Origin of the sequence: Mesorhizobium norvegicum, assembly GCF_004919685.1 — a bacterium.
Classification (GTDB): domain Bacteria; phylum Pseudomonadota; class Alphaproteobacteria; order Rhizobiales; family Rhizobiaceae; genus Mesorhizobium; species Mesorhizobium norvegicum.
On the sequence record NZ_SMYZ01000063.1, the window covers coordinates 1 to 55,916 of the forward strand.

51 protein-coding genes and 2 tRNA genes (1 of these 53 running past the window's edge) are annotated in these 55,916 nt (G+C 63.6%); 31 read left to right on the forward strand and 22 right to left on the reverse strand.

The features are described from left to right. Nucleotides 1-31: 31 nt before the first annotated feature. On the reverse strand, nucleotides 32-532 hold the full coding sequence (locus FCU66_RS25230) for a (2Fe-2S)-binding protein (protein ID WP_136620472.1): 501 nt from the start codon (nucleotides 530-532) through the stop codon (nucleotides 32-34). 246 nt (nucleotides 533-778) lie between these two features. Here FCU66_RS25230 and FCU66_RS25235 point away from each other — a divergent pair, with 246 nt between their 5' ends. The 3 genes from FCU66_RS25235 to FCU66_RS25245 all read left to right on the forward strand — a co-directional run bounded on the left by FCU66_RS25235 (nucleotide 779) and on the right by FCU66_RS25245 (nucleotide 3,902). Continuing rightward, the gene (locus FCU66_RS25235; protein WP_136620473.1) at nucleotides 779-1,963 is read left to right on the forward strand and encodes an FIST signal transduction protein; all 1,185 of its coding nucleotides are present in this window, start codon (nucleotides 779-781) and stop codon (nucleotides 1,961-1,963) included. A 14-nt stretch (nucleotides 1,964-1,977) separates the two neighbouring features. Further along, on the forward strand, nucleotides 1,978-3,318 hold the full coding sequence (locus FCU66_RS25240; protein WP_136620474.1) for a hybrid sensor histidine kinase/response regulator: 1,341 nt from the start codon (nucleotides 1,978-1,980) through the stop codon (nucleotides 3,316-3,318). Nucleotides 3,319-3,458: 140 nt separating this feature from the next. Further along, entirely contained in the window at nucleotides 3,459-3,902 is a 444-nt protein-coding gene (locus FCU66_RS25245; protein WP_136620475.1) for a hypothetical protein, read from the forward strand. Nucleotides 3,903-4,097: 195 nt separating this feature from the next. Here the strand turns inward: FCU66_RS25245 and FCU66_RS25250 are convergent, their stop codons facing one another. Beyond that, nucleotides 4,098-4,781, reverse strand: coding sequence for a response regulator (locus FCU66_RS25250; RefSeq protein WP_164548677.1), 684 nt, complete (start codon nucleotides 4,779-4,781; stop codon nucleotides 4,098-4,100). A gap of 173 nt (nucleotides 4,782-4,954) precedes the next feature. Between FCU66_RS25250 and FCU66_RS25255 the strand changes: the two genes are divergently transcribed. Together FCU66_RS25255 and maiA are read left to right on the forward strand one after the other, a co-directional pair. Beyond that, the gene (locus tag FCU66_RS25255) at nucleotides 4,955-5,650 is read left to right on the forward strand and encodes a fumarylacetoacetate hydrolase family protein (RefSeq protein WP_136620476.1); all 696 of its coding nucleotides are present in this window, start codon (nucleotides 4,955-4,957) and stop codon (nucleotides 5,648-5,650) included. 4 nt (nucleotides 5,651-5,654) lie between these two features. Continuing rightward, nucleotides 5,655-6,305: a maleylacetoacetate isomerase gene (maiA, locus tag FCU66_RS25260; protein WP_136620477.1), complete on the forward strand. Its 651-nt coding sequence runs from the start codon at nucleotides 5,655-5,657 to the stop codon at nucleotides 6,303-6,305. A gap of 3 nt (nucleotides 6,306-6,308) precedes the next feature. Here maiA and FCU66_RS25265 read toward each other — a convergent pair whose 3' ends face one another. After that, on the reverse strand, nucleotides 6,309-7,553 hold the full coding sequence (locus tag FCU66_RS25265) for an MFS transporter (protein WP_136620478.1): 1,245 nt from the start codon (nucleotides 7,551-7,553) through the stop codon (nucleotides 6,309-6,311). Between the two features lie 98 nt (nucleotides 7,554-7,651). On the opposite strand from FCU66_RS25265, the gene FCU66_RS25270 reads away from it, so the two are divergent. Both FCU66_RS25270 and FCU66_RS25275 read left to right on the forward strand, forming a co-directional pair. Further along, nucleotides 7,652-8,113 carry a winged helix-turn-helix transcriptional regulator gene (locus tag FCU66_RS25270; protein WP_136620479.1) on the forward strand — a complete coding sequence of 154 codons (462 nt, stop codon included), beginning with the start codon at nucleotides 7,652-7,654 and terminating at the stop codon, nucleotides 8,111-8,113. A gap of 96 nt (nucleotides 8,114-8,209) precedes the next feature. Then, complete coding sequence (locus FCU66_RS25275; RefSeq protein ID WP_136620480.1) at nucleotides 8,210-9,250, forward strand: zinc-dependent alcohol dehydrogenase family protein; 1,041 nt, start codon at nucleotides 8,210-8,212, stop codon at nucleotides 9,248-9,250. Between the two features lie 19 nt (nucleotides 9,251-9,269). Here FCU66_RS25275 and FCU66_RS25280 read toward each other — a convergent pair whose 3' ends face one another. Further along, a complete protein-coding gene (locus FCU66_RS25280; protein WP_136620481.1) occupies nucleotides 9,270-10,163 on the reverse strand; it encodes a DMT family transporter in 894 nt (297 codons plus the stop codon). Nucleotides 10,164-10,267: 104 nt separating this feature from the next. Here FCU66_RS25280 and FCU66_RS25285 point away from each other — a divergent pair, with 104 nt between their 5' ends. Next, nucleotides 10,268-11,671, forward strand: coding sequence for an aminotransferase-like domain-containing protein (locus FCU66_RS25285; RefSeq protein WP_136620482.1), 1,404 nt, complete (start codon nucleotides 10,268-10,270; stop codon nucleotides 11,669-11,671). A gap of 8 nt (nucleotides 11,672-11,679) precedes the next feature. Here FCU66_RS25285 and FCU66_RS25290 read toward each other — a convergent pair whose 3' ends face one another. Further along, nucleotides 11,680-12,570 (reverse strand): LysR family transcriptional regulator, encoded by an 891-nt coding sequence (locus tag FCU66_RS25290; RefSeq protein ID WP_136620483.1) that lies wholly within the window; start codon nucleotides 12,568-12,570, stop codon nucleotides 11,680-11,682. A 133-nt stretch (nucleotides 12,571-12,703) separates the two neighbouring features. Between FCU66_RS25290 and FCU66_RS25295 the strand changes: the two genes are divergently transcribed. Next, complete coding sequence (locus FCU66_RS25295; RefSeq protein ID WP_136620484.1) at nucleotides 12,704-14,161, forward strand: MFS transporter; 1,458 nt, start codon at nucleotides 12,704-12,706, stop codon at nucleotides 14,159-14,161. Between the two features lie 185 nt (nucleotides 14,162-14,346). Here FCU66_RS25295 and FCU66_RS25300 read toward each other — a convergent pair whose 3' ends face one another. From FCU66_RS25300 to FCU66_RS25310, 3 genes are all read right to left on the reverse strand, one after another. Next, nucleotides 14,347-14,844 carry a MaoC family dehydratase gene (locus FCU66_RS25300; protein WP_109668731.1) on the reverse strand — a complete coding sequence of 166 codons (498 nt, stop codon included), beginning with the start codon at nucleotides 14,842-14,844 and terminating at the stop codon, nucleotides 14,347-14,349. A gap of 192 nt (nucleotides 14,845-15,036) precedes the next feature. After that, nucleotides 15,037-15,465 (reverse strand): phasin family protein, encoded by a 429-nt coding sequence (locus tag FCU66_RS25305; RefSeq protein ID WP_136620485.1) that lies wholly within the window; start codon nucleotides 15,463-15,465, stop codon nucleotides 15,037-15,039. A gap of 111 nt (nucleotides 15,466-15,576) precedes the next feature. Next, on the reverse strand, nucleotides 15,577-16,872 hold the full coding sequence (locus FCU66_RS25310; protein ID WP_136620486.1) for a DUF445 domain-containing protein: 1,296 nt from the start codon (nucleotides 16,870-16,872) through the stop codon (nucleotides 15,577-15,579). A 276-nt stretch (nucleotides 16,873-17,148) separates the two neighbouring features. Between FCU66_RS25310 and rirA the strand changes: the two genes are divergently transcribed. After that, a complete protein-coding gene (gene rirA, locus FCU66_RS25315) occupies nucleotides 17,149-17,613 on the forward strand; it encodes an iron-responsive transcriptional regulator RirA (protein WP_136620487.1) in 465 nt (154 codons plus the stop codon). Nucleotides 17,614-17,654: 41 nt separating this feature from the next. Here the strand turns inward: rirA and FCU66_RS25320 are convergent, their stop codons facing one another. The 5 genes from FCU66_RS25320 to hemP form a co-directional block, all read right to left on the reverse strand. Next, nucleotides 17,655-18,443 (reverse strand): heme ABC transporter ATP-binding protein, encoded by a 789-nt coding sequence (locus FCU66_RS25320; RefSeq protein WP_136620488.1) that lies wholly within the window; start codon nucleotides 18,441-18,443, stop codon nucleotides 17,655-17,657. 7 nt (nucleotides 18,444-18,450) lie between these two features. Next, on the reverse strand, nucleotides 18,451-19,548 hold the full coding sequence (locus tag FCU66_RS25325; protein ID WP_136620489.1) for a FecCD family ABC transporter permease: 1,098 nt from the start codon (nucleotides 19,546-19,548) through the stop codon (nucleotides 18,451-18,453). Nucleotides 19,549-19,559: 11 nt separating this feature from the next. Then, nucleotides 19,560-20,426, reverse strand: coding sequence for a heme/hemin ABC transporter substrate-binding protein (locus FCU66_RS25330; RefSeq protein ID WP_136620538.1), 867 nt, complete (start codon nucleotides 20,424-20,426; stop codon nucleotides 19,560-19,562). A 71-nt stretch (nucleotides 20,427-20,497) separates the two neighbouring features. Next, nucleotides 20,498-21,559 (reverse strand): hemin-degrading factor, encoded by a 1,062-nt coding sequence (locus tag FCU66_RS25335; RefSeq protein ID WP_136620490.1) that lies wholly within the window; start codon nucleotides 21,557-21,559, stop codon nucleotides 20,498-20,500. A gap of 21 nt (nucleotides 21,560-21,580) precedes the next feature. Further along, complete coding sequence (gene hemP / locus FCU66_RS25340; protein WP_136620491.1) at nucleotides 21,581-21,787, reverse strand: hemin uptake protein HemP; 207 nt, start codon at nucleotides 21,785-21,787, stop codon at nucleotides 21,581-21,583. A gap of 198 nt (nucleotides 21,788-21,985) precedes the next feature. Here hemP and FCU66_RS25345 point away from each other — a divergent pair, with 198 nt between their 5' ends. The 4 genes from FCU66_RS25345 (at nucleotide 21,986) to hmuQ (ending at nucleotide 26,123) form a co-directional block, all read left to right on the forward strand. After that, nucleotides 21,986-24,181, forward strand: a complete 2,196-nt coding sequence (locus FCU66_RS25345) for a TonB-dependent hemoglobin/transferrin/lactoferrin family receptor (RefSeq protein WP_136620492.1) — start codon at nucleotides 21,986-21,988, stop codon at nucleotides 24,179-24,181. 5 nt (nucleotides 24,182-24,186) lie between these two features. Next, complete coding sequence (locus tag FCU66_RS25350; RefSeq protein WP_136620493.1) at nucleotides 24,187-24,630, forward strand: hypothetical protein; 444 nt, start codon at nucleotides 24,187-24,189, stop codon at nucleotides 24,628-24,630. Between the two features lie 106 nt (nucleotides 24,631-24,736). Continuing rightward, nucleotides 24,737-25,744 (forward strand): energy transducer TonB family protein, encoded by a 1,008-nt coding sequence (locus FCU66_RS25355; RefSeq protein ID WP_342778200.1) that lies wholly within the window; start codon nucleotides 24,737-24,739, stop codon nucleotides 25,742-25,744. A gap of 64 nt (nucleotides 25,745-25,808) precedes the next feature. Beyond that, nucleotides 25,809-26,123, forward strand: coding sequence for a heme-degrading protein HmuQ (gene hmuQ, locus FCU66_RS25360; RefSeq protein ID WP_027039045.1), 315 nt, complete (start codon nucleotides 25,809-25,811; stop codon nucleotides 26,121-26,123). 13 nt (nucleotides 26,124-26,136) lie between these two features. Here hmuQ and putA read toward each other — a convergent pair whose 3' ends face one another. Further along, entirely contained in the window at nucleotides 26,137-29,745 is a 3,609-nt protein-coding gene (gene putA, locus FCU66_RS25365; protein ID WP_136620494.1) for a bifunctional proline dehydrogenase/L-glutamate gamma-semialdehyde dehydrogenase PutA, read from the reverse strand. A 163-nt stretch (nucleotides 29,746-29,908) separates the two neighbouring features. Between putA and FCU66_RS25370 the strand changes: the two genes are divergently transcribed. After that, nucleotides 29,909-30,361, forward strand: a complete 453-nt coding sequence (locus FCU66_RS25370; RefSeq protein WP_056596145.1) for an Lrp/AsnC family transcriptional regulator — start codon at nucleotides 29,909-29,911, stop codon at nucleotides 30,359-30,361. A gap of 237 nt (nucleotides 30,362-30,598) precedes the next feature. On the opposite strand, the gene FCU66_RS25380 is transcribed toward FCU66_RS25370, so the two are convergent. Together FCU66_RS25380 and FCU66_RS25385 are read right to left on the reverse strand one after the other, a co-directional pair. Beyond that, entirely contained in the window at nucleotides 30,599-31,798 is a 1,200-nt protein-coding gene (locus tag FCU66_RS25380) for a cytochrome-c peroxidase (protein WP_136620495.1), read from the reverse strand. Nucleotides 31,799-31,805: 7 nt separating this feature from the next. After that, complete coding sequence (locus FCU66_RS25385; RefSeq protein ID WP_136620540.1) at nucleotides 31,806-32,255, reverse strand: FixH family protein; 450 nt, start codon at nucleotides 32,253-32,255, stop codon at nucleotides 31,806-31,808. 151 nt (nucleotides 32,256-32,406) lie between these two features. Between FCU66_RS25385 and FCU66_RS25390 the strand changes: the two genes are divergently transcribed. Next, on the forward strand, nucleotides 32,407-33,327 hold the full coding sequence (locus FCU66_RS25390) for a sugar kinase (protein WP_136620496.1): 921 nt from the start codon (nucleotides 32,407-32,409) through the stop codon (nucleotides 33,325-33,327). Between the two features lie 10 nt (nucleotides 33,328-33,337). Here the strand turns inward: FCU66_RS25390 and FCU66_RS25395 are convergent, their stop codons facing one another. From FCU66_RS25395 to FCU66_RS25405, 3 genes are all read right to left on the reverse strand, one after another. Further along, a complete protein-coding gene (locus FCU66_RS25395; RefSeq protein ID WP_136620497.1) occupies nucleotides 33,338-34,360 on the reverse strand; it encodes an aldose epimerase family protein in 1,023 nt (340 codons plus the stop codon). A gap of 92 nt (nucleotides 34,361-34,452) precedes the next feature. Next, nucleotides 34,453-35,910, reverse strand: a complete 1,458-nt coding sequence (locus FCU66_RS25400) for an NAD-dependent succinate-semialdehyde dehydrogenase (protein WP_136620498.1) — start codon at nucleotides 35,908-35,910, stop codon at nucleotides 34,453-34,455. Nucleotides 35,911-36,104: 194 nt separating this feature from the next. Then, on the reverse strand, nucleotides 36,105-37,055 hold the full coding sequence (locus FCU66_RS25405; protein ID WP_136620499.1) for an AEC family transporter: 951 nt from the start codon (nucleotides 37,053-37,055) through the stop codon (nucleotides 36,105-36,107). Nucleotides 37,056-37,201: 146 nt separating this feature from the next. Between FCU66_RS25405 and FCU66_RS25410 the strand changes: the two genes are divergently transcribed. Both FCU66_RS25410 and FCU66_RS25415 read left to right on the forward strand, forming a co-directional pair. Continuing rightward, on the forward strand, nucleotides 37,202-40,222 hold the full coding sequence (locus FCU66_RS25410; RefSeq protein ID WP_136620500.1) for a caspase family protein: 3,021 nt from the start codon (nucleotides 37,202-37,204) through the stop codon (nucleotides 40,220-40,222). A gap of 97 nt (nucleotides 40,223-40,319) precedes the next feature. Next, on the forward strand, nucleotides 40,320-40,868 hold the full coding sequence (locus FCU66_RS25415) for a histidine phosphatase family protein (RefSeq protein ID WP_136620501.1): 549 nt from the start codon (nucleotides 40,320-40,322) through the stop codon (nucleotides 40,866-40,868). On the opposite strand, the gene FCU66_RS25420 is transcribed toward FCU66_RS25415, so the two are convergent. Next, nucleotides 40,865-41,335, reverse strand: coding sequence for an SRPBCC family protein (locus FCU66_RS25420; RefSeq protein ID WP_136620502.1), 471 nt, complete (start codon nucleotides 41,333-41,335; stop codon nucleotides 40,865-40,867). The two genes, FCU66_RS25415 and FCU66_RS25420, sit on opposite strands and share 4 nt — an antisense overlap. Then, entirely contained in the window at nucleotides 41,332-41,580 is a 249-nt protein-coding gene (locus FCU66_RS25425) for a hypothetical protein (protein WP_136620503.1), read from the reverse strand. The genes FCU66_RS25420 and FCU66_RS25425 overlap by 4 nt, the downstream gene beginning before the upstream one ends. A gap of 256 nt (nucleotides 41,581-41,836) precedes the next feature. On the opposite strand from FCU66_RS25425, the gene FCU66_RS25430 reads away from it, so the two are divergent. From FCU66_RS25430 to FCU66_RS25465, 8 genes are all read left to right on the forward strand, one after another. Continuing rightward, a tRNA-Lys gene (locus tag FCU66_RS25430) sits at nucleotides 41,837-41,910 on the forward strand. A 2-nt stretch (nucleotides 41,911-41,912) separates the two neighbouring features. Next, nucleotides 41,913-41,988: transfer RNA gene (locus FCU66_RS25435), tRNA-Asn, on the forward strand. A gap of 346 nt (nucleotides 41,989-42,334) precedes the next feature. After that, nucleotides 42,335-43,477 carry a slipin family protein gene (locus FCU66_RS25440; RefSeq protein ID WP_168992046.1) on the forward strand — a complete coding sequence of 381 codons (1,143 nt, stop codon included), beginning with the start codon at nucleotides 42,335-42,337 and terminating at the stop codon, nucleotides 43,475-43,477. Between the two features lie 233 nt (nucleotides 43,478-43,710). Further along, nucleotides 43,711-43,992, forward strand: coding sequence for an acyl carrier protein (locus FCU66_RS25445; RefSeq protein WP_010909964.1), 282 nt, complete (start codon nucleotides 43,711-43,713; stop codon nucleotides 43,990-43,992). 56 nt (nucleotides 43,993-44,048) lie between these two features. Continuing rightward, nucleotides 44,049-45,239, forward strand: a complete 1,191-nt coding sequence (locus FCU66_RS25450; protein WP_136620504.1) for a beta-ketoacyl-ACP synthase — start codon at nucleotides 44,049-44,051, stop codon at nucleotides 45,237-45,239. 51 nt (nucleotides 45,240-45,290) lie between these two features. Next, entirely contained in the window at nucleotides 45,291-46,568 is a 1,278-nt protein-coding gene (locus FCU66_RS25455; protein ID WP_136620505.1) for a beta-ketoacyl-ACP synthase, read from the forward strand. Nucleotides 46,569-46,604: 36 nt separating this feature from the next. Continuing rightward, entirely contained in the window at nucleotides 46,605-47,633 is a 1,029-nt protein-coding gene (locus FCU66_RS25460) for a zinc-binding dehydrogenase (RefSeq protein ID WP_136620506.1), read from the forward strand. A 13-nt stretch (nucleotides 47,634-47,646) separates the two neighbouring features. Beyond that, entirely contained in the window at nucleotides 47,647-48,636 is a 990-nt protein-coding gene (locus FCU66_RS25465) for a lipid A biosynthesis lauroyl acyltransferase (RefSeq protein WP_168992051.1), read from the forward strand. Nucleotides 48,637-48,700: 64 nt separating this feature from the next. On the opposite strand, the gene FCU66_RS25470 is transcribed toward FCU66_RS25465, so the two are convergent. Further along, entirely contained in the window at nucleotides 48,701-49,129 is a 429-nt protein-coding gene (locus tag FCU66_RS25470; protein WP_136620508.1) for a L,D-transpeptidase, read from the reverse strand. 222 nt (nucleotides 49,130-49,351) lie between these two features. Between FCU66_RS25470 and FCU66_RS25475 the strand changes: the two genes are divergently transcribed. From FCU66_RS25475 to FCU66_RS25500, 5 genes are all read left to right on the forward strand, one after another. Next, nucleotides 49,352-50,632, forward strand: a complete 1,281-nt coding sequence (locus FCU66_RS25475; protein ID WP_136620509.1) for an acetylornithine deacetylase/succinyl-diaminopimelate desuccinylase family protein — start codon at nucleotides 49,352-49,354, stop codon at nucleotides 50,630-50,632. 163 nt (nucleotides 50,633-50,795) lie between these two features. Then, nucleotides 50,796-52,274: an ABC transporter substrate-binding protein gene (locus tag FCU66_RS25480; RefSeq protein ID WP_136620510.1), complete on the forward strand. Its 1,479-nt coding sequence runs from the start codon at nucleotides 50,796-50,798 to the stop codon at nucleotides 52,272-52,274. Between the two features lie 256 nt (nucleotides 52,275-52,530). Next, nucleotides 52,531-53,478 (forward strand): ABC transporter permease, encoded by a 948-nt coding sequence (locus FCU66_RS25490; RefSeq protein ID WP_136620511.1) that lies wholly within the window; start codon nucleotides 52,531-52,533, stop codon nucleotides 53,476-53,478. Continuing rightward, nucleotides 53,475-54,344, forward strand: a complete 870-nt coding sequence (locus FCU66_RS25495; RefSeq protein ID WP_136620512.1) for an ABC transporter permease — start codon at nucleotides 53,475-53,477, stop codon at nucleotides 54,342-54,344. Before FCU66_RS25490 ends, FCU66_RS25495 begins: the two co-directional genes overlap by 4 nt. Next, on the forward strand, nucleotides 54,341-55,916 hold the 5' portion of the coding sequence (locus tag FCU66_RS25500; RefSeq protein WP_136620513.1) for an ABC transporter ATP-binding protein. It continues 47 nt past the right edge of the window; 1,576 of the gene's 1,623 nt are visible here — the first part of the coding sequence; its start codon is at nucleotides 54,341-54,343; its stop codon lies beyond the right edge, outside the window. Before FCU66_RS25495 ends, FCU66_RS25500 begins: the two co-directional genes overlap by 4 nt.

A 55,916-nucleotide genomic window follows, 5' to 3' on the forward strand; every position in this document is an offset into this window, starting at 1 on the left:
TCGCTACTCACTATTCGCTACTCACTTCATATCACGCAGCTTGTTTCGCCTTGCCCTTCGCCACCTTCGACATCGTCTTCGATGCGGCGAGGATCGCCTTGACGATGTTGTGGTAGCCAGTGCAGCGGCAGATGTTGCCTTCGAGCTCAGCGCGCACCGTCGCCTCGTCGAGGCCTTCGGGGTGGCGGCTGATCATGTCGGTCGCCGTCATGATCATGCCCGGCGTGCAGAAGCCGCATTGCAGCCCGTGATGTTCCTTGAAGGCGGCCTGCACCGGATGCAGGTCGGCGCCGTCGGCCAGGCCCTCGATCGTCACCACGGTCGAGCCGGAGGCCTGTACCGCCAGCATCGAGCAGGATTTGACCGCCTTGCCGTCGACATGGACGACGCAGGCGCCGCATTGCGAGGTGTCGCAACCGACATGCGTTCCGGTAAGGCCGAGATTTTCCCGCAGGAAGTGAACCAGAAGCGTTCGGTCCTCGGCAGCACCGCTGACCCGTTTTCCGTTCACCATCAACGAAACGTCCGACATGGTCCCTCCCTGGGTATCAACCTTGGTCATCACGCTGCCGACGCGGTGTTGGCGCATCGGTCATGCGTTATTCGTACACCGCACAACGCACAAAAAACAGCACGTCGCAAACGCGGCACATTGTACTTTCGGTCATGGCCGGGCCCAAACGTGCAATCCCGGTCGCCCCATTGCCAAACTACCGATTGAGGGCAACAATGTTGGTCGACGCTCGCGCGCCCGACGCGCACAAAATGCGTTGGAGGAATGCGGAGAACATCGCTGGCCAGTTCACGGACGCGCTATGCATGCGGCCTGTCGGCGCTCACCACGGATGAGCCCGACATGGAGGCGTTCGCCAGGGCGATCGCGCAGGAGGCAGCCGCCATCGACGCCGGCTTTGCGCTGCTGTTCTTTTCCCAGAGCCTGGTCGAGGCCAGCACCCTTTCCGAGGCGCTCATGACCCATGCGCCAGGGCTCCACCACGCCGGCTGCTCGACCGCCGGCGAGATCACGCCGCAAGGCCTAGAGGATGGCCACGTGCTCGCAATGCTGCTTCCGTCCGCCGCGTTCACCGCCGTCAGCGTCATGGTCGACAATCTGTCGTCGTCGGGCATGGACAGGATCACCAGCGAGGTCGAGGCCTTGCGGCGGTCGCTGCGCGCGCGGCTGGGTTGCGATCGCACCCAAGGCACGTTCGCGCTCTGCTTCATCGACGGGCTTTCCTATGCCGAGGAAGCGGTGAGTTCGGCCATCCATTGGGGCCTCGACGACATACCGCTGCTTGGCGGCTCGGCCGGCGACGACCTGAAATTCGAGACGACGCGCCTGATCTCGAACGGCCGGGTCACCTCCGACAGCGCCATCATCGTGCTGATATCAACCGAAATTCCCTTCCATGTCTTCAAGACCGACAATTTCGTTCCCACCGACGAAAAACTGGTGGTGACGGCGTCCGATCCCGATCACCGCATCGTGCGCGAGTTCAACGCCACCAATGCGGCGGAGGAATATGCCGCCTCGGTCGGCATCGTCCCGCAGACGCTGACGCCGCTAAGCTTTGCCTCGCATCCGGTGGTGGTGAAGGTGGGCGGCGAATATTATTGCCGCTCGATCCAGAAGATGCACCCCGATGGCTCGCTGTCGTTCTTCTGCGCCATAGACGATGGCGTCGTGCTGTCGATCGCCCAACCCAAGGACATGGTCGAATCGACGCGCGCGGCACTGCGCGATGTCGAGGAGAGGCTTGGTAGCATCGACATGATCCTCGGCTTCGACTGCGTGCTGCGCCGGCTGGATGCGCGCAACCGGCAAGTGTTTCGTGATATCTCGGAGCTCTACCGCGTCAACAATGTCATCGGCTTCGGCACCTATGGCGAACAATACCGGTCGATGCATCTGAACCAGACTTTTACCGGCATCGCCTTTGGCGAGCGCCAGGCGGCGGAATAGGACGGCGCAACAAGATGCCGCTGAGAGACATAAACGATCTTGAAAAGCTGAAGAAGATCAATGCGGCGCTGGTCAGCCGCGTCGAGCGCTCGATGGACCAGCAAGGCAACGCTTTCTCGCTGTTCCAAACCGCGATTTCGCTGGAAAACCGGGTGCGCACGCGCACCGAGGAACTGCATTCGACCTTGCGCCGGCTGGAGCAATCCAACATCGACCTCAGCGCCGCCAAGGAAAACGCCGAACTGGCGAACCTGTCGAAGACCCGCTTCCTCGCCGCCGCCAGCCATGACGTGCTGCAGCCGCTGAACGCCGCCCACCTTTCGGTTTCGGCGCTCGCCGAAGTGCAGACCAGCGACGAGGGCAAGAAGCTGGTGCGGCAGGTCGAGCGCTCGCTGGAGACGATGGAGGACCTGCTGCGCACGCTGCTCGACATCTCCAAGCTCGATGCCGGCGTTGTGCAGCCCGACATAGGCGACGTCAGCCTGGAGGCGCTGTTTTCGTCGCTGCGCTCGGATTTCCTGCCGGTGGCGGAACTGAAGGGGCTGTCGCTGAAATTCCGGCCGGTCAATGCCGTGGTCCGCTCCGACCGGACGCTGCTGCGCCGCATCCTGCAGAACATCCTCTCCAACGCGCTCGGCTATACACGCTCGGGCGGCGTGCTGGTCGGAACCAGGCATCGTGGCGACACCATCCGCATCGACGTCGCCGACACCGGCTGCGGCATTCCCGACGACCAGCGCGAGGCGGTGTTCGAGGAATTCCACCGCGGCACCTCGCCGGCCAATGCCGAACTGGACGGCGGCGGTCTCGGGCTGGGGCTGGCCATCGTGCGCCGCATGGCCAGCGCGCTCGGCCATCCCGTGACATTTTCATCGAAGGTCGGGCGCGGCACGATCTTCCACATCGATGTTCCCGTCGGCATCGGCGCCCCGGCCGACGCCATCGCCAGCCTTGCCGACATGGAACGGCCGCGCGGCTATGGCCTGTTCGGCACCAAGGTGCTGCTGGTCGAGAACGATGTCGAAGTGCTGCAGGCCATGACCTTCCTGCTCGAACGCTGGCAATGCCTGGTGCGGGCCGCGACCTCGACCGACGATGCGCTCGACATGCTGGGCGACACCGACTGGGTGCCCGACATCGTCATTGCCGACCAGCATCTCGACGGCGGCGATCTCGGCACCGCCACCATCGCCGAAGTCCGCGACTATCTCGGCCGCGCCGTGCCGGCGCTGATCGTCACCGCCGACAGCTCCGAAGCCGTCGCCAAGGCGGCACGCGCCGGCGGCATCGAACTGATGCGCAAGCCGCTGAAGCCGGCGCAGCTGAGGGCGCTGCTGGCGCATCTGCTGGCTTAGGGGCCTACCTTACCCTTAATTGTGCACTGTCACCGTAATTCCTGGATTGCCGAATAAAGCTCAGCAATCTGCTATAGATGCTGTCAAGGCCGAAGGAAAAACATCTGGCGTTGACGTGAAAACAACTGTGGTCCCATAAGATGAAAAAATGTTTCTTGTTTATTATAGAAGAAAAAATTTTTGGCGTTCCTATGGTTGCCACCAGGGCCGGGTGGGAAATGTTTGTCGGACCAGCGACCCTCGTCGGAGAATTGTCGTCGACTAAAGACACGGAGATTGGTGTCTCCACACGCGAGACGGTAGAGGCGCACGCGAAGGATTTTCCTGATGAAGCTGTCAATCCAGATTTACTTATCAAATCTGTTTCTCCGTACGGAATAAAAACATATAAAGCTCTTTTCAAGGAATGCTTGCAGATGTCTGTGGAGAGGGAGATGGCAGATAAGTATAAGCTAACTCCTTATGCAAGACTTAACAAAAAAGGGGAGGTTGGGGCTGAGCCTTTGGATATGGCGCTATTTTCTAGCGGTGATTTAGGTGATTTGGGACGAGCTGTTCGAGAATGCATATCCTACTGTCGCTGATGGCGAGAAATTTATAGTGCCTCGTCAATTGCTTATATTTTCCATTTTCACGTGACACGAAAAGAAAATTTGACAATGTCACCGTAGTTAAGGGAATTACGGTGACAGTGAACTTTTTCTCTAAGTCGCCCGACTACCGTTGTGGGAGCGCCCCCGCTCCGCAGGACGACCCTCGCCATGCAAAGAAGGCAAAACTCAAAACCCAGCCTGATCCCGAAACAGCTCCGCATTGTCCAGCTTCGACACCTCGATCACCGCTTGCGTGCGGCTATAGACATTGAGCTTGCGCAGGATCTCCGACACATGCGCCTTGACCGTGGTCTCTCCCACCTGCAGCTCGTAGGCGATCTGCTTGTTGAGCAGGCCTTGGCGCAGCATCTGCAGCACGCGCAGTTGCTGCGGCGTCAACGTCGACAGGCGCTGCACCATGTCGGCGCGGTCGACGCTTTCGGCGTCCGGCGTGCGGCCTTCATAGGTTTCCGGCACATAGATCGCGCCTTCCATCACCGAGCGGATGGCGGCGGCGAGGTCGCTCTTGCGCGCCGATTTCGGAATGAAACCGGCAGCACCATAGGACAGCGCCTCGGAAATGATCTTCGGCTCCTCATAGCCCGAGACGATGACCACCGGCAGGCGCGGATAGCGGGTTCTCAGCTGCAGCAGGCCTTCGAAGCCGTGCACGTCGGGCATGCTGAGGTCGAGCAGCGCGAGGTCGAACGGCTTGGCGCCGGCCAGAAGGTCGAGCGCCTCGGTGATCGAGCGCGCCTCCACCGTGTCGACTTCCGGATAGGCCATCTGCACCGCGCTGTGCAGCGCCTCGCGAAACAGCGGGTGGTCGTCGATGATCAGGAACCGGGCGCGATCGTGGATTGCGGTCATGGGGTTCATTTCAGTTCGTGGGCGATGAGAATAACCTCGCCACCATGGCCAGATTATTGCCAAATAGTATATCGCCATCTCCGGCGGAAAGTGCCGCCGGCACTTTCTCGACCAATCGCCTTGCCGGAACGCCCAAATCGGTCGAATGTTCCGGCAACCAAACAGAGACCTCCATGACAGACTTCGTCCTCCCCTCGCCCGCGATCGCATCGGTGGCCGTTGCGGGCTCGCTCGAGCGTTTTGCGGTGCGCCGCATCTTCTGCGTCGGCCGCAACTACGCCGCGCATGCCCGCGAGCTCGGCAATGACGAGCGCGATCCGCCCTTCTTCTTCACCAAGCCGGCCGACGCGGTGGTCGATTCCGGCACGACGATTCCCTACCCGCCGCTGACGGCCAATCTGCACCACGAGATCGAACTGGTCGCCGCGATCGGCAAGCCCGGTTTTCGCATTCCCCGCGAACAGGCGCTGGACCACGTCTGGGGCTACGGCGTCGGCATCGACCTCACCCGCCGCGATCTGCAGGACGAGGCCAAGAAGGCCGCCCGTCCGTGGGACTGGTCGAAGGCGTTCGACCGCTCCGCGCCTTGCGGCCCGCTGACGTCAGCACAACAATCCGACCACCCGCAAAAGGGCCGCATCTGGCTCGCCGTCAACGGCCAGGTCAGGCAGGATGCCGACCTCGCCGAATTGATCTGGCCGATATCAGATATCGTGTCGATCTGCAGCGAGGCGATGGAGTTGGAGCCCGGCGACCTGATCTTCACCGGCACGCCGGCCGGCGTCGGTGCGGTCAGCCCTGGCGACACGATGACGGGCGGCGTCGACGGCATCGGCACCATCGAAATAACCATCGGCCAACCGAAGTGAGCGCATGAGCGAACTCGTCCTGCACAACTACTATCGCTCCTCCACCTCCTATCGGGTGCGGATCGCGCTGGAGATGAAGGGGCTGAGCTACGACTACGTCCCGCATCATTTGCGCCATGGCGAGCATCTGGAACCCGCCTATCTCGCGGTCAATCCGCAAGGTCTGGTGCCGGCGCTGGTGCTCGGCGACGGCACGCTGCTGACCCAATCACTGGCGATCATCGAATTCCTCGACGAGACCCGACCCGAACCACCGCTGTTGCCGAGGGATGCGGCCGGTCGGGCACGGGTCAGAATGCTGGCGCAGATGATCGCCTGCGACATCCACCCGGTGAACAATCTGCGCGTGCTGACCTCGCTGCGCACTCTGTTCGGCGCCGGCGACGAGGACATCGCCAACTGGTTCCGCCACTGGGTGAACGAAGGCTTTCAGCCGCTTGAAAAGATCCTGGCTTCCTCGCCCGAGACCGGAACATTCTGCCATGGCGACGCGCCGGGCCTGGCCGACATCTGCCTGGCCGCGCAGATTGCCAGCAACGCCCGCTTCGGTGTCGATCTGACGCCCTACCCGACGATCGCGCGCATCAACACCGCCTGCATGGCCCTGCCGGCCTTCCAGAAAGCCGCGCCCCAGAACCAGATCGATGCGGAATAGGCTTCATCTGCCCACACGCAGCGTCAGCGCCCAGAACAGCAGCGCCAACAGGCCGATGCCCATCCCAAGCGCACAGACGCCATTCCAGCCCATTGCGCCATAGGCCATGGTCGAGGCGATCGAGCCCAGGGCGCTGCCGGCCGAATAGAAGATCATGTAGCCGCCGACCAGACGGCTGCGCGCATCAGGGCGGCGCGCGAAGATCAGGCTCTGGTTGGTGACGTGGACGGCCTGGATCGCCAGATCCAGCATGACGATGCCGGCGACGAGCAGCCACAGCGACAGGCCCATGAAGGCGATCGGCAGCCAGGCCGCCATCATCAGCAGCAGGCTGAGGCCGGTCACCAACTGGCCGCGGCCGCGATCGACGAGGCCACCGGTCCAGCGCGCACCCAGTGCACCGGCCACGCCGGCAAGGCCGAAAAGCCCGATCTCGGTATGCGAGAGTGAAAAGGGTGGTGCGCTCAGCGGCAGCACCAGCGGCGCCCACAGCACGTTGAAGCTGGCGAAGATCAGCATGGCCAGCACCGCGCGCACGCGCAGCAGCGGCTCCTGCACGAACAGCAGCAGCACCGAACCGAGCAGGCGTGGATAGGATGTGCGTGGCCGCTCCGGCTCGTGGCGCGGCAGCATCAGGTAGAGAACCAATGCCATGACGAGCGTCAACGCGGCCGAGACAAGATAAACCCAGCGCCAGCCGGCGAAATCGGCGACGACGCCCGAAGCGAAGCGGGCGAGCAGGATGCCCAGGATCACGCCGCTGGTGACGGTGCCGACCGCCCGCCCCCGCTCCGATGCTACGGCGAGGTCTGCGGCGTAAGCCACCAGCACCTGCACCACCACCGCCAGCAGCCCGACGACCGCGAGGCTCGCCAGCAGCATCGCCGCGTTGGGCGCGACCCCGACCGCTACCAGCGCCACGGCGGACAGGATCGCCTGCCCGGCGATCAGCTTGCGGCGGTCGAACAGGTCGCCAAGCGGCACGATGAAGAACAGGCCGAGCGCATAGCCGATCTGCGTGACCGTTACCACGATGCCGACCGAGGCCGGCGCGATGGCAAAATCATGCGCCATGGCATCGAGCAGCGGATGGGCGAAATAGACATTGGCGACGCTCAGGCCGCAGGCGATGGCGAAAACCAGCGCGGTCAATCGTGACAGTCCCGCAGGCGGCGACGGCGCCACCCGAGGCGGGCCATCGGATTGCTTGAGGCTTGTTGTACCGCCATTCACCACCTGCACATCCATGTCGCTCTCCACAAAGGTTTCAAATTGAAACCGCTTGCTGGATAGGCAGAACAGTTTTATGTTGCAACCGAAAATCCAACGCTGGACCAACGATTGCCATGGTGAAACGAACGAGCCACCACGAGGCGGATTGCCTCATCGCGCGGCCGCTGGACGCGATCGGCGACTGGTGGTCGCTGCTCATCGTGCGCGACGCCTTCGACGGCTTGCGGCGCTTCGGCGAATTCCAGAAGAGCCTCGGCGTCGCCAAGAACATCCTGTCGGCGCGGCTGCGCAATCTCGTCGCGCATGGCATCCTCGAAACGGTCCCGGCGCCCGACGGCAGCGCGCACCATGAATATGTGCTGACGCAAAAAGGACGCGGCCTGTTCTATGTCCTGGTTGCCCTGCGGCAATGGGGCGAGACCTACTTCTCCGGACCGGGCGAGCCATACACCTTCATGGTCGACACGCTCACCGGCCGGCCGATCAAGCGACTGGAAGTGCATGCGGAGGACGGGCGGCAGCTTGCCCCCGGCGAGACCAGGCTTGCCGACTTTCGTAACCGGGAAACCGAATAGGCGCTTGCGCCCCGCTATGCCTGACGGAATCGATTTCCGCTTGACCGGACAGGGAATCGGCTATCGTTTCCCAGTTGCAGCAGGGTGGAGTGACCGATGAGAGCCGTCGTCTTTGAGAAATTCGGTGAAGCGCCGACGATCCAGACCGTTCCCGATCCGAAGCCGGCCGCCGATGGCGTCGTCATCAAGGTCGAGGCGACTGGGCTCTGCCGCAGCGACTGGCATGGCTGGATGGGTCATGACGACGGCATCACGCTGCCGCACGTGCCGGGCCACGAACTGGCCGGCATCGTGGTCGCTGCTGGCAAGCAGGTCAGCCGCTGGAAGGCCGGCGAACGCGTCACCGTGCCGTTCGCCGTCGGCTGCGGCCGCTGCTTCGAGTGCAATTCGGGCAATCACCAAGTCTGCGAGCACCAGACGCAGCCTGGCTTTACAGGCTGGGGCTCGTTTGCCGAATATGTCGCCATCGAACACGCCGACACCAATCTCGTGCGCTTGCCCGACGAGATGGAATTCGCCACCGCCGCCAGCCTCGGCTGCCGCTTCGTCACCTCGTTTCGCGCCATTGTCGATCAGGGCCGGGTGACGCCGGGCGAATGGGTCGCGGTGCATGGCTGCGGCGGCGTCGGCCTGTCGGCGATCATGATCGCCAGTGCCATGGGCGCCAATGTCATCGCCATCGATCTCACCGACGAGAAGCTGGATTTCGCCAAAAAGATCGGCGCCGTCGCCACCATCAATGCGTCGAAGACGCCGAATGTGGTCAAGGCGGTCAAGCAGATCACCAATGGCGGCGCGCATATGTCGATGGACGCGCTCGGCCACCCCACCACCTCGTTCAATTCGATATCCAATCTGCGCCGGCGCGGCCGCCATGTGCAGGTCGGCCTGATGCTGGGCGAGCATGCCCGGCCGCAGGTGCCGATGGACAAGGTGATCGCCTTCGAACTCGAAATCCTCGGCAGCCACGGTATGCAGGCCTACCGCTACCAGGCGATGATGGACATGATCCGCAACGGCAAGCTCAAGCCCGAACTGCTGGTCGGCAAGAGGATGAGCCTCGACGAGGCGCCGGCGGCACTGATGGCGATGGGCGGCTTCGAGGGGATTGGCATCGGGGTGGTGACGAAGTTCTAGGCGAGGAAGGACGGCACCGTCATCCGGCGATCGCGCGTCGTGGCAATTCCTGCTTCGCGAATCGCTTGGCGCCGACGACGCAAAGCACCACGCCAAGCGTGACGACAACCATCAGCGAGCTGACCTGCTCGTGCAGCAGCGTCGCCGCCAGCGCCAGGCCGAAGAAGGGTTGCAGCAATTGCAACTGTCCGACCGCGGCGATGCCGCCTTGCGCCAGCCCGCGATACCAGAACACAAAGCCGATCAGCATGCTGAACAGCGAGACATAGGCGAGACCGATCCACGCACTGACGCCGACCCTGTCGAACGACGGCGGCATGGTCATCAGCGTCAGCACCAGCATGATCGGCAACGACAGCACCAGCGCCCAGCAGATCACCTGCCAGCCGCCGAGCTTGCGTGACAGCGCGGCACCCTCGGCATAGCCCAGACCGCAGGCGATGATGGCGGCCAGCATCAAACCATCGCCCACCGGCGAGGCGGTCACGCCCTGCGTCAGGGCAAAGCCCGCGACCAGCGCGCTGCCGATACACGAAAACAGCCAGAATGCCGGCCTTGGCCGGTCGCCGCCGCGCAGCACGCCGAAGATCGCGGTCGCCAGCGGCAGCAGCCCGACGAAGATGATGGAATGGGCCGTGGTGACGTGCTTGAGCGCCAGAGCGGTCAGCAAGGGGAAGCCGACAACCACGCCAAGTGCCACGATCACCAGCGACAGCAGATCCCCGCGCTCCGGGCGTTTCTGCCGGAACAGGAGCAGCAGTGCCAGGCCAAGCAGTCCGGCAATCGCCGCTCGGGCCGACGTCAGGAATGTCGGATCGAAATCCTTCACCGCCACACGCGTCGCCGGCAGCGAGCCGCTGAAGATCAACACGCCGATGAATCCGTTCACCCAGCCGCCCGCGGTCTTGTCCATCTTATGCTCCGTTTGTCGGCTCTGTATCGAGCGGAGCCCGTGGCATTGCCAGAGACAATGCGATACAGTTGTACAAAACTGTCATGGGCAATCGAGCAGTACGGATGGACAAACAGACCACAGGAAGCGAGAGCAGCGGAACGCTGGTCGAAGGCGTCATGGCGACGATCCGCCAGCGGATCGCCGCGCGCAGCCTGACGCCGGGAGCGCGATTGCCGTCGATCCGCGCCTTCGCCAAATCCATGCAGGTGTCCAAATCCACCGTGGTCGAAGCCTATGAGCGGCTCGCCGCCGAAGGCGCGATCCGCTCGCGGCCGGGCTCCGGCTTCTATGCCGCCGGCTCGCTGGCGCCGCTGTCCCTGGCGCAGATTGGACCCCGCCTCGACCGCGCCGTCGATCCGCTCTGGATCTCACGCCAGTCCCTGGAGGCCGGCGACGACATGCTGAAACCCGGCTGCGGCTGGCTGCCGGCCTCGTGGATGCCTCAGACAGGACTGCGCCGGGCGCTGCGCACGGTGGCGCGTGCCGACGATATCGCGCTGGCCGACTACGGCACGCCGCTCGGCCTGCCGCCGCTGCGGCAATTGCTGGCGCGGCGCATGGCCGGGCATGGCATCGAAGCCTCCCCCGAGCAGATCATGCTGACGGAATCGGGCACGCAGGCCATCGACCTGCTGTGCCGGTTCCTGATCGAACCCGGCGATACGGTGCTGGTCGACGACCCCTGCTATTTCAATTTTCACGCTCTGCTGCGCGCCCACCGGGCCAAGGTCGTCAGCGTCCCCTACACACCGTCGGGGCCGGATATCGAGCTGTTCGCGCAGGCGCTGGCCGAGCATCGCCCGCGCCTCTACATCACCAACTCCGCCATCCACAACCCGACCGGCGCGGTCCTGTCGCCGGTCACCGCACACCGGCTGCTCAAGCTCGCCGACCAATCGGAATTGACCATCGTCGAGGACGATATCTTTGCCGATTTCGAACATGCACCGGCCCCCAGGCTGGCGGCGTTCGATGGCCTGAGCCGCGTCGTCCACATTGGCAGCTTTTCCAAGACGCTGTCAGCGTCGGTTCGCTGCGGCTTCATCGCGGCACCGCGCGACTGGGTCGAGCCCCTGACCGACCTCAAGATCGCCACGACCTTCGGCGGCGGCAGGCTGGCGGCCGAACTGGTGCTGACCTTGCTCAAGGACGGCAGCTACCGCAAGCACATGGATTTGCTGCGCGCGAAGCTTGCCCGCGCCATGGGCGAAACGAGCGCCCGCCTGACGGCGATCGGCGTCACGCCCTGGATCGACCAGCCGGCCGGCCTGTTCCTGTGGTGCAGCCTGCCGGATGGGGTGGATGCGGCCGAAGTGGCCCGCCGCGCTTTGGCCGACAACATCGTGCTGGCGCCCGGCAACGCATTCAGCCTGTCCGGAACGGCCAGCCGCTTCCTGCGCTTCAACGTTGCCCAATGCGCGGACGAGCGGATTTTCAGGGTGCTCGAGGCGGCGATGGCGCGTTAGATTGCCGGTCACCGCGCCGCACAGACCTCCCGCACACAGTCACGCAGCCAGCGTTGCGCCGGATCGGCATCGAGGCGCGGGTGCCACAGCATCGAGATGATGACCCCAGCGGTGGCAACCGGCAGGGGAAAACTGTGCATGCCGGCGCGTGCGCCTTCTGTATGCCGCTCGGGCACGCTGGCGATCAGGTCTGATGTGCGGGCCATGGCAAGGGCTGCCGAGAAACCGGAAACCATGCACACGACTGTCCGCTGCAGCCGCAGCCCGTTCAAAGCCTCGTCGATCGGCCCTTTCTCGCGGCCACGCCGTGAAACGCTGATGTGCCGGCCTGCCGCATAGCGCTCTGGCGTCACCACGCCCTCACTCAAGGGATGGCCCGTTCGCACGGCGCCGATGAAACGGTCGCGAAGCAATGCCTGAATGCGCACCTCCGGTCCGGTTTCACCAGCGACGCCTATGTCCAGGTCGATAGCCGCGTCGCGCAGCGACATGACGTCCTTGTCGGACTTCGGTGCAAAGCGCAGCCGCACGCCGGGCGCATCGGCCTGGATACGGGCAACGAGACGCGGCGCGAATTCCTCGACGAAACTCTCATTGGTCCGTAGCGTGAAAACCCTGTCCAGGCTCCGGAGATCAAGCAGGGTGGCAGGACGCAGCAGCGCCTCCGCGTCCAGAACAACACGGCCAACCTGCTGTCGCAGTTCTTCCGCACGCGGCGTCGCCACCAGGCCGCGACCGGCGCGAACCAGCAGCGGGTCGCCCGTCGCTTCGCGCAGCCGCGCCAGCGTGCGGCTCATCGCCGAGGGGCTGAGGCGCAGACGGCTGGCGGCGCGCGCCACGCTGCCTTCGGTCAGCAAAACGTCGAGTGCAAAGAGCAAATTGAGATCGGGCGGTGCCATTGCCGCAGCATAGCACAAGACATGGCGTTTGACGCACGAATATGATGCAAATGCTGCGCCTTCCGCCACATCAGGCAAGGGGTTAGATCTCCGCTAGCTCCGGTACTGGAGCTGATGGAAAGAGGAAATCGCCGTGACAATCGCTGAGCAAAATCGGGATGGGCGCGCATCGGCGCTGCCACAGATGCAATCCGCCCGCTGGGCGCTGGCAAGCCTGTCGCTCGCAACGCTGCTGTCGTCGCTGGGAACCAGCATTGCCAGCGTCGGGCTGCCGTCGCTGATGCAAAATTTCGGCGCGTCGTTCCAATCCGTACAATGGGTCGTTCTGGCCTATCTGCTCGCCATCACCACATTGATCGTCAGCGCCGGACGGCTGGCCGACATGTTCGGGCGCCGGCCGCTGCTGCTTGGCGGCATCGCGCTGTTCACATCGGCATCGGTGCTTTGCGGCCTGGCGCCGACACTCTGGCTGCTGATCGCCGCGCGGGCCGTGCAAGGGCTTGGCGCGGCGCTGATGATGGCGCTGACGCTGGCTTTTGTGGCTGAGACGGTGAGCAAGGAACGGACCGGCAGTGCCATGGGCCTGCTCGGCGCCATGTCCGCGATCGGCACGACACTTGGTCCTTCGCTCGGCGGCCTGTTGATCGCCGGCCTCGGCTGGCGGGCGATCTTCCTCGTCAATGTCCCGCTGGGTGTGCTCACCTTCGCTCTCGCCTGGCGTGCCTTGCCGGCACGCAATAAAACCGCGCAGGTCGACCGAAGCACGTTCGATGTCATGGGCACCGTCCTGCTGGCACTGACACTGGCCGCCTATGCGCTGGCCATGACGCTTGGCAGAGGCAATTTCGGCGCGCTCAACATCAGCCTGCTGGTCGCCGCCGGCATCGGCGTTTTTCTGTTCGCCGCCGCGCAGGCGAGAGTGAAAAACCCGTTGATCCAGCTTGCCAGCTTCCGTGACTACCAGCTGAGCGCCAGTCTCGCCATGAGCCTCGTTGTCGCGACGGTAATGATGGCGACCCTGGTGGTGGCCCCGTTCTACCTGTCGCGCGGGCTCGGGCTGGATGCCGCAATGGTCGGCCTCGTGCTGTCGACCGGGCCGCTCGTCTCGACCCTGTCGGCGCTGGTGGCCGGACGCCTGACCGACCGCTTCGGCGCCCAAAAGATGATGGTCGCCGGCCTGCTCAGCCTCGCGACAGGTACGTTCCTGCTGTCGCTCGCCATGACCAAACTCGGCATTGCCGGCTATGTCGTTCCAATCACCGTCACCTGCATCGGCTACGCGCTGTTCCAGACGTCGAACAATGCAGCCGTCATGACCGGTATCGGCGCCAACCAGCGCGGCGTCGTTTCCGGTCTGCTCAACCTTTCGCGCAATCTCGGCCTCATCACCGGCGCATCGTTGATGGGCGCCATATTTGCCGTCGCATCGGCCGAAGGGCACGTAGGCATTGGTCAGAAGTTTTTGAGTTCCGAGGCCGCCGCCCGGGGAATGCAGGTCACCTTTCAGACGGCAACGGCGCTGGCGCTGGTCGCGCTGTTCCTCGCGCTGCTCTCGGTTCGCGCCGTAGGCCGCACAGCCAGGGTTTCGTGACGCGCCACCTGTTTGGCGGCAGACGATCGAAGCACACCGCTTAGAGACTGTTTCGAAATTCGCTCTGGCGAGTCATATGGTGGTGGTTTCGAGAACCGGAGCGGAGCGGACACTAGGTCCGTGAGCACCGGAAGCGCAGAAAACGCCATCAGATGGCCGCCGGAGTAGAATTTCCAAATAGTCTCTCAGGCGCCTGCCCGCTTGCGGCGCTCATAGAGCATGACCAGCGTTTCTGCCATCAGGGCAGGCTTTTCCTCGCCTTCGATCTCGACCGTGTTGGCCGCTTTCATCAGATACTGGCCAGGCCCCCTGTCCTCCATGGACAGCAGCGTGGTGCGCAACCTGATGCGCGCGCCGACCTTGACCGGCGCCAGGAACCGCACCTTGTCGAAGCCATAATTGAAGGCGGCCTGTGTGTTCTCAGGCACGATGCCCATGCCGAGTGCCAACGCGCCGATGATCGACAGCGTCAGATAGCCGTGCGCGATCGTCGTGCGGAACGGGCTTTGCCGCCGTGCCCTTTCAGGATCGACATGAATCCATTGATGGTCGCCGGTGCATTCGGCGAACTGGTCGATGCGGTTTTGGTCGACCGTCGTCCATTCCGACACACCGAGCTCTTGCCCGGCCATCGTCCTCAACTGGTCGAAGGTCGGCGGCGTTTTAGGCCGTATTTCAGTCATTCCTGGTTTCCCGATCGCTTGCAAAGCCTCCGGACCACAAACTGACGGCCTCTGTCAATTCGCCCTGCGCGAATCCGTTCCGCCGAATCCAGCCGCAATCGCGCCATGCCTCCCAGCGCAACGGCAGGTCAAATCGGGATTTCTCGGCTTTCAGAGCAGCCGGCGGCAACGGGCCGGCCCCGGCCACCTCTGCTACTTCTTCTCGTAACCGGCGCGGATTTCCTCCATCGCCTCCTTGATGCGCGTGCGGAGGATGTCGACCGATTCGGTGCCGGATTTCTTGACCAGTTCAGCCACTTCGCCGGCATTCTTCAACGCGGCCTCGAAGGCCTTTCTGGCAAACTCCGTCTGTTTGGCCATCAATTCCTGCGGATTGCCCGGCGCCCTGTAGCTTTGCGCTATCTCAGTGACCTCGCGCAGCGTGTCCTGCAGCATTTCGCGCTGCCTGGACAACAGCGAGGACGCACCGGCGGCACCGGCTCGTGCCGATTTCTCCAGCGCTTCGAGGTTCTTGCGATGATGGGCGAGGATCGCCTCGACATCGACATTGGGCACCTTCAGGTCGCGGCCGAACCTGCCGAACATGTCCATGAAGGAATCGGATTCCGGTTGTTTTGCCATGCTCGTTTGCTCCCCTTTGCCGCAAATGCGGGCGCCCTCAGCCGCAGAATAGCACTCGCTTGCCGTGTGTCCATTCGGACGCGGTGGAATCAACACCAGTCTGGCCGCGCATCAATTCACGAGGAACAGCCGCTCGGCCACATAGAGCACGACACCGGCGAGCCCGCCGATGATCATGCCGTTGAAGCGGATGTATTGCAGATCCCTGCCGATGTTCATCTCGATCAGCCGCGTCAGCTGCGCAAGGTCCCAGCGCTTGACCTGGTCGGCGATGAATGTCGACACGCCGCTCTTCTGGCTCTCCACGAACGACGCCAGCGCCACCACGAACCCCTGGTTCATGTCGGCCCTGATCTGCGCATCGCTGGCAAGATGCCGCCCGACCTCGACGAACATGTTGGCGAGATGCGCGCGGATAACCGAATTCGGCGCCTTGGCGTCCTGCTCGATGAACTGGCTGAGGCTTGCCCACATGTCGCCGGCCAATCCCTTGACTTCCGGCCGGGCCAGGAAATCGCGCTTCAGCTTCTCCGCGCGCTTGGCATATTGCTTCGATGTCCTGAGCTTTTCGATGAAGCCTTGAGCGAAACGGTCGAACTCGGCACGCATCGGGTGGTCGGGATCGGCCCTCACCTCATCGAGCAGCGAGCCGGCCGAGGCGACGATCTTCTTCAGGAGATAGGCGTCGGCTCTGAATAGGTTGAACAGCGACGGCAGTTCCTCGCGGATCTTCTCGCGCATCGTCGCCAGCGCCTGTTCGTCGTTGAGGAACCGGCCGATCACCTTGGTGAATTCGTCGAACAGTTTCTGGTGGCGGCGATCATCGGTCAGGGCTGAGAGCAGCTCGGCGGCCAGCGGCGCCAGCGGCACCTTCTCGATCTGTTCGAGCATGCGGCTGGTGACGAAGCCGCGCAGGCCGGATTGCTCGACGGCGGCCAGCGTCTGCGGCACCAGCCGCACGACGAAGCGCGACAGGCCGGCGGCGCGTTCGGTATCGGCCAGCCAGTCGGCGACCAGCGCCGAAAAATCGACCTCGGCGAGCTTTTCACGCACCGGTTCGGGCGCCAGGAAGTTGACCTCGATGAAGCGGCCAAGATTGTCGGCGATGCGGTGCTGGTTCTCGGGGATGATGGCGGTGTGCGGGATCGGCAGCCCCAGCGGCCGCCGGAACAGCGCCACCACCGCGTACCAGTCGGCCAACCCGCCGATGGTCGCCGCCTCGGCAAAGGCAGCGACGAAGCCGAGCCACGGATAGGTGTGCTCGAATGATTTGGCGAGCGCAAACACCAGCACGCAAAGCGCCAGCGCCGCCGCCGCGACGAATTTTGTCCGTCGCAACGCGGAAAGCTTGGCATCCGCGTCGGCATCGAAACGAACAGGCGCCAGGGACGAAGCCGATTGTGACATGGGGTGAGCCGCTCCTCGTCGATCTCAGCCTATTTAGTGGTTTGACTGCCAAAATACCCGCGACAGCCGGTTTCGCGCCGAATCTTGCTCGGGCGCGCACACAAAGTTGAGGAGAAAATTCATCTATTGGTCGAAGCTAGTCTGGAATTGTTCCAAGGTATAGGCCATATTCGGACGAGGCCAATGTGGCGAATCCGGAATTTCGGGTCAAAGCCGCATCAGCAAAATTTCCAGATCTGGCGTGGTTGCACCGCACCAGTGCCTTGTGAGGACAAAATGCGGCTTACGCGCCAGACCAACTATGCCATGCGCATCTTGATGTATTGCGCGGCCAATGATGACCGGTTGAGCCGCATCCCCGAGATCGCGGCCGCCTATTCGGTGTCGGAGCTTTTCCTGTTCAAGATCCTGCAGCCGCTTGTCGAGCACGGCCTGGTCCAGACCGTGCGCGGCAGGAATGGCGGCGTCAAGCTTGGCCGGACGGCCGAAACCATCAGCCTGTTCGATGTCGTGCGCGTGACGGAAGAGAGCTTCGCCATGGCCGAATGCTTCGAGAACGATGCCGCTGAATGCCCGCTGGTCGACAGCTGCGCGCTGAATTCGGCGCTACGCGAGGCGCTGAACGCGTTCTTCGCCGTGCTGTCGCGCTACACCATCGCCGATCTGGTGGCGGCGCGCCCGAATGTGCGCAACCTGCTCGGCATCGACATGCTGATGGAGCGCCGCGCCCCGGCTGCCTGAACTTGGCCACGTCGTGGCCTGGCTAGGCCTACTGCAATAACCTAGGCCGCTGACTGGGGCAGCACGAACGGCATGTTGCCTGCCGGTAGCACGCCGACCCTCAGCCGGCAGTCGAACACTTTTTCGATCAGATCATCGCTCAGCACGTCCTGCGGCGACCCCGTGGCGGCCAGCCGGCCGCGATGCATGACGAAGATCCGGTCGGCATACATGGCCGTGAGATTGAGGTCATGCAGGATGGCAACCACGCCGCCGCCCCTTCTGGCAAAGTCGCGGGCAATGTTCATGATGATCAGCTGGTGCTTGATGTCGAGGCTGGAAACCGGCTCATCGAGGAAGAGATAGCGCGGCTTGCCGTCGAGCACAGGTGCCCAGACCTGGCACAGCACGCGCGCAAGCTGGACGCGCTGCTGCTCGCCACCCGAAAGTTCCTGGTAGAAACGTCCGGCAAAGCCGTCGAGATCGACGCGCGCCAGCGCCCGTTCCGGCAGCCGCGCATCCTCGCCCGGCAAGACGCCCGAGCGGCCGCCGACAAGACCAAGCTTGACCACTTCTCGCACCGTGAACGGGAACGACAGCGTCGTCGCCTGCGGCAGCACCGCGCGCTGGACGGCGGTCTCGACCGGCTTCATCGCGCAGAGATCGCGGCCGTTGAGCGCGACACGCCCGGTGTAGGCAAGTTCGCCGGAAAGCGCCTTGAGGAAGGTCGTCTTGCCCGAACCATTGGGGCCGACGATGGCGGCGATCTCGCCGGGGCGCGCGTGGAAATCGACACCGGCGACGATAGGCTTGCCGGCGATATCAACCGAAACGTCCCTTGCCTCGATCATCCAGGCCTCACAGGTCGACTACGCCGCGCTTGCGCAGCAGGATCCAAAGGAAGAACGGCGCCCCGGCAATCGCGGTGACGATGCCGATCGGCAGTTCGGCCGGCGCCACGATGGTGCGCGCGACCGCATCGGCCAGCAGCAGCAGAGAGGCGCCGAGCAGTGCGGACGCCGGCAGCAGGTAGCGATTGTCCGGACCAATCAGCAGACGCAGCAGATGCGGCACCACGATGCCGACAAAGCCGATGCCGCCACTGACGGCAACGGATGCGCCGACCGCCGCCGAGACGCCGACGATGGCGGTGTATTTCAGCCGCTGCACCGGAATGCCGAGATGGCCGGCGGTCGCCTCGCCCAGCGCAAGCGCGTTGAGGCCTCGTGCCAGAAACGGCATCGCCGCCAGCGCCAGCACGATGATCGGCCCGACGGAGGCGATCTTCGCCCAGGTCGCGCCGCCGAGCGATCCGAGTTGCCAGAAGGTCAGGTCGCGCAACTGGCGATCGTCGGCCATGAAGATGAGGATGCCGGTCAGCGCCATGGCGAGCGCCGCCAGTGCGATGCCGGCGAGCAGCATCGTGGCAACCGAGGTTTGCCCCCGCCGCGTCGCGACCTGATAAAGCACCAGCGTCGTGGCGAGCCCGCCACAGAAGGCCGCCAGCGGCAGCGCAAGCGTGCCGAGCAAGGCTGTCACCGGAGCCAATATTGTGGCGCCGAGCACGATGACGGCAACCGCTCCAAGGCTCGACCCGGCCGAAACGCCGATCAGGCCGGGATCGGCCAGCGGATTGCGGAACAGCCCCTGCATGACCGCGCCGGAGACTGCGAGCGCCGCGCCGACCAGCATGCCGAGGATGATGCGCGGCAAGCGGATGTCGTAGACGATCAGGCTGTCGCGGGCGCTCAACGCGGCGTTATCAGGCACTGTGCCGAACAGCCAGCCGCCGATGACGTTGACGGCCGATGCGTCCGACGCCCCCGATGTCAGCGACAGGAAAACGGCAGCCGCGAGCCCCAGGCACAGCAGAAGAATGACGATACGGGCGCGGCCCGACCGGTCGCCTTCGGATGCGCTCGCCGTCACCGGACCGGCGATCGATTGATCGACCATGATCTGCCTGCTCAGTCCGTGACCTGCCCGCCATAAAGCGAGACAGCGAGGTCGTGGATGGCATCGGCGGTGCGTGGCCCGAAGCCGAGCAGATAGCCGCCATCGATGCGGATCAGCTTGCGCGCCGTTCCGGCCGGCGTCGAGGCAACAGACGGATTACCGAACAATTCGTCGTCCGATACCGGAGGCCCGGCATTGCTCATCATCAGGATCACGTCCGGCCTGGCGGTTATGATCGCCTCGTCGGACATTTGCTTGTAACCGGAAAAGCCCTCGACCGCGTTGACGCCGCCAACCAGCTTGACCATGCCGTCGGCGGCGGTCTCACTGCCGGCCGCCAGGATCTTACCGCCCTGTATCGACAGCACGAACAGGATGCGCTTGCGCTCCTTGATCGACGCCGTCTGCCGTTCGGCTGCCGTGAGCTTGGCATCGAGCTCCTTGGCCAGCACCTCGGCCTTGGCATCGACGCCGAGCGCCTTGCCGACGATGCGGACCTTCTCGAGGATGCCTTCGTGGCTATAGTGCTCGGGCACTTCGATGAACGGAACGCTCGTCTTCTTCAAGACATCGACGGCTTCCTTGGGACCGCTGCCATGCAGCGCCAGGATGCCGGTCGGGTCGACCGACAGCACGCCTTCCGGTGACAGCGCGCGCATGTAGCCGACATCAGGCAGCTCAAGCGCTGCCTTTGGGTACCGGCTGGTGGAATCGCGCGCCACCAGATGCTTCTCCTCGCCGAGCGCATAGACGATCTCGGTGATCGAGCCGCCAATGGCGGCAATCTTCGAGGGATCGGCAAACACGGCCGTGCCTTCGGTGGCGCCAGCAGGTTGCAGCGCCACAAAAGCCAGGCAAAGACCGATCGCCGGCCCCATTGCCGATCTTAGAACGGGCGCCAAGCTGAGGACAGGCGCCAGTCTGGAAAAGGAAACCATTTCTATAGTCCTCAGGCTGCGGTGGGGCTTGGAATGCGCGGCAGGTTTTCCGCCAGGAACCGCCAGTCGTCACGCTCGCTTTCGCCTTCATGACGCTTGCCGAAGAACTGGATGATCATCTTGCCGTCGGCGTCATAGACCTCGAGCGAGGTGACATGACCGTCCTTGGTTGGCTTGCGCACGGCCCAGACCTCATGGATATGGTCGGTTCGCAGGTGCAGGTGGAAGGTTTCGTCCAGCACGTTGATCCATGGCCCCATCGGCTTGATGGATTTGATCGGACCGGAATGGATCTGGATGCAGCCGCGGTTGCCCACAAAGCACATGATCGGCATCTCGCCGTCCGCGGCATGATGGAACATGGCCCTGACCGCATCATTGTCGAGCAGCCAGGCATAGTCCTGGCCGACCATGCGCACCGCCTGGCGGCGGCTGAGCTTCAGCGTCTTCAGCATGCCGAAGAACTGGTGCACGTCGGTCAGCCGGCTCCAGCGGTCGCGCAGATCGTCGAGATTGGCGGTCGCTTCGTCGCCATGGATCTCGTCATCGGGGAGCGGCCCTGAAATGTCGGACGTCGGCTCCTGGTTGGACGATTCGAGCGCGGCGACCAGCTTCTGATAGGCATAGAGGCTGGAGGCCGGCCGCAGGTGCACCTTGTGCACGGCCTCGCCTGCCGCGTCGAAGAACTGCAGGCTGCGGCGGATTTCATCGCCATCGCGCTTTTCCACGGCAAAGCCGTGTGCCCACACTTTCGGGAAGATGCGCAGGTCGATGTTTTCGCCAAGCACCATGGCATTGTGGTTGCCGGTGACGACCTTGTCATAGACGCCGATCTTTTCATGCACCGCGCTTTCGTTGCGGGTCAGCGCCATGACCTCGCCGACGGCTTCGAGGCCGGTCAAAAGATCGTTGACGCGCGGCTCGATGCGGACGACGCCGTCGCCGCAATACGCGGCGACCAGCTCGGCTTCCGAAATACCGAGCTGGGCAGCGAGATCACGCTCGCGCGTCTTCGGATTGTCTGTCCGTGCCCGCCGGATTTCATGCGGGGCGGGTTTTACGCGCTGGTCCATGTCTCGTCCCTACTGCTTGTCTTACTTGTTGAGAATGAGCTTGCCCTGGCGGGTGATCTTCAGCCGGTAGAGCGCGCCATGATGCTCGATGCCGATCTCGTGCTCGCCCTGGAATAGGGTGTTGCTGGACAGGGTTCGCACCGACAGCGGAACCCGGTCGAAACGGGCGGAGGCATCGTCGGCGCGGCGGACGCGATAGCGAAAATCGTTGGGATTGTGGGTGTTCATCTGGATCGATCCCTTTCCTGTGCCGGGCGTCTGGCTAGGCGTTGCGTAATCCGATTCATTTCTTGACTTGAATAATCATGTTTATTAGTCAGTGCAATACCGGATTAAATGAGTCAAGATTTAAGACGCCGGACACGATCAAAAATGCCAGCCAGCCCCGGGCCAGCCAGCATGAAACCTGGACTTTGGAGTTGGGGCATGGGGTTGATGACTTGGGAATGGCGCGGCCGGTCGGCGGCGAACGGCGCGGCGGCTTTGCTGGCAGGTGTGGCGGCGATCGCCTTGTCGGCGCAACTGGCCAACGCTCAGCAGGCGGCGGACCAGCAGACAGATCAAACGAAGAAGGCTGACGAAGAAAAGGCGGCACAAGCGGGCGCAACGCTGCTCGACAAGATCCTCGTCATCAGCCGCACCGGCGAGACGGCGATCGAATCGCTCGCGTCGGCCAGCCATGTCGATCAGGAACAGCTCGACCGCCGCATGGCGACAACGCCGAACGAGATGTTGCTCGGCGTGCCCGGTGTCGCCGCGCAAGCCGACGCCAGGCGCGTCAGCACCAGCATCAACATTCGCGGCTTGCAGGATTTCGGTCGTGTCGCGGTCATCGTCGACGGCGCCCGTCAGAATTTCCAGCGTTCCGACCACGGCACCCAGTCGACCTTCTACATCGACCCCGAGCTCGTCAAATCCGTCGACGTGATCCGCGGTCCTGTCGCCAACACCTACGGCTCAGGCGCCATCGGCGGCGTCGTCTTCTTCGACACCAAGGACGCCACAGACTTCCTCAAGCCGGAAGAAACGTGGGGCGCTTCGGTAACGGGACGCTATGAGAGCAACGGCAAGGGTTGGACCACCAGCGCATCCGGCGCCTATCGCTTCAACGAGAACTGGGATGCGCTGGGCAACATCGTCTACCGCAACTATGACGACTACAAGGATGGCGGCGGCGACACGGTCAAGGGCACCGGCTTCGACGTGCTGAGCGGCCTGCTCAAGACCACCATCCGGCCGACCGACAACAGTGAACTGAAGCTCGGCTGGGTCGGCTCAAGCGACGGCTGGAACGAGATCAGCGGCGGCGTGCCGGTCAATGACGTCGACCTGAAGTCGAACACCTTCACGGCCCGCTACAACATCACGGATGAGGACAAGAGCTGGCTCGATCTCCACATCAACACCTCTTACAACAAGACCAATCTCGATCTGACCAGCCTCGTGCCTCTCAACCGGTTTGATCCAACCACCGGCCTTCCCATAGTGCTGCCGGCAGGCTCAACGTCGACCTTCGACATCGGCACGACCAGCATCGACATCTGGAACACGTCCAGATTCGAGACTGCTGCCATCGCGCATGAACTGACCTATGGCGGCGACTGGGTTGGCGACAACGTCAAGACCGGCGGCACCGCCGGTGGCGACAGTTTCTACACGCCGTCGGGCAAGCGCAACGTTTCTGGCGCCTATGTCCAGGACAAGCTCACCTGGGAGTGGCTCGAAGTCATCGCCGGGCTGCGTTACGACAATTACAGCCTCAAGGATGACACACACGAAACATCGGGGGACCGGTTGTCGCCGCGCATCACCGTCGGCGTCTCGCCTTTCGAAAGCGCCAGCCTTGCCGGCCTGCAATTCTACGGCACTTATGCCGAAGGATACCGGTCGCCATCCCTGTCGGAAACACTGATCAGCGGTCGCCATCCGGCGGGCGTCACCTTCCCGTTCCTGCCCAACCCCAATCTGCGGCCGGAAACCGGAAAGACCGTCGAATTCGGTGTGAACTACAAGCAGAACGACATCCTCGAAGCTGGCGATGCGCTGCGCATCAAGGCAGCCTATTTCAACAACGATGTGGACGACTACATCGGTGGTGTCACCCTGTCGCGGTTTGATCCGACCGCCGGTTGCCCGAGCGGACCCGGTATCCCGATATGCTTCCAGTACCAGAACTTTGCCAAGGCCAAGATCGACGGCTTCGAACTGGAGGGCGTCTATGATGCCGGATGGGGCTATGCCGGGCTCTCGGCTTCAATCACCAATGGTCACACCATTTCCTACAAGGGCGTTCGGGCTGACCTGCTGACCATCCCCTCCTCCCAGGTTACCGCGCAGCTCGGGCTGCGCTTCCTCGAGGATAAGCTGACTGTCGGCGGCGAAGTGCAATACAACGGCAAGCCCAGGGGCAATCCGATCGCCGAGGACTACACGCTGGTCAATGCCTTCGCCAGCTACCAGGCCACGGACAATCTGAAGATCGATTTCCGCGCCGACAATCTGTTCGACGTGAAATATGCCAACCCGCTCAATATCAACACGTCAGGCCCAACCCCGGTCTTCGCGGCCTATGAGCCCGGCATCACATTGAAGCTGGCGGCAACCATGCGGTTTGGAGGCTGACGACAATGACGAGCTTGACGACATCCCTTTGTCTGCTGACCTCGACGCTGGCGATGTCGCTTGCGATGGTTCCGGCGTGGGCACAAGAGTCCGCGCCGGTCCCCGCGCTGACCCTCGAACTCAACGGTGCGCAACCTTCCGACAAGGGTTGCCGCCTGACGTTCGTGGTCAACAACAATCTCGGCGCCGACCTGTCCAAGGCTGCGTTCGAGATCGCTTTGTTCAACGAGGCCGGCGTCGTCGAGCGGCTGACCGTGCTCGACTTCAAGGAATTGCCGGCGGGCAAGACCAAGGTGACGCGTTTCGATCTGGCTGGCGCCGAGTGCTCGAAAGTCAGCCGCGTGCTGATCAACAGCGCGACCGAATGCACCGGAACCGGTGTCGAACCGAATGCCTGCGTGCGCAAGCTGAAGACGAACACCAAGACCGGTATCGCTTTCGGCGTCTAAGGTGGGACTGCATCCCGCATTCCAGCAAAATACCGTGGCGCGGCCAATCGCCGGCCACGGCCGACTGCCGCCGCCGGCGAACGATCTTGATTTGACAATTCTGCTCTTGTCGCTGCAGGTCTCGCGGCGAGACATGCAGGATATCAGCCCCCTCCCAGACGCCAGCGCCGAGCTGGCCATAAAACCGACCGAGCCGCTTGCGCTGCCGCGGCCATCGGCCTGGAATCGCAAATGGACGGCAGCGATCGTCGTCTCCTGCCTGCTCCATGCCGCGGTGGCAGCGACTTTTCTGATCTCGCCCTCGGGGACATCCAGTTTCCAGGACGCAATGCAGTCGGAAGGCAGTGATCAGTCGGGCGCCAACGTGGTCGGCAGCGCGCTGGACAAGGACCCTGCGGCCATAAATGTTGCGCTGGTGCCGAACCCGCAACCGACGAAACCAGAGCCGGTAAAGCCAGCCAAGCCGTCGCCGCCAACGGAGCCCTCCCAACCCGCGAAGGAAGCGGCGAAGCCGCCGCTCAAGCCTTTGCCGGAACCTGTCAAACAGCCAGCGGTGACGCCGGACATATTGGTGGCCGGTGCCCCACGCCCCGATGACCAGAGCGTGGCTCCCAAGACCGAAACGCCGGCGCAGCCGACCGTTCAGGCCGGGAGCGCCGAGGCGCCTGTGGTCGTTCCGGAGCAGCCGCCGATACCCAGCGCCAGGCCAACTCCGGCAGTTGCCCCGGCAACTGCAAGCGAACCATATGAGAAGCGCGGCACAGCGGATGGCCAGGAAATCAAGGCGGCAATTGCCAGCAAAGGCAGAAAACAAGCCGATACCGGCAACGCGGCGGCGTCTCGCTATAGCGGCGAGGTGGCCAGCAAATTGGCTCGCGCCAATCGCCGCGTTTCGAAAGCGGCGCAAACGACAGCCCGCAACAACGCTATGGTGGCATTTGTGGTGCTGGCCGACGGAAACATCAGCGACTTGCAACTTGCCAAAAGCTCAGGCTCTCCGGAGCTCGATCAATTCGCGTTGGAGCTGGTGCGAAAACAGGCACCCTTCCCTCCCATTCCGCCGGAGACCGGAATGTCAAGCTGGCGGTTCAAAGCACCAATCGGCCCGTTCTGAGCCTCCATCGCCGCGTTATGCCATCCATCGATCGTCAAAGTTCAAAACCGCTGAAAGGAACCCTATGTACATCGCCATGAACCGCTTCAAGGTGCAGACCGGCTCGGAGAACGACTTCGAAGCCGTGTGGAAAAACCGCGATTCCAGCCTCGCGGAGATGAAGGGTTTTCGGGAATTCCACCTGTTGCGTGGCCCGGTCAACGAGACCGAAGGCTACACGCTGTTTGCGTCGCACACCGTGTGGGCGAGCCATGATGATTTTATCGCCTGGACCAAGTCGGAGAATTTCCGTGCCGCCCATAGAAATGTCGGCACGACGAAAGTCCACTATCTCGGCCACCCCCAGTTCGAGGGGTTTTCGGTCGTCGAAGGCGCGTAGATACTGGCCGGGGTCAAGCTCCAGCCAGCAGGCTCGCATTGCCGCCCGCGGCGGTGGTGTCGACACAGACAGCCCGTTCATGTGCATAGGCGGCCGGATTCAGCACCTCGCTGACCAGCGGCACGATCGGGCCCGTGCGATCAGCGATGACCTTGCGCACGATGCGCGCGGCCTCGGGCGTGCCCGAAAAAGCGACGACATCGACGCGCAGCGAGCGCGCTTCGACCGGATCCGGCCGCCCGTCGATTGCGGCAAGCGGCAGGCCCTTGCCGGTCAATGCGGAAAGGGCTGCCGGTGCGCCGGGCGCCACCGCCAGCACCGCATTGCCGGCGGCGAGCGCCTGGATGGTCTGCGCGAGCAGCGTGTCGCCATCAGGACCGAGGCACAGCACCCGTCCGCGTGGCGACAGCGAGAGCGTGTTGGCCTCGCCGGTCGGCCCGGGCAGGTCGACCTGGCCGAAGTCGATCCCGGCGGCGGCACCTATGGCCGCGGCACCCTTGCCGCGCAGATGCTTCCTCAGAATGGCGATCCGGTCGGGCCGCGTCGACCAGCCGCCAAGCGTGGGATCGGGCAGATTGTCGGCAAGTTCGGTCGCCGTCACCTTATGGCCATCCTGCAAATGGGTGCCGGCCTCCGGCCCCTTGCGGAAGCGCCTGAGATAGTGCGGACCGCCGGCCTTCGGACCGGTGCCGGAAAGCCCCTCGCCGCCAAACGGCTGCGAACCGACGACGGCGCCGATCTGGTTGCGGTTGACATAGATGTTGCCGGCATGGATGCCGTCGACGAAATGCTGCACCCGGCCCTCGATGCGGGTGTGCAGGCCAAAGGTCAGGCCATAGCCCTTGCGGTTGATGGCAGCGATGACCGCATCGATCTCGTCGGCGTCGAAGGTAGCGACATGCAGCACCGGCCCGAACACTTCGCGCTCCATGTCTTCGATACCCTTGACCCGGAAGACGTGCGGAGCGACGAAGCGGCCTTCCTTCGGCGCCTCGAGCTTGGCGATCAGCCTGCCCTGCAGACCCATTTTCGTGCAGTAGTCGCGGATCGAGCTTTGCGCCTCGTCGTCGATAACCGGGCCGACATCCGTCGAAATCCGCCAGGGATCACCGATGCTGAGCGCTTCCATGGCGCCCTTCAGCATCTCCAGCATCTTCTTCTCGACGTCCTTCTGCACGTAGAGCACGCGCAGCGCCGAGCAGCGCTGACCGGCACTCTGGAAGGCCGAGGCCAGGATGTCGCGCACCGCCTGTTCGGGCAGCGCGGTGGAATCGACGATCATGGCGTTGAGGCCGCCGGTCTCGGCGATCAGCATGGCATCGGGCGCGGCGGTCTCGGCCAGTTGTTTCTCGATCAGCTTGGCGACCTCGGTCGAGCCGGTGAAGCAGACGCCGGCAATGCGCGGATCGGCGGTGAGCGGCCCGCCGACCGACGGGCCGTCGCCGGGCAGAAGCTGGATGACGTCTTCCGGCACGCCGGCCTCGCGCAGCAGTTCGACGGCGCGAAAGGCGATCAGCGGCGTCTGCTCGGCCGGCTTGGCGATAACCGAATTGCCGGTGACCAGCGCCGCGGCGATCTGGCCGGTGAAGATGGCGAGCGGGAAATTCCACGGCGAAATGCAAACGATGGCGCCGCGCGCTTGCGTGCCCGCCTCCGCATTGGCCGCCTCAGTGGCGTAGTAGCGAAGGAAGTCGACGGCCTCGCGCACTTCGGCGACGCCGTCGGCCAGCGATTTGCCGGCTTCCCGGGTGGCGAGTGCAAAGAACTCGACGGCATTCGCCTCATAGAGATCGGCGGCGCGGTTGAGGATGGCCGCGCGCTCGGCCACGGGACGCTTCGCCCAGGCAGGTTGCGCTTCCACCGCGATGCGCACGGCGGTCGCCACTTGCTTGGCGGTAGCCTCGCTGACCGTGCCGACCACCTCGGAAGGCTTTGCCGGGTTGACGATCGGACGCTGCTTGCCGTAGCCGGCGGCACGGGTGATCGGCTTGGCATGCCAACGATCCGGCCCGGCGAAGGCAGCCTTGGCCTTATCGATCGCCGCCAGCGTCACCGTGTCGGTGATATCAAAACCCTTCGAGTTGCGACGGCCGGCGCCAAAAATCTGGGAAGGCCGGGCGATCGCCGGATTGGCGGCCGGACCCTGGCTTTCGACCGTTTCGAGCGGATCACGCGCAATGTCCTCCGGCTCGACGTCCTCGTCGGTCAGCTGGTGCACGAAGGAGGAATTGGCGCCATTCTCCAGCAGCCGGCGGACCAGATAGGCCAGCAGATCGGAATGCGCACCGACCGGTGCATAGATGCGGCAGCGCGTGCCTTCGGACCGTCGCACCGTCTCGTGCAGCGCCTCGCCCATGCCGTGCAGGCGCTGGAACTCGAAGGAATCGCGATTCTCCGTCATCGACAGGATGGCGGCGACGGTGTGGGCGTTGTGGGTGGCGAATTGCGGATAGATGCGGTCGGTCATCGACAGCAGCTTCTTCGCGCAAGCCATGTAGGAAACGTCGGTGTTGGTCTTGCGGGTGAAGACGGGATAGCCTGACAGTCCGAGCGTCTGCGCCCGCTTGATCTCGGTGTCCCAATAGGCCCCCTTGACCAGCCGCACCATGATGTTGCGGTCGTATTTCTTCGCCAGCGCGTAGAGCCAGTCGATGGCGAAGGCCGCGCGTGGCCCATACGCTTGCACCACCACACCAAACCCGTTCCAGCCGGCGAGTTCCGGCTCGGCCAGCACCCGCTCGATGACGTCGAGCGACAGATCGAGGCGGTCGGCCTCCTCGGCGTCGATGTTGAGGCCCATGCGCGAATGGCGCGCGGCCAGTGCCAGCGACAGCAGCCGCTCGGCCATGACCGGCAGCATTTCATCCCTCTGCGCCACCTCGTAGCGCGGATGCAGCGCCGAAAGCTTGACCGAGATGCCGTGGTTCTGCCGGATATCAGGACCATTGGAACCGGCATCCAGCGAGGAAATCGCGTCGGCATAGGCCTTGTGGTAGCGCAAGGCGTCGGCCTCGGTGCGGGCCGCCTCGCCCAGCATGTCGAAGGAATAGAGATAGCCTTTCTGCGTCATCGGCCGGCCGCGCTTGACGGCTTCGGCGATGGTGCGGCCGAGCACGAACTGCTCGCCCATCTCGCGCATGGCGGCGGCTACCGCCTTGCGGATGACCAGCTCGCCCAGCCGCCGCACCATAGAACGCAGCGTGCCCTCGATGCCGCCCTCGCCCTCATCGAGGACGCGGCCGGTCAGCATCAGCGCCCATGTCGAGGCGTTGACGAAGATGGAGCTCGAACCGCCCGAATGCGCCGACCAGTCATGCGGCGCGATCTTGTCGGCGATGAGGTCATCCATGGTCTCGGTGTCGGGCACGCGCAACAGCGCCTCGGCCAGGCACATCAGCGCCACGCCTTCCTTGGTGGAAAGACCGTAGGCGGAGAGGAAGACTTCCATCAGGCGAGGATCCGACGAGCCGCGCACCGCCCGCACCAGATCGGCGGCCCGGGCCGAGATCGCCTTGCGGTCTTTCACTGAAAGGCCCGTCGCCTCGGCCAGCCGCTTCACGGCCTCGTCTTCATCGGGCAGGTAATTGGCGCGGATCTGCTGGCGGATGGTATCGAGCGGCATGGCGGTCCTGCGGAGCGAGCATCAGGGAGCGGGCCGGCGGGCACCGGACCGAATGGCGCAAGCTAGCACAAATGCGAAATTTCGGCCGGTCCAAAGAAATCGACATTGCAGGTCATTCAATCTATCCTGGTGGCCTGAAATTGACATATGGACTGCGCTTTCGATGACAGAAGACCAATTGGACCGCATCGACAGGAATATCCTCGCAGCGCTGGCAAGCGATGGCCGGCTTTCCATGTCCGAACTGGCGGCGAAGGTCGGCTTGTCGAAGACGCCGGTGCAGGCGCGGGTGAAGCGGCTGGAGAAGGACGGCTACATCAGGGGCTACCAGGCGATCATCGACCGCGAGCGCATGGGCGAAGGCCATGTCGCTTTCGTCCAGGTGAAATTGTCCGACACCCGATCCGCAGCACTCGACGCCTTCAACCGGTCCGTACAGGCCGTGCCGGAGATCGAGCAGTGCCACATGATGGCTTCGAGCTTCGATTATTTGCTGAAGGTCCGCACCCGGGATATCGCCGCCTATCGCCGCGTCCTGGGCGAGCGCATCTCGGCCCTGCCCCATGTCGCCCAGACCTCGACCTTCGTGGCGATGGAGACGGTCAAGGATAGATAGACCTTTTTGCAGGTTTGCGCTGCCCCTCATCCGCCTGCCGGCACCTTCTCCCGTATAGTGACGGGGAGAAGGGAGCTTGCCCAAACGCCGGCGCTCTCCCTGCAACGCTGAAAATTGGCGAAACCGGTCATGGCGGGGTCTTTCTCCCCGTCACTATACGGGGAGAAATGTCCGGCAGGACAATGAGGGGCGGCGCCAACATCGGCAATCTGTGTGAAGCGGTGCCACTATATCATCTCACTCCGAAAGCGTCTTCAAAAACGCCACCAGAGCCCCGCGCTCACGATCCGACAGCTCCAGCGGGTGAACTTCGGACGTTCCCTCGACGCTGGGTGCAGCCTTGGCGTAGTGCGCCACCACCTCGTCGAGCGACGAAAACTGCCCGGCATGCATATAGGGCGGTCGCGTTGCCGCACCGCGCAACGACGGCGTCTTGTAGGCGCGGATCAGTTGCGGCGCATCCTTGACCATGAAGCGCAACTCGCCGCAGGCGCTGGCGTCGCCATCGCGATAGGCGCCGAAGCAGTTGAACGGGTCGGCCTCGACTTGGTGCACCGCATCGATGCGGCCGCGATCCGGCGGCAGATCCGCAACCGGCGGCACGCCGGTGTTGTGAAAGCTGTTGTCGGTGAAGCGCGGGCCATCGTGGCAGGTCACGCAATTGGCCTTGCCGATGAACAGTTTCAGCCCAAGGATTTCTTCCCGCGTAAAGACCGCATCGCCCTTCGGCTCGGCGCCTGTGGCGAGATCCAACGCAAAGCGGTCGAAGCGCGTCGGCGCCGGCTCGATCGAGCGTTCGAAGGCAGCGATCGCCTTGCCGATATTGGCAAACACCCCGTTGATGGCATCACGCTGCGGGCCGCTCATCGCGTTCCAGGCAGCCTTCTCGGCGTCGGTTCCCAATGGGCTGGCATTCAACGGCATGCCGGAAAAGTCAGGCAGCGGACCGAAGATGCGCTCATAGCGCTCGCCGAAGCGCGCCTTGATGTAATGCGCGTAGGCGGCGCGGTTTCCCGCCTGCTCCAGCGGATTTTCGAGCGGCGTCAGCGCTTGCGCCCACAGGCTGTCGCGGCGGCCGTCCCAGAAGAACCAGGGATCGCGCGCCACGCCGGCCAGCGGCATGGTGCGCCGGTTGGTGTGGCCGACGCCGACCGCTTGCGGCAGGTCGTCCTGGAACTGGCGGTCGATCTTGTGGCAGGTCGAGCACGAAACCGTGCCGTCGCGGCTCATGCCGAGGTCGAAGAACAGCGTCGAGCCGAGTGCGGCGGCGGCCGGCACGTCGGCAAAGCGGTTGGTGGTGTCGGGCTTCAGTGGCGGCAACCTCGACAGCGCCAGCGAGGCGATGGTCTTCTTCTCGGCGTCGGAAAAGTCAGGCTTGCCGCAACCGGCGAGGATGACGGCGACCATCAGCGCCAGAAAGCAGAAAAGGCGCTTCATCGATCGCTCACAGCACCACGTTGAACAGTACTGTGTCGGAGCCGGCGCCGGACGAGATGGCGAAGCGAAGTTGCCACCAGCCGCTCATGGTGAATTTCAGCCCCTCGATGCGGTAACGGCCTTCGCCCAGGTAATCGGTGACCTGCGGGCTGGTCGGCAGGCCGTGATTGTGTTGCGGCATGCCGCCGGAGATGGCGATCGCGGCTCGCTCCACCGAAGCCCCTGTCTTTGTTTTCAGGGTCAGCAGCCAGGATTCCAGTTCGCCCTGCCGCACCACGCCCCGTTCCGGCACGAAGCTCGCCATGTACAGCCCGTTGTCGGTTTTCTTCGTCCGCGAGACATCCGGGCCGGCAGGCTGCGCCGACCGCGGCGCCGTCAGATAGACGACCGCTAGAATGCCGACCAGCAAGGCAGCCAGACCAAGACCTGCCAGAAGATAGCGCCATAGTGATGCCAAACCGGTTCCTCTTCTGCAGACAACGCTCTGCCGAACGGATCGCATCCCGCCAGCCTGTGGGAAAACGCTGTGGCGGAAAAAACCCTGCTTGCCAAGCATGGCGCTGCCGTTGGCAAAAAGCTACAGCACCGAGATCACTGGAGGATTGTAGATGGCGGGAACCGGCATCGCCTCGATCGGCGAATGCATGCTCGAACTGTCGGGCCAGACGGGACCGAACTGGTGCATGGGCTTCGCCGGCGACACGTTCAACACGCTGTGGGCGCTGCATGCGTTGAGCACTGAGCGGCCGGCAACCTATGTCTCGGCCTTCGGCGACGATCCCTTCTCGCAAGGCCAGATCGATTTCTTCGCCGAGAACGGCATCGGCATCGGCTCCAGCCCGGTCATAGCGGGCGCACGGCCCGGTCTCTATGCCATCACGCTGACCGGCGCCGAGCGTTCCTTCACCTATTGGCGCGGCGATGCCGCCGCGCGACAGCTCGCCTCGGATCCGGCTGCGCTGTCGAAAAACCTGGAAAATCAGGCGCTTGTATACTTTTCCGGAATCACTTTGGCAATTCTGGACGATGCCGCGCGCGCCGCGTTGCTGATGGCCGTCGCCAAGGCGCGCTCGGCCGGTTCACTTGTCGCCTTCGACCCCAATTACCGGCTGCGGCTCTGGCGCAGGCGCGAGGATGCGCAGGCAGCGATCATCGAAGCCCTTGCCGTCACCGACATCGCATTGCCGACCTTCCCCGACGAGCAGATGCTGTTCGGCGATGAAGCGCCGCAGGCGACCGCGGAACGGCTAGGGCAAATGGTCAAAGAGGTCGTCGTCAAGAACGGCGAAGCGCCGGCGCTGGTTGCCCAACGAGGAACATTACGCGAAGTCCCGGCGATCCATGTCGCAGCTCCCGCCGATACGACGGGCGCCGGTGATTCCTTCAACGGCGGCTACCTTGCGGCTCGACTTGCCGGCCACGACCCGCTGGAAGCCGCGCGCCGTGCCCATCGCGTCGCCGCCGCCGTGGTGCAGGTACGCGGCGCGCTAGCGCCGTTCGAGACGCTGCGAGCGGCATTCGAAGGCTAAGGTCTGAAAACTAGGGCAGGCGGAATCTGTATTCCGTCACGTGGTGGTAGATCGCGCCCGGCCACAGCGTTGCCTGCGGGAAATAGGGCCGGTTCGGCGCATCCGGCCAAATCTGCGGCTCCAGGCAGAAACCGCAAAATGCCTTGTAGTTCCGCCCTTCCAGCCCGGTGCGCGGCGTCACATACTGGCCGGTATAGAGCTGAACGCCGGGCTCGGTGGTCCAGACCTCCATCTCGACACCGGAACTGGCGCCTTGCGTCCATGCCGCCTGCTTGAGCGGCCCGCGTGCCGAAGCAAGGCAGAAATTCTGGTCGTAGGGCAGCTGTTCACCCTCGGTCTCCATGCGCAGCGGCCGCGCCTGGCGGAAATCGAACGGCGTGCCGTCAACCGGCTTGACCACCCCGGTCGGGATCATGTCGCCATCGACCGGCAGGTAGGCGCCGGCATTCAGCATCATCCTGTGGTCGAGAATGTCGCCGGCGCCGCCATCATCCAGGTTGAAGTAGGAATGCTGGGTGAGATTGCACAGCGTCGGCTCCTCACAGGTGGCGGTCAGCTCGACGCTGAGCGTGCCGGGGATCTTCAGCCGGTAGGTGCAGGTGACATCAAGCGCGCCGGGAAAGCCCATCGTGCCGTCGGGATCGTGCAGGGTCAGCGTGACGAAATCCCTGCCATGCAAGGAAACCGTCCACGGCCGGTGGGAGTAGCCTTGCGAGCCGCCATGCAGCGTATGCTTGTCGAGGAAATTCGGCTCGGTCTGGTAGCGATTGCCGGCGATGGTGAAGCGGCCATCGCGGATGCGGTTGGCATAGCGGCCGACGACGGCACCGAAGAAGGCCGTATCCGTCTCGTAGCTTTCCAGACGGTCATAGCCGAGCACCAGCGGCGCATCGTGTCCGGTCAGGCGCAAATCCTGGATGATCGCGCCCAGGCCGATGATGTTGGCGGTGATACCGCCGCCCCTGATCGTGAAGCGACGCACCGGCTCGCCTGCCTGCGTCGTGCCGAAAACCTCGCCGTCCTTCATCGCCATGCCCGTAAATGCCAGTTGATCCAGAAGACTTCGGCTGGTTTTCCCACGCGAGATGGGCAGGCCATCGGCCTCCCCATCTCAGGGATAGCCTATCAGAGGCCGAGGCCGCCGATGCAGACATATTTGGTATCGAGATAGTCCTCGATGCCCTGATGTCCGCCTTCCTTGCCGAGGCCGGATTCCTTGACGCCGCCGAACGGCGCTTCCGGCGTGGTGATGAGGCCTTCATTGACGCCGACCATGCCGTATTTCAGCCCTTCCATGACGCGGAAGGCGCGGCCGAGATCGCCGGTGTAGAAATAGCAGGCGAGGCCGAATTCGGTGTCGTTGGCGAGTGCCACGGCTTCCTCTTCGGTCTCGAACTTGAACACGGGTGCTACCGGGCCAAAGATCTCTTCCTTCATGAAGCGCATCTTGGGTGTCGCGTTGGCGATGACCGTCGGCTGGAAGAACGAACCGCCGAGCGCATGGCGCTTGCCACCGGCGACGATCTTGCCGCCCTTGGAAGTGGCGTCGGCGATCAGTTCCTCGACCTTCTCGACCGCCTTCTCGTCGATCAGCGGTCCCTGCTGCACGCCGTCCTCGAGGCCGGACCCGACCTTCAGCCCGTTGCTGGCGGCAGCGAGCTTCTCGACGAACTTGTCATAGACACCAGCCTGAACAAGGAAGCGGTTGGTGCAGACGCAGGTCTGGCCGGAATTGCGGTACTTGGCGGTGATCGCACCGGCGACCGCGCGCTCGAGGTCGGCGTCGTCGAAGACGATGAACGGCGCGTTGCCGCCGAGCTCCATCGACACCTTCTTGACGGTGACCGACGACTTCTGGATGAGAAGCTTGCCGACTTCCGTCGAGCCGGTGAAGGTGATCTTCGACACCAGCGGATTGGCGCAGATCTCGTCGCCGATCTCGCTGGCCGAACCGGTCAGGATGTTGACGACACCCTTGGGGAAGCCGACTTCCTCGGCGAGCGCACCCCAGGCGAGACCCGAGTAAGGCGTCTGCGACGCAGGCTTGACCACAGCGGTGCAGCCGGCGGCGAGCGCCGGGCCGAGCTTGCGGGCCAGCATCGAGGACGGGAAATTCCACGGCGTGATGGCGGCGATGACGCCGACCGGCTCCTTGGTCACCAGGATGCGGCGGTCTGCCCATGGCGACGGCACGACGTCGCCATAGGTGCGGCGGCCTTCCTCGGCAAACCACAGGATGTAGGCCGCGGCAGAGCCGATCTCGCCCTTCGATTCGAACAGCGACTTGCCCTGCTCGATGGTCAGCAGTTCGGCCAACACATCCTGATTGTCCATCATCGCGTCGTGCAGCTTGCGCAGCAGCTTCGAGCGCTCGAGCGCGGTGGTCTTGCGCCAAGACATGAAGGCGGCGGCGGCGGCTTCGATGGCGCGGCGCGTCTCGGCCTTGCCCGACTTCGGCACGGTGCCGATCTTGAGACCGGTGGCCGGGTTGTTGACGTCGACCGTCTGGCCGCTGTCGGCCTGCACCCATTCGCCGTTGATGAGATTGGCCTGCCGCATGAAATGGCTGGTTTTCTGAAGCATGGTCTATCCTCCGTTTCGGCGCCCTGACGGGCCGGTCTATGAATTCTTTGGTGAGCGTGCGAATGGACTGAAGCCGGCACGCCGAAGCCACTGCTCTTTACCTAGGGCAAGGCCCGCAAGCAATCGCAAGATGGCATATAGGGGTTAGGCCAGCGCGAGACGAGGCCAGGCGGCCATGCATCGCCCCAAATATTCTATCCAAAAACCTGCACGACAACCGTCAGCCAGAAAGCGGTGGTGACGGCGGCGCAGGCCGTGGCGATGGTCATCTGGTTCGACGCCAGCGCCTGGCCGGTGTTGAACTGCACGGCGATGAGATAGGAGTTGATGCCGGACGGCAGCGCGGCGACCACGACCGCGACCTTGGCCGTCAACGGCGGCAGGCCGAGCAGCCAAACGAAAGCAAGGACCAGCGCCGGCATCAGGAACAACTTCAGCACCGAAAGCGCCAGCGCCGGCCGGACATTGCCGGAGATACCGAAGCGGCGCAGGCTGAGGCCCATGGCAAACAGCGCCACCGGACCGGCCGTATCGGCCAGCGCATCGACCAGCCGCATGACAAGGTCGGGCAGCGGCACGCCGCTGAGGCGCCATGCGAGACCCGCCAGAATGCCGATGATCAGCGGGTTGATGAACAGCCGCCTCAGGAAACTGCGGATGATGCGCAAGGGATGCATGGGCTCGCCGCCGCCGCGGCCGAACATCTCGAACAGAACGATCGAGGCCATCATCATAATCGGCAGGTGCACGGAGACCAGCAGCGACAGCACTTCGAAGCCGCTCGGGCCGAATATGCCGAGGATGAAGGGGGCACCGAGCAGCACGACATTGGAATAGGCCGACGATACGCCGCCGACGACACCGGCGCGTGCATCCCGCCCGAATATCCGTGTGGTGACGACATGGCCGGCGGCCCAGGTGATCGCAACGGCCGCGAAATAGGCGCCCCACAGCGGCCAAGGTGCCACGCCGTGGAAATCGGCATTCACCATGGTCTGGAACAAAAGCAATGGCATCGCCACGCTGACCGCGAAGTCGGATATCCCCTCGCCGCTCGCCGGCTTCAAATAGCCGGTGAACCCGGCGAGATAGCCGAGCGCGACAAGGCTGAAGACGAAAAGGACCGTTTCGGTGAGCGGAGACATTTTTACCGTGACAGGCGAGTTTCCGGTGATAGGCGAGCCACGGTCGCGGCGCAATCGCGCCCGAATTTGATCATGCCCGAATTTGATCATGGTAGGCTGGCAGCATTATAGAGGGCTTGGATCATCAGGGCGGACATCAACGACAAATGGCCTTTGTCGAAACCACGAAGTGTAATCTTTTGCGGCAGGCGTGGCTGACGGCTTTCGTCGCCGCACTGCTTTGCCTTGCCGCGACCGCGCTTGCAGTTGCCGAGACGAAAAGCCTGAAGGGCGTGGCGCTGATCATCGGCCAGTCGAAATACGAACACATCGCAGCGCTGCCCAACCCCGCCAACGACGCCCGCGACATGGCCAAGATGTTGACCGACCTCGGCTTCGACGCCCGCAGCGTCACCGATCGCGACGCCACCAAGCTGAAGCGCGACCTGGAGCGTTTCACGGAAGATGCCGAAGGCGCCGATGTCGCCTTCATCTATTATTCCGGTCACGGCATCGAGGCCGGCGGCGAGAACTATCTGGTTCCGGTCGACGCCGACGTGTCGTCACTGAAGGATGCCGACGCGGCTTTGGTGCCGATTTCCGCCGTCATGGACGCGTTGAAAAAGACCGTGCCGGTGACGATCGTGCTGCTCGACGCCTGCCGCACCAATCCGTTCCCGCAGGACGCCGTGGTGCGACGCGCACCGACCGCTTCCGCCTCGCCGATTGGTGCCGGCGGGCTGGAACCGGTGCGCGGCGCCAAGGCGCTCGGCAATGCGCCGGCGGCCGACGCGAGCCTGGGTACGGTGGTCGGCTTTGCCGCCGAACCGGGTCGTCCGGCGCTCGATGGCGCCGCCGGCGAAAACAGCCCTTACGCGTCCGCCCTGCTGCGCCACCTCGCGGCGATGAAGGGCACCGAGTTCGGCTCGGTCATGCGCATGGTGACCGAAGAAGTCTATCTCGACACCAAGGCAAGGCAGCGCCCATGGGTCAATGAAAGCCTGCGCCGGCTGCTCTATTTCGGTGTCGCGCCAGCGGAGCCGACCGGCGACGACGGGCTGATCACCGGCGAGCGGCGCCAGCTGCTGCTGACGATTTCCGACCTGCCCGACCCGAAACGGGCGCAGGTGGAACTGGTCTCGCTGCAGGAAGGCGTGCCGCTCGATGCACTCTACGGTGTGCTGAAGGCGCTGGGCACGGAAAAGATCCCTGAGGATCCATCCGACCTGCAAAAGGTGCTCGACGCCCAGGCCGAGCGCCTGAAGAAGATGATGTCCGAGCGCGCCGCTTTGCGCACCGACGATCCGGAGATCAAGCGCCTCGTCGCCTCCGCCGACAAGGCCATCGGCCAGGGCGCCATCGTGACGGCGCGGAAATTCCTCGACGATGCGGTCGGCCGGGTCGAACAGACCAACGATGCGGTCGATGAGGCCGAGGATCTCGTCAAGCAGAAGCGCCTTGCCGATGCCGCGATCTACGCCAGACGCGCCGGTGCCTCGGCGCTGGTCTTCGACTACAAGTCCGCCGCCGGCGACTACGCCAAGGCGTTTTCGCTGGCCGAAAAATGGGACGACAAGCTGCGCTGGAACTACAAGAACCAGGAAGCCGAGGCGCTGAACGCTTACGGCTACGCCACTGGCGACCTGGATGCGCTGCAGCGCTCCATCGAGGCCTATCGCACCATCCTGAACTTCATCCCCAATGGCGAACAGAATCGCGACTGGGCGATCACCCGCAACAACATGGCGGTGGTGCTGCAGACCATCGGCGAGCGCGAGACGGAGACCGCACACCTTGAAGAGGCAGCGCTGATCTTTCGCGATTCCCTCGTCGTGTTCGAGCGCGAGAAGGACGATCTCAACTGGGCCGCCGCGCAGAACAATCTGGCCAATGTGCTGTTGAAGATCGGCGAACGCGAGAGCGACCCGAAGCGCCTGAACGAAGCGGTGGTGGCGATGCGCGCGACATTGGAGAAGCGCCCGCGTGAAAAAGTGCCGCTCGACTGGGCCGCTTCGCAGAACAATCTCGGCCTGGCGCTCTATGCGCTGTCCGAGCGCAAAGCCGCCGGCGAACATCTGACGCAAGCCGAGGCGGCCTACCGGCTGGCACTTGAGGAATACACGCGCGAAAAGGCGCCGGTTGAATGGGCGATGGTCGAGAACAATCTCGGCAACACGCTGGTGTCGCTCGGCATTCAGCTCAACGACAAGGCGAAGATCAACGAGGCGGCCGACGCGTTCCGTGCCGCGCTCGAGGTGCGAACCCGTGAAACCTTCCCGGTCTCGTGGGCAACCAGCCGGCTCAACCTCGGCAACGCGCTGAGCGGCGTCGCCCGCTTCGATATGGGCACCGGCGCGCTCGAGGAGGCCGCGGCCGCCTATGACGATGCGCTGACGGTGTTTACCCGGCAGCGTTTCCCGATGGACTGGGCGTCGGCGCAGAACAATCTCGGTTCGATCTACCAGACGCTTGGCCAGCGCACCCGCGACGCGGCCAAGCTGGAGCAGTCGGCCGCGGCGTTCCAGGCCGCCCGGCAGGTCTATGTCAGACGGAAATTCCCTCTCGACTGGGCAATGAGCCACTACAATCTCGGCAACACGCTGCAGCTTCTGGGCGGCGTCACCGACAAGCCCGAGCATTACAGCGAGGCGGTCGACGCTTACCGCGATGCATTGCGCGAGTATAAGCGCGAGACGAATCCGCGCCAATGGGCGTTGGCCCAGGCCGGCCTCGGATCGACGCTGCATTGGCTGAGCATGAGCAATGCCGACCCCAAGACCTTGCTAGAGTCCATCGCAGCCCGCAGGGCGGCACTCGAAGTGCTGACCGTCGACGCGGCACCGGTCGACTGGGCCAACGCCCAGAACGGCATCGGCATGAGCCTGCTCAACCTCGGCAATCTCGAACGCACCGACAAATATCTCGGTGATGCCGAGGCCGCCTTCACGGCGACGCTGAAGGTATTCACCAGGGAAAGCCTGCCCATGCAGTGGGCCTTCGAACAGAACAATCTCGGCGACATCCATTGGAACCGCGGCAGCTATGGTGGCGGCAAGGCTGAATATCAAAAGGCGATCGAATTCTTCGAGAACGCCAAGCAGGGCTTTACCGAAGCCGGCTACACGATCCCCATCCCGCTCACCGACCAGAAGATCGATCTGGTGAAGAAGCAGATGGCGAAGAAGTAGGCTTACCGCCGACCGCGCCTTGTCTTTCGGCCGGCTTTACCGTCCCTATATGTCCTGTCACCGGAACCCATTGCCGGGAACCGGAGAAGGATAGCGGATGATTCGATTTGCCTTGGCGTTGTTCCTGCTTGTTGTCCCCCGCGTGGCTCACGCCACGGATGCAGGTTGGGCGCTGCTGCGCGATGGCGGCCATGTCGTGCTGCTTCGCCATGCCATGGTCACCGGCACGACCGATCCGGCCAATTTCGACGTCGACAGCTGCGCCACCCAGATGAACCTGTCGGCGCGCGGCAAGCAGCAGGCGAGCAAGATCGGCGCTCTGTTTGCCGCTCGGGCGGCACCGATCGAGCGCGTGCTGTCCAGCCGCTATTGCCGCTGCCTCGACACCGCCCGCATCGCCTTCGAGGCCGAGCCGGAACTGTTTGCACCGCTGGATCTCCTGAAGGGCGACGAGACGCAGAAGGCCGCGCAGATCGCCGCGATCATGAAGGAGATCCGCGCCTATTCCGGCTCCGACAATCTGGTCATGGTCACCCATCTGGAAGACATCGTGGCACTGACCGGCATCTCGCCGCGCGAAGGCGAGGCCGTGGTCGTCGAGCCGCAGGGCGATGGCCTGCGCGTGCTCGGCCGCGTCACCTTTTAGGCGTGGCGATGTCCGGCTGACGCGCCGGTGAGCAGCCACGCATCGATGCGGACTTTCCATGCCTCGATCATATGCGCGAACGCATCCTGCGTCAGTTCTGACAGATACGACCTTCCTGCCGCGTTCAAGGCCGTGAACGTATAGGCAATCGACGCTTCAGTGCCGCCGTCGGTCACCTGGCGGCAGGCCACCTCGACAAACCCGAAACGCGAATCCGGAGTGACCCTGACATAGCGGACACGATGCCCGGCAGGATCCCAGTCGGCGCAGGCCCAGAGTGTCGTCTCACCACCGTGGACGGTCCGGAAGACCATGCCTTGCTGCGTTTCTCCGCTTTGCGGATGCAGGAACTCCGGCTCCCAGCCATCCACCCACAAGGTCTCGCCGATCGGCGTGAACAACGGGAAGACGCGATCGATCGGCCCGGAAAGAACGATGCTGTGATTGCGCTCAAGATGGCTCGTCATCCGCCTTCCCCCTCAGTCAGGCGGTGGCTGTCCGCCGCGCCGAGCTCCAGTCCGTAGATGCGCTTCAACTGGCTGATCGTTTCCAGGGTTGCTGGTGAAAACGGCGCCTGCCCTTCGAAAGCATGCAGCACGATGCCTTCGATCAGATCGCCGAGGCTCATGTCGCGATGCTCGGCCAAGGCCTTGAGCACTTTCACCAGTCGTTTTTCCAGGCGGACCCCGGTCTGAACGCGTTCGATGTTCATAACCTATTGGTATCATGGTACATTGGTACCATCAAGTGTGGATACCTGGCGACGACCGGGCCTGTTGCCGAAATGCCACCATTGAAAGAAGCCGCGAATCGGCCACCACATGCCGCTTGCGACAACCCGTCGCAGGGGCTATAGGCGCGCTCCCGGTCACGAGAACCGAAGTGAGCACAGCGGTTGGAGCTTTCGTCTCCGCCCGTGCAGGCGGCTTTGCCGCCCTGTATACGGCGCCGCTTCGGGGATTGGGATCGCGGATGTAGCTCAACTGGGAGAGCGCCGGATTTTATCCGGAGGTTGTGGGTTCGAGTCCCTTCATCTGCACCACGGATAGCTCAGTTTGGTTAGAGCATCAGATTGTTAATCTGACTGTCGAAGGTTCGATTCCTTCTCCATTGGCCTCCAAGCCATCCGAAAAACGGTCCGGGGACTGGAATGCGAAAGACTGGACGGACGGCCCAAGCCTTCGGGTGCGGATCATCCCAACAGTCTGACGCCATCGGCTCGCGGCCAGGCCCGCGGTGACGATCAAGGCGCAACGTCGCCGGCAAAGGAAGCTTCGGCCTCCGGCGCCCGCTTCACTGCCCCACGATCCGCTCCCGCAGGCCCGCCACGGATTGGTGCCACCAGTCCCCGGATCATTCGTGCCCGGACCATGATGCAAGACGACGATGTGAAACGAGAAACGAAAAGGAAGATCGACGCATGACTTGACGCCTCGCATGGGGCCATGCCCGACAGGAGTGAGACAATGACTATTCTCGACAAGGTTCTTGGGCGCGAGCGCGTCCTCGTAAGGGAAAACGAACGTGCCCTCACCCTCCACAAGGGGGAGATCAAGGCTGTCCTGCTGCCGGGCGAGCACGCGCTCGCCAACCGGCGCGGCAGCCTTGAAGTGTCCCGGCACGATCTGAAGAACCCGGAATTCGTTTCGGCATACGAGAAGGCGTTGTTCGACAAGCTCCCGGATGTGGCCGCGCGTCATTTCACCGTCGTTCGCACCGGGCGCACGGAGGTTGCCGTCATCGAGCGTGACGGCAATTTGCACGCCGTGCTGGCGCCGGATCGCAAGCTCGTGCTGTGGACGGATGCCGGTCCGTGGAAGGTCGCGCTGATCGACACATCAGTCGATCTCGCCATCGATGCGGCGGTCATGCGCCGGCTCGGCCAGGCCCGGAAGGCGGAATTGATGTCCGTCCATCCGGTCGTCGATGGTCAGGCCGGACTGCTCTTCATCGACGGTGTCCTGGTCAGGACGCTGACGGCGGGCGTGCATGGCTTCTGGAACGTCGGACGCATGGTGCAGATCAAGGTCGTCGACCTCAAGCGCCAGTCGCTCGACGTTGCCGGGCAGGAAGTGCTGACCAAGGATCGCGTGACGATCCGCGTCAACATCGCTGCCGAATACCGGGTCGTCGATCCGGTCAAGGCGGTGAGCATGGTGAAGGACTTCTCCGAAGCCCTCTACCGCGCCCTGCAGTATGCCTTCCGCAAGACGCTTGGCGCGCTGACACTCGATCAGATCCTCGAAAAGAAGGTGACGATCGACGAGGAAGCGGCAGCCAAGGTCCGCGCCGACATGGCCGAGATCGGAGTGGAGGTCAGCGATATCGCCCTCAAGGATGTCATCCTGCCGGGCGAGATGCGCGAGATCCTCAACCAGGTGGTGTCGGCCGAAAAGCAGGCCGAGGCCAACATCATCCGCCGCCGCGAGGAGACGAACGCCACGCGTTCGCTGCTCAACACGGCCAGGGTGATGGCGGAAAACCCGGTGATGCTGCGGTTGAAGGAGCTCGAGGCTCTGGAAACCATCGCCGGCAAGGTCGAGCGGCTGACCGTCCACAACGGAACGGGCGGACTGCTGAACGACCTGGTCAAGCTCCGCGACAGCTGATGCATGTCGCCCAAAAGTGGTTCCGGTTTTGGAAAAACGACATGCATCGAAACAAAGGCTGACGTAACGTTAACGGAAGGGCCGCCGGGTCGACCGGCGGCCCTTCTTGCGTTTCCTAGGCACCCTACCCATCTGCGCCCGGCGTATCAGGCCTTTTCCTGCCGGGAAAAACCGATTAGACAGCGCCCAAACAAGATGCGGACAGATTCCGCCCGCAACCGAAGGAAAAGCCCTTGTCCACCACGTTCGACAAAGTCGCCAAGATCATTGCCGACACCAGCGAGATCGATATCGACACCATCACGCCCGAAAGCCACACGATCGACGATCTCGGCATCGACAGCCTCGATTTCCTCGACATCGTCTTCGCCATCGACAAGGAATTCGGCATCAAGGTGCCGCTGGAAAAGTGGACCCAGGAGGTCAATGACGGCAAGGCTTCGACCGACGATTACTTCGTCATGAAGAACCTGTGCGCCAAGATCGACGCACTGGTCGCCGCCAAGACCGCCTGACGTCAGTTGAGCGCGCGATCTTGACGCGCTCTGCCGCCTGACCCACAAAGCCGCCCATGAGCAGCCCCCGCGACGTCGTCATCACTGGTATCGGCCTTGTCTCCTCGCTGGGGGAAGGTCCGGACGCCCATTGGCAGAAGCTCGCGCAGCCGGGCCTACAGCCGGTGCTCGAAGCGGCGCGCTTTGCACCCTATACCGTCCATCCATTGCCTGAGATCGACTGGAACCTGCAGATCGCCAAGCGCGGCGATCAGCGCCAGATGGAAACCTGGCAGAGGCTCGGCACCTACGCTGCCGGCCTTGCACTGGACGACGCCGGCATCAAGGGCAATGACGAACTCTGCGCGACCATGGACATGGTTGTGGCCGCAGGCGGTGGCGAGCGCGACGAGGCGGTCGATGCCGCCATTCTCGCCGCTTCGGAAAGCCGCAATGACCGCGATGTGCTGCTCAACGAGAAATTGACCACCGAATTACGGCCGACACTGTTCCTGGCCCAGCTGTCCAACCTGCTCGCCGGCAACATCTCCATCGTCCACAAGGTCACCGGCTCGTCCAGAACCTTCATGGGCGAGGAAGGTGCCGGCGTCGCCGCCGTCGAGACGGCCGCCGCGCGCATCCGCTCGGGCCAGTCGACACACATCCTGGTCGGCGGTGCCTTCCAGACCGAACATTCCGACATGCTGCTCGGCTATGAGCTTGCCGGCTATTTGCATCGCGGCCCGTGGAAGCCGGTCTGGCAAAGACAGGGCGCTGAAGGCGGCGGCGTTGTGACCGGATCCGGCGGCGCCTTCCTGGTGCTGGAGCAGCGCGAACACGCGACAGACCGGGGTCGGAAAATCTATGCCGAGCTTGGGCCGGTCGTCTCTGGCCGCGCCAGGCGGCCACGGGGAGAACTCGACGCCGAGATCGCCGCACTGCTCAAGCAGGCTGCATTGCCGAACGGCAAATTGCTGGCCCTGTCGGGCGCATCGGGGGCGCATGCGGCGACATCAGCCGAAAAGGCAGCGCTCGACGCCAATCCGGCGATCGCCGCGCGCGGTTTCTCGACGCTGACCGGCCACATGAAGGAAGCGCAGTTTCCCTTCGCCGTGGCGCTGGCGGCACTCGCCGTCGACCGCAAGGCCGCCTATCCTGTTTTTGATACCGCAGCCGAGACGCCGTTCGAAGGCGTTCCCGCAGCCGTCCTTGCAACGGCGATCGGCTATCACCAATTCGAAGGCATGGCGCTGGTCAATGCCGCCTGAGGCGGTGTTTCCACGATCCATGCTGTAACGATAAAAGGTCGAGGGCTACCGATGGCCAATCTGAACGATCACATGGGCAGGCCGATCGTCGCCGTCACCGGCATCGGCGTGGTGACCTCGCTTGGCGTCGGCAAGGCAGACAATTGGGCGGCGCTGACTTCGGGCAAGTCGGGTATTCACCCGATCACCCGCTTTCCCATCGATCAACTGAACACCCGCATCTCCGGCATGGTCGATTTCCTGCCGTCGAGTTCGAAAGGAGCCAGCCCACTCACCTATGAGCTAGCCGAGCTTGCCGGCCTCGAAGCGGTGACCGAAGCCGGTCTTGATTCCAGCGATTTCGGCGGACCGCTCTTCCTCGCATCGCCGCCGGTCGAACTCGACTGGGCCGAGCGCTTCTCGCTCTACAACTCTGACAAGGACAAGGATGACACCGCCGCCGAAAGACTGCTTCGGGTCGCGCGTAGCTTGAAAGAGCTGGATATTTTCGAGACCACCCAGTTCGGTTCGATCGCCGACCGGCTTGCCGACCGCCTTGGCACGCGTGGTCTGCCGATCACGCTGTCGACGGCTTGCGCTTCAGGTGCCACCGCGATCCAGCTCGGTGTCGAGGCGATCCGACGCGGCGAATGCGACCGCGCGCTATCGATCGGCGCGGACGGTTCGGCGACCGCCGAGGCATTGATCCGTTTCTCATTGCTTTCGGCGCTCTCCACGCACAACGACATTCCCGAAAAGGCATCGAAGCCCTTCTCCAGGGATCGCGACGGCTTCGTGTTGGCCGAGGGATCCGGGGCGCTGGTGTTGGAATCGCTTGAGACGGCATTGGCTCGCGGCGCGACTATTCTCGGCGTCCTGGGCGGTTGCGGCGAGAAAGCCGACGACTTCCACCGCACCCGCTCGAAGCCGGACGCTTCGCCGGCCATCGCCGCTGTTCGCGCCGCCCTCGCCGATGCCGGCCTGAGTGAAGACGAGATCGACTATGTCAACGCCCACGGCACGTCGACTCCGGAGAACGACAAGATGGAACATCTGGCGCTGTCGACCGTGTTCGGCGAACGGATCGGCTCGATGCCGGTCTCGTCGAACAAGTCGATGATTGGCCACACGCTGTCGGCGGCAGGCGCGGTCGAGGCGGCGTTTTCGCTGATGACGATGCGCGAAAGCGTCATTCCGCCGACCATCAACTATGACAATCCCGACCCCGCGATCGTGCTCGACGTGGTGCCGAACAAGAAGCGCAATGCCGAGGTCCGCACCGTTCTGTCGAACTCCTTCGGCTTCGGCGGCCAGAACACTTGCCTTGTCATGGCGCGGGAACCGGTCTAAGCGACCTTTTTCAGCCAGACTGAACCGACAGGCCCCATGCGCGCATTGCAACTTATAGAGGACCGCCGTCTTGAGACGGTGGACCTGCCGCCTCCCCCACCGCCGGCACTCGGCGAAGTCACGCTGCGCATCAAGGCAGTGGCGCTGAACCACATCGACGTATGGGGCTGGCGCGGCATGGCTTTCGCCAAGCGCAAGCTGCCGCTGGTCGTCGGCGCCGAAGCCTCCGGCGAGGTCGAGGCGGTCGGCCCCGGCGTTTCCAGCCTCCTGCCCGGACAATTGGTGTCGATCTACGGCGCGCGCACCTGCGGCCTTTGCCGCGCCTGCCGCGAAGGCCGCGACAATCTCTGCGAACATGTTTCGGGCGTTCACGGCTTCCATCTCGACGGCTTCGCGCAGGAAAAGATCAACCTGCCGGCCCGCCTGCTGGTCCCTGCCCCACCCGGCGTGACCGACATCGGTGCGGCGGTGGCGCCCGTCACCTTCGGCACGGTCGAGCACATGCTGTTCGACAACGCCAGGCTGCAGCCCGGCGAGACCATCCTCATCCATGCCGGCGGATCCGGCATCGGCTCGGCGGCCATCCAGCTGGCCAAGCGGATGGGCTGCACCATCATCACCACCGTCGGCTCCAACGACAAGATCGACAAGGCCAAGGCGCTCGGCGCCGACCATGTCATCAACTATCGCGACGACCGTTTCGAGGGCGTCGTGCGCAAGCTGACCAAGAAGAAGGGCGTCGATGTCGTCTTCGAACATGTCGGCGCCGACACTTTTGCCGCCTCGATGCTGTGCCTGAAGCGTGGCGGCCGCCTGGTGACCTGCGGTTCGACTTCCGGCGTGTCGACGCAGATCAACCTGATGCAGCTGTTCCAGCAGCAACTGAAACTGCTCGGTTCCTTCGGCTGCCGCATGGAGAACATGGCCAACGCCATGCAGAAAATGGCGGCGGGACAGGTCTCACCTGTCATCGACACCGAAGTCGACTTCGACGGTATCGATGCCGCGCTGAAGCGCATGGAAGGCCGCGACGTTTTCGGCAAGATCATCTTGCGCGTCGGCTAGAGCCTTGACCTCTGTGTTCAAGAAGTTCCGCCGGGACCTCAAATTTCGTTACGGCAGGCAGCTGCGCCAGCTCAATTACTGGCTGGTGGCGCGCGCGGCGATGATGATCATCTCGGTTCTGCGTCTGTTGCCGGCCGACAGTGCGCTGAACTTCGCCGATCGCGTCGCGCGCCGCGTTGGCCCGTGGGTGGGGCGCCATCAGGTCGCCGTCGACAATCTGCGCAAGGCCTATCCCGAAAAGGGCGAAAGCGAAATCCAGGCGATCGCCTCTGACATGTGGGGCAACATGGCCCGCCTTGCCGCCGAATACATCTTTCTCGACGCCCTGTTCGACTACGATCCCGCGGCCAGCAAGCCAGGCCGCGTCGAGGTCAAGGGAATAGAGCATTTCGTCGAGATCGCAGGCGAACAGAAGCCGCATATTGTCTTCACCGGCCATCTCGGCAATTTCGAACTCTTGCCGGTGGCGGCGGCGACCTTCGGCATGAACATCACGGCGCTGTTTCGCCCGCCCAACAATCCCTATCTCGCCGACTACATCCTGTCGACGCGCCGCTCGACCATGGGCTCATTGCTGCCATCGATGGCCGGCGCCTCATTCGCGCTGGCAGGGGTTCTGGAAAATGGCGGCAACATCGGCATCCTTGTCGACCAGAAATTCTCCAATGGACTGGATACGACATTCTTCGGCCGTCCCTGCCAGAGCAATCGGGTGCTGGCCACCCTTGCCCGTCACTACGACTGCGACGTTTATCCGGCGCGCTGCGTCAGGCTGCCAGGCAATCGCTTCCGGCTCGAGATCGAGGACAAGTTGACATTGCCGCGCACCACTGACGGCAGCGTCGATGTCCACGCCACCACCCAGCGTCTCAACGACGTGGTCGAACGCTGGGTACGCGAAGATCCCGGCCAGTGGATGTGGTTCCACAAAAGGTGGGAGATCGGCGGCGGGCGGAGAAGGGTCCGACCGAAGCTCGCTCCGGCTGCAAACACTCAAGGCTAGCCGCTGGCGAGGACGTTGGTCCCGCACCAGCAGATGACGCCAGCATCGGCGAACCGGAATCGCGTCAGTTGGTGACGACAATCCGCGTGTTGCCGAACCCCACTTCCCGCACCATCGAATAAAACGCTGCGGCATTGGCGGTGTGCAGCCGCACGCAGCCATGCGATGCCGGGCGGCCGAGCTGCCTGACGGCGCCGGTTCCGTGGATGGCATAGCCGCCATGGAAGAACACGGAATAGGGCATCGGCGACATGTCGTATTTGCGCGAATACCACATCCGGGCCGTGCGCTGCGGCCGATAGGTGCCGCGCGGCGTGTAATAGCCGCTGCGGGCCGTGGAGACACTCCACCGGTAAACCGACAGGCCATATCTTACCGTCATCGTCTGCGACGACACGTCTATGTTTGCAACGAGGCTGGCTGCCCAGCCCTGCCCCGAAGCACCGAACAGCATCGCGACAAACACCGCTGCCATGAGAACTGTCTTTTTCATGTGATCAAACCCCTTTGATTGCCCCTTACTTGCCTGCCATCACGTTGTTTTTCATCTTTTTAATGGCAGGTGAATGAGGTAACACACACTCCTTGACCAATTCGCCAATCCAAAGCAGCGAATTTGAACGATTTCCCGCGATAGTTGCCGCAACGACACGCCGCACGGGCCTGATCACCAGCGGGCTTGCAAAACCAAGTCGATCGCTGCTCAACTCCGTGCATGAACGAGCGACTCCTCCAGGCAATCGATGACAGGCGCGACGATGTCGTCGCGCTGACCGCCGAGCTGATCCGTTTTCCGACTGTCAATCCACCCGGCGAGGCCTACCGGCCATGCGCCGAATATCTCGGCGCGCGGCTGAGGAAGAGCGGTTTCGAGACCGAATTCATCCGCGCCGAAGGCACGCCCGGCGACACCGACCGCTACCCGCGCGTCAATGTCGTTGCCCGTTTCGACGGCAGGTCATCAGGCGCCTGTGTCCACTTCAACTCGCATATCGACGTGGTCGAAGCCGGCGACGGCTGGACCGTCGATCCCTTTGCCGGCATCGTCAGGGACGGCAAGGTCTATGGCCGCGGCGCCTGCGACATGAAGGGCGGTCTTGCCGCCTCGATCATCGCCGCCGAAGCCTTCCTGGAAGTGTTTCCCGACTTTCCCGGCGCCATCGAAATATCCGGCACCGTCGACGAGGAGTCCGGCGGCTTCGGCGGCGTCGCCCATCTGGCCAGGCTCGGCTACTTCTCAAAACCCAGGGTCGACCACGTCATCATTCCCGAGCCGCTGAACAAGGACCGCATCTGCCTCGGTCATCGTGGCGTCTGGTGGGCGGAGATCGAGACCAAGGGCGAGATCGCGCACGGCTCGATGCCGTTTCTCGGCGACAATGCGGTACGCCACATGGGCGCCGTGCTCAGGGCATTCGAGGACGAACTGTTCCCCGCACTCGATCGCAAGATGACGCGCATGCCGGTCGTGCCCGAAGGAGCAAAACGCTCGACCATGAACATCAATTCGATCCATGGCGGCCAGACCGAGGATTTCCGGCCCGGCCTGCCCTCGCCCAACGTGCCCGATTCCTGCCGGCTGACCATCGACCGCCGTTTCCTGCTCGAGGAAGATCTCGACACCGTCAAAGGTGAAGTGACCGGCATTCTCGACCGGTTGAAGCGCGAGCGGAACAAATTCGACTATGAAATCCGTGACCTGATGGAGGTCCTGCCACTGATGACCGAGCGCGACGCGCCGGTGGTCAAGGCGGTTGCGCAAGGCATCATGGCGATCTTCGACCGCGAACCCGACTACGTCATTTCGCCGGGCACCTACGACCAGAAGCACATTGCCCGCATCGGCCATATCTATGATTGCATCGCCTATGGGCCTGGCATTCTCGACCTTGCCCACCGGCCGGACGAATGGGTCGGGATATCGGACATGGTGGAATCGGCAAAGGTGATGGCGATCGGGCTCAACGTGCTGCTGCGCGGCACGGCCGCGGGATAAGGCGCGCACGGCGACAAGCTTCGACCTGCTGATGAGGCCGCCAGGACAAAAACATTCCCGGCCACGCCAACGGGCAGAACGAAACGCAATTTACTCCGCGGCGAAATCACGCTTCTATCGCCCGGGTTTGAGCACGTGTCTGAAACGCATGGGGAGTTGCACGATGAAATTGTGGAAAACCATCCTGGCCGCTGCAATGCTGTCACTGGCCGCCAGCACCTCCGCGTTTGCCGCGCGAACCGACCTAGTCATCGGCATTCCCCTCGAACCGCCCCATCTCGATCCGACCGCCGGTGCCGCCGCGGCGATCGACGAGGTTCTCTACGCCAATGTGTTCGAGGGCCTGACGCGCATCGGGCCGAATGGCGAGGTGCTGCCGGATCTAGCCGAAAGCTGGACCATTTCCGATGACGGCAAGGTCTACACTTTCAAGCTGCACACCGGCGTGAAATTCCACGACAGCACCGATTTCAACGCGGACGACGTGAAATTCTCGCTCGATCGCGCCCGCGCCGACAATTCGGTCAATGCGCAGAAGGGCCTGTTCGCCGCCATCGACAAGGTCGACGTTGTCGACCCGGCAACGGTCAAGGTGACGCTGAAGAACCCGCAAGGGTCCTTCCTCTACAATATGGGCTGGGGCGACGCGGTGATCGTGGCGCCTGAATCGGCCGAGACCAACAAGGAGAAACCGATCGGCACCGGCCCGTTCAAATTCCAGAGCTGGGCCAAGGGATCGTCGATCACCCTGGTCAAATCGGACACTTACTGGGGCACACCTGCGTCTCTCGACAAGGCCGAATTCCGCATCGTTCCGGATGCCGCGGCCGCCGTGCCGGCGCTGCTCTCCGGCGACATCCAGGCCTTTCCCTTCTTTGATCCCGACAGCGTCGCGCAGGTCAAGGACGACCCGCGCTTCAAGGTGGTGATCGGCTCGACCGAGGGCGAGACCATCCTGTCAATCAACAACAAGAAGCCACCCTTCGACAAGCTGCAGGTGAGACAGGCGATCTCCTACGCACTCGACCGCAAGGCGATCATCGACGGCGCTTCGGCCGGCCTTGGCCAGCCGATCGGCTCGCACATGTCACCGGCCAACAAGGACTATGTCGACCTCACCGGCCGCTATCCGCATGATGTCGCCAAGGCCAAGGAATTGCTGAAGGAAGCAGGGCTGGAGAAAGGCTTCAAGGCGACGCTGAAACTGCCGCCGCCCGGCTATGCCAGGCTGGGCGGCGAAATCATCGCCTCGCAACTTCGCGACGTCGGCATCGATCTGGAAATCATTCCGGTCGAATGGGCACAGTGGCTGGATCAGGTGTTCACCAAGAAGGATTACGACCTGACCATCGTCTCCCACACCGAACCCAACGACATCGATATCTATTCGCGCAAGGATTATTACTTCAACTACGACAACCCGGCCTTCGACAAGGTGATCGCCGATCTCGGTGTCACCTCCGACGAAGCCAAGCGCAAGGAATTGCTGGGGCAGGCGCAGAAGATCCTGGCGGACGATGCCGTGGTCGGCTTCCTCTATGAACTGCCCAAGGTCGGCGTCTGGGACGCCAAGCTGCAAGGGCTCTGGGAAAACGCTCCGATCCAAGCCAATGACCTGACCAAGGTGAAGTGGTCGGATTGAAGACTCAGGCTGCCTGGCGGAACTTGCGCTCCGTCACACCCCCCTCTGCCCTGCCGGGCATCTCCCCCTCAAGGGGGGAGATTTTGCTCTCGCCGCTGCTTTCGCCAATCATCAGCGCTGTATTTGTGCCGCCGGCGCTGAAACTGCCAATCTCCCCCCTTGAGGGGGAGATGTCCGGCAGGACAGAGGGGGGCGCCGTAGAACGATACGCTCGCCCGATTCTTGAGACAGACAACGCAGCGGCTCTTTCATCCCGATGACCGCCTACCTCCTCAAGCGCCTCGCCATTGCGCTCGCCACGCTGTTGCTGGCTTCCATGGTGGTGTTCGCCGTCCTGGAGATACTGCCCGGCGATCCGGCGCGGCTGATGCTGGGTATGAACGCCAGTGCCGATCAGGTCGAACTCTTGCGCAACCAGATGGGCCTCAACGCGCCGCTGGCTTGGCGCTATCTGCACTGGGCGGGCGGCCTGCTCAGCCTCGATTTCGGCCGCTCCTACACCTATTCGGTGCCGGTCATCGACCTGGTGCGCGAGCGGCTTGCCGTCTCGCTGCCGCTGGCGCTGATTGCGCTAGCGCTCTCCACCATCATCGCGATTCCGGTCGGCCTGTTTTCCGCCAGCCGGCGTGGACGGGCCGGCGACACGATTTCCATGGGCGCCGCACAGCTTGGCGTCGCCGTGCCCAATTTCTGGTTCGCGCTGATGCTGATCTATGTCTTCGCCGTCTGGCTGCGGCTGGTGCCTGCCGGCGGCTTTCCCGGCTGGAGTGCCGGCATCGGGCCTGCGCTGAAATCGCTGCTCTTGCCGGCAGTGGCGCTTGCCTTGCCGCAAGCCGCGATCCTGGCGCGCGTCACCCGCTCGGCGCTGATCGAGGTGCTGAACGAAGACTATATCCGCACTGCCCGCGCCAAAGGCCTGCCCTATCGCACTGTCTTGTGGCGGCATGCCCTGCGCAACGCCATGATCCCGGTACTGACCATTCTGGGCCTGCAGTTCGCCTTCCTGCTTGCCGGCACCATCATCATCGAGAATGTCTTTTATCTGCCCGGCCTCGGCCGGCTGGTGTTCCAGGCGATCACCCAGCGCGACCTGATCGTTGTCGAAAGCGTCGTCATGCTGCTGGTCGCCGCCGTCATCGCCGTCAACCTCCTCGTCGACCTTTCCTATGCGGTCGTCGATCCGCGCCTGAGAAGCCGGCAATGACACTGCACATAGACATCCCCGAAGAGACGCTCAGTAGCATCCTGGCCAAGGCATTCAGGAACACCGCCTTCGTTGCCGGTTTCGTCATCACCTTGCTGATCCTGGCAATGGCGATCGTCTCTTATGCGTGGACGCCCTACGACGTCACGAAACTGGTGATATCGGACAAGACGCAGGCACCCTCGCTGGCGCACTGGTTCGGTACCGACCATTTCGGCCGTGACATCCTGTCGATGGTCATGGTCGGCGCCCGCAATTCGATTGCCGTTGCGCTGGTCGCGGTCGGCATCGGCATGGGGGTCGGCGTGCCGCTCGGCGCCTTTGCCGCGGCACGCGGCGGCCTCGTCGACGAGGCGCTGATGCGGCTGAACGACCTCGTCTTCGCCTTCCCCGCTTTGCTGTCGGCGATCATGATCACCGCCATCTTCGGGCCGGGGGCGGTGAATGCCATCATCGCCATCGGCATCTTCAACATCCCGGTTTTTGCGCGTGTCGCCCGCGCCGGCGCGCTGGCGATCTGGCCGCGCGAGTTCATTCTAGCCGCGCGCGCCGCCGGCAAAAGCAGCACCCAGATATCAATCGAACATGTGCTGCCCAACATCGCCACGCTGCTCCTGGTGCAAGGCACCATCCAGTTCGCGCTGGGCATCCTGGCCGAGGCCGGGCTTTCCTATCTGGGCCTGGGCGCCCAGCCGCCAATGCCGAGTTGGGGCCGCATGCTGTTCGACGCGCAGACCCGCATGGTGGTGGCGCCATGGATGGCGATCTTTCCCGGCATGGCGATCGTTGTCGCCGTGCTGGGGCTGAACCTCCTGGGCGACGGCATCGCCGACATCCTCGATCCGAAATCGCGGCGGCAGCGATGAGCCTGCTCGACATCGAGAACCTGTCGCTGACCATCGGCGACACGCCGATCCTCAAGGATATTGAGCTTTCCGTCGCGCCCGGCGAGGTGATGGGGCTGGTCGGCGAATCCGGTTCCGGCAAGTCGATGACCGCGCTGACGGTGATGCAGCTTCTGCCCCATGCGGCGCGCGCCACCGGACGCGTCACATTCGACGGCATCGACATCCTGGCAGCAACCGAGGACCAGATGTGCGCGCTGCGCGGCGACGACATCGGCATGGTGTTCCAGGAGCCGATGACGGCGCTCAATCCGGTCAAGACCATCGGCGAACAGGTTGCCGAAGGCATACGCTGGCACACCAAGGCCAGCCGCGCCGAAGCCGAAGACCGGGCGCGAAAAATGCTCGACCGCGTCGGACTGCCCGAAGCGAAATTCCCGATGTCGCGCTATCCGCACGAACTGTCCGGCGGCCAGCGCCAGCGCGTCGTCATCGCCATCGCCTGCGCGCTGAAGCCGAAGCTGCTGATCGCCGACGAACCGACGACGGCGCTCGATGTGGTGCTGCAGGCACAGATCCTCGACCTCTTGCGCGACCTCGTCGCCGAAAGCCGCATGGGCCTGCTCCTGATCTCGCATGACCTCGCGGTGGTGACCGAGATGGCCGACCGCATCACCATCCTGCGCCACGGCGAGGTGATGGAAGCCGGCGACACGGCGCGCACGCTGTCCGAACAGTTCCACCCCTACACGCGCCAGCTGGCACAGGCGTCGATGCATGTGCCGGCGCGCGCCAGGCTGCATGGCAACGAGACGGGCCGACCTTTGCTCCAGGTCGAGGGCGTGACGCGCGACTATCCCGGCCGACGCCCCTCGCTGTTCAAGCGCGCACCTGGTATCCGCGCTGTCGACGACGTCTCGCTGTCAATAGCGCCGGGCCGATCAGTGGCGCTGGTCGGCCGCTCCGGCTGCGGCAAGTCAACGCTCGCCCGCATGATCCTGGCGCTAGATCGACCGACGTCGGGCACGATCTCGTTTCGCGGCGAGACCATCACCGGCAAGAGCCAAGCCGAGCTGAAGCCGGCGCGACGTGACATGCAGGTCGTTTTTCAAGATCCCTACGGATCCTTCGACCCGCGCCAGAAGGTTGAAAAACTGGTCGCCGAACCCCTGCATGTGCTGGAGAAAAAGCCGACGCGAGCCGAGCGCCACGAGATGGTGGCGCATGCGCTGCACGAAGTCGGCCTCGACCAGCGCGACATGGACAAATACCCGCACGAATTTTCAGGCGGCCAGCGTCAGCGCCTGTCGATCGCCCGCGCCATCATCACGCGCCCCAAGCTGGTCGTCGCCGACGAGCCGGTCTCGGCGCTCGATGTCTCGATCCGTGCCCAGATCCTCGATTTGTTCGCAGAGCTCAACCAGAAGCTCGGCATCGCCTACCTCTTCATCACCCACGACCTGACCGTCGCCCGCGCCATCACGGATGAGGTGCTGGTCATGCATGACGGCAAGATCGTCGAGCGCGGCAAGACAAACGAGGTGCTCGACCACCCGCAGTCGGAGGCGGCCAAGGCACTTGTCACCGCCGCCC

What these genes read in the sequence shown, in the direction of transcription:
- FCU66_RS25230 (WP_136620472.1), bottom strand. Translation starts at nt 532, where the DNA reads ATGTCGGACGTTTCGTTGATGGTGAACGGAAAACGGGTCAGCGGTGCT.
- FCU66_RS25235 (WP_136620473.1), top strand. Translation starts at nt 779, where the DNA reads ATGCGGAGAACATCGCTGGCCAGTTCACGGACGCGCTATGCATGCGGC.
- FCU66_RS25240 (WP_136620474.1), top strand. Translation starts at nt 1,978, where the DNA reads ATGCCGCTGAGAGACATAAACGATCTTGAAAAGCTGAAGAAGATCAAT.
- FCU66_RS25245 (WP_136620475.1), top strand. Translation starts at nt 3,459, where the DNA reads ATGAAAAAATGTTTCTTGTTTATTATAGAAGAAAAAATTTTTGGCGTT.
- FCU66_RS25250 (WP_164548677.1), bottom strand. Translation starts at nt 4,781, where the DNA reads ATGACCGCAATCCACGATCGCGCCCGGTTCCTGATCATCGACGACCAC.
- FCU66_RS25255 (WP_136620476.1), top strand. Translation starts at nt 4,955, where the DNA reads ATGACAGACTTCGTCCTCCCCTCGCCCGCGATCGCATCGGTGGCCGTT.
- maiA (WP_136620477.1), top strand. Translation starts at nt 5,655, where the DNA reads ATGAGCGAACTCGTCCTGCACAACTACTATCGCTCCTCCACCTCCTAT.
- FCU66_RS25265 (WP_136620478.1), bottom strand. Translation starts at nt 7,553, where the DNA reads ATGGATGTGCAGGTGGTGAATGGCGGTACAACAAGCCTCAAGCAATCC.
- FCU66_RS25270 (WP_136620479.1), top strand. Translation starts at nt 7,652, where the DNA reads ATGGTGAAACGAACGAGCCACCACGAGGCGGATTGCCTCATCGCGCGG.
- FCU66_RS25275 (WP_136620480.1), top strand. Translation starts at nt 8,210, where the DNA reads ATGAGAGCCGTCGTCTTTGAGAAATTCGGTGAAGCGCCGACGATCCAG.
- FCU66_RS25280 (WP_136620481.1), bottom strand. Translation starts at nt 10,163, where the DNA reads ATGGACAAGACCGCGGGCGGCTGGGTGAACGGATTCATCGGCGTGTTG.
- FCU66_RS25285 (WP_136620482.1), top strand. Translation starts at nt 10,268, where the DNA reads ATGGACAAACAGACCACAGGAAGCGAGAGCAGCGGAACGCTGGTCGAA.
- FCU66_RS25290 (WP_136620483.1), bottom strand. Translation starts at nt 12,570, where the DNA reads ATGGCACCGCCCGATCTCAATTTGCTCTTTGCACTCGACGTTTTGCTG.
- FCU66_RS25300 (WP_109668731.1), bottom strand. Translation starts at nt 14,844, where the DNA reads ATGACTGAAATACGGCCTAAAACGCCGCCGACCTTCGACCAGTTGAGG.
- FCU66_RS25305 (WP_136620485.1), bottom strand. Translation starts at nt 15,465, where the DNA reads ATGGCAAAACAACCGGAATCCGATTCCTTCATGGACATGTTCGGCAGG.
- FCU66_RS25310 (WP_136620486.1), bottom strand. Translation starts at nt 16,872, where the DNA reads ATGTCACAATCGGCTTCGTCCCTGGCGCCTGTTCGTTTCGATGCCGAC.
- rirA (WP_136620487.1), top strand. Translation starts at nt 17,149, where the DNA reads ATGCGGCTTACGCGCCAGACCAACTATGCCATGCGCATCTTGATGTAT.
- FCU66_RS25320 (WP_136620488.1), bottom strand. Translation starts at nt 18,443, where the DNA reads ATGATCGAGGCAAGGGACGTTTCGGTTGATATCGCCGGCAAGCCTATC.
- FCU66_RS25325 (WP_136620489.1), bottom strand. Translation starts at nt 19,548, where the DNA reads ATGGTCGATCAATCGATCGCCGGTCCGGTGACGGCGAGCGCATCCGAA.
- FCU66_RS25330 (WP_136620538.1), bottom strand. Translation starts at nt 20,426, where the DNA reads ATGGGGCCGGCGATCGGTCTTTGCCTGGCTTTTGTGGCGCTGCAACCT.
- FCU66_RS25335 (WP_136620490.1), bottom strand. Translation starts at nt 21,559, where the DNA reads ATGGACCAGCGCGTAAAACCCGCCCCGCATGAAATCCGGCGGGCACGG.
- hemP (WP_136620491.1), bottom strand. Translation starts at nt 21,787, where the DNA reads ATGAACACCCACAATCCCAACGATTTTCGCTATCGCGTCCGCCGCGCC.
- FCU66_RS25345 (WP_136620492.1), top strand. Translation starts at nt 21,986, where the DNA reads ATGGGGTTGATGACTTGGGAATGGCGCGGCCGGTCGGCGGCGAACGGC.
- FCU66_RS25350 (WP_136620493.1), top strand. Translation starts at nt 24,187, where the DNA reads ATGACGAGCTTGACGACATCCCTTTGTCTGCTGACCTCGACGCTGGCG.
- hmuQ (WP_027039045.1), top strand. Translation starts at nt 25,809, where the DNA reads ATGTACATCGCCATGAACCGCTTCAAGGTGCAGACCGGCTCGGAGAAC.
- putA (WP_136620494.1), bottom strand. Translation starts at nt 29,745, where the DNA reads ATGCCGCTCGATACCATCCGCCAGCAGATCCGCGCCAATTACCTGCCC.
- FCU66_RS25370 (WP_056596145.1), top strand. Translation starts at nt 29,909, where the DNA reads ATGACAGAAGACCAATTGGACCGCATCGACAGGAATATCCTCGCAGCG.
- FCU66_RS25380 (WP_136620495.1), bottom strand. Translation starts at nt 31,798, where the DNA reads ATGAAGCGCCTTTTCTGCTTTCTGGCGCTGATGGTCGCCGTCATCCTC.
- FCU66_RS25390 (WP_136620496.1), top strand. Translation starts at nt 32,407, where the DNA reads ATGGCGGGAACCGGCATCGCCTCGATCGGCGAATGCATGCTCGAACTG.
- FCU66_RS25395 (WP_136620497.1), bottom strand. Translation starts at nt 34,360, where the DNA reads ATGGCGATGAAGGACGGCGAGGTTTTCGGCACGACGCAGGCAGGCGAG.
- FCU66_RS25400 (WP_136620498.1), bottom strand. Translation starts at nt 35,910, where the DNA reads ATGCTTCAGAAAACCAGCCATTTCATGCGGCAGGCCAATCTCATCAAC.
- FCU66_RS25405 (WP_136620499.1), bottom strand. Translation starts at nt 37,055, where the DNA reads ATGTCTCCGCTCACCGAAACGGTCCTTTTCGTCTTCAGCCTTGTCGCG.
- FCU66_RS25410 (WP_136620500.1), top strand. Translation starts at nt 37,202, where the DNA reads ATGGCCTTTGTCGAAACCACGAAGTGTAATCTTTTGCGGCAGGCGTGG.
- FCU66_RS25415 (WP_136620501.1), top strand. Translation starts at nt 40,320, where the DNA reads ATGATTCGATTTGCCTTGGCGTTGTTCCTGCTTGTTGTCCCCCGCGTG.
- FCU66_RS25420 (WP_136620502.1), bottom strand. Translation starts at nt 41,335, where the DNA reads ATGACGAGCCATCTTGAGCGCAATCACAGCATCGTTCTTTCCGGGCCG.
- FCU66_RS25425 (WP_136620503.1), bottom strand. Translation starts at nt 41,580, where the DNA reads ATGAACATCGAACGCGTTCAGACCGGGGTCCGCCTGGAAAAACGACTG.
- FCU66_RS25440 (WP_168992046.1), top strand. Translation starts at nt 42,335, where the DNA reads ATGACTATTCTCGACAAGGTTCTTGGGCGCGAGCGCGTCCTCGTAAGG.
- FCU66_RS25450 (WP_136620504.1), top strand. Translation starts at nt 44,049, where the DNA reads ATGAGCAGCCCCCGCGACGTCGTCATCACTGGTATCGGCCTTGTCTCC.
- FCU66_RS25455 (WP_136620505.1), top strand. Translation starts at nt 45,291, where the DNA reads ATGGCCAATCTGAACGATCACATGGGCAGGCCGATCGTCGCCGTCACC.
- FCU66_RS25460 (WP_136620506.1), top strand. Translation starts at nt 46,605, where the DNA reads ATGCGCGCATTGCAACTTATAGAGGACCGCCGTCTTGAGACGGTGGAC.
- FCU66_RS25470 (WP_136620508.1), bottom strand. Translation starts at nt 49,129, where the DNA reads ATGAAAAAGACAGTTCTCATGGCAGCGGTGTTTGTCGCGATGCTGTTC.
- FCU66_RS25475 (WP_136620509.1), top strand. Translation starts at nt 49,352, where the DNA reads ATGAACGAGCGACTCCTCCAGGCAATCGATGACAGGCGCGACGATGTC.
- FCU66_RS25480 (WP_136620510.1), top strand. Translation starts at nt 50,796, where the DNA reads ATGAAATTGTGGAAAACCATCCTGGCCGCTGCAATGCTGTCACTGGCC.
- FCU66_RS25490 (WP_136620511.1), top strand. Translation starts at nt 52,531, where the DNA reads ATGACCGCCTACCTCCTCAAGCGCCTCGCCATTGCGCTCGCCACGCTG.
- FCU66_RS25495 (WP_136620512.1), top strand. Translation starts at nt 53,475, where the DNA reads ATGACACTGCACATAGACATCCCCGAAGAGACGCTCAGTAGCATCCTG.